We start from the raw sequence: 49,663 nt of genomic DNA, 5'->3' as shown, positions 1-49,663 counted from the left end.
GCGGCGCGGAGAAGGGATGATCGTCTCCTCCGGGTCCCCCGCCGCTCCCCCACCGGCCCGGTTACGGTGGCCTCATGGCCAACCCGACCCGCTGGGCGACCGACACCGGTCCCGAGCACTCGCAGTGGTATATCGACCGGTTCCGCAAGCTCGCGGCCGAGGGCGCGGACCTGGCCGGAGAGGCCCGCCTGGTGGACACTCTGGTCGCGCCCGGCTCACGGATCCTCGACGCCGGCAGCGGCACCGGCCGGGTCGGTGCCGCGCTGGCCGAGCGTGGGCACACAGTGGTGGGGGTGGACGCCGACCCCGCGCTGGTGGCGGCGGCCCGCGCCGACTATCCCGGCCCGACGTGGCTGGTCGCCGACCTGGCCGAGCTGGACCTACCGGCGCTGGGTGAGGCGGAGCCGTTCGACGCGGCGGTGCTGGCCGGCAACGTCCTCGCCTTCGTCGCCGTCGGCACCGAACCGGAGGTGCTGCGCCGGATCGCCGCGCACCTGCGCCCCGACGGTGTGCTGACAGTGGGCTTCGGCACCGAGCGCGGTTACCCCCTGACCGCGTTCGACGCCGACGCCGTGGCCGCCGGCCTGCGCGTGGAGCACCGCTTCGCCACCTGGGACCTGCGCCCGTGGCGCGACGACGCGCCGTTCGCGGTCAGCGTCCTGCGCCGTCCGGCCGACTGACACCGCCTGCCGCGCGTCGCTCTCCGGTGATCAAGAGGTTTGCGTCAGGCTCGCGCCGTTTTTTGACGCAAACCTCTTGATCACCGCCGCCCTGGCGGCCCGGCGGCCCGGGGGCGGGGTTTGGGGGATCAGTCGGGGGCGGCGACGGCCCGGGCGGCGGCCGGGTCCAGGGTCGCGCCGGCAGGCACCAGGCTGACCAGGCCGGCCGGCAACCGCAACGGTCGGACACTGCGGTAGCCGAGCATCGCGAGCACCTCCCGGTCGGCCAACACGTACCGTCGGCCCAGGTCGGTGACCACGGAAACCGCACCGCCGGTCGCACCGGGCGCCGCGGCGGCCTCGACCACCGCGCCACGACCCGGCTCCACCAGCACATGGTCGGCCAGCACCGCGCCGCCGGTCGGCGCGGTGCGGGGAGCGGCCGTCAGGTCCCGCAGCGGTACGCCCCACCGCACCTCACCAACCCCACCGTCGTCGGCGACGCGGGTGCAGAGGGCCCCGTCGCCGCCCGCGGCGAGCCGGGGCGGGCTCGGTGGTGGGGCGTTCGGGCCGGTCGGGGCGAGGTCGGGCACCGTGGGCAGCGCGGCGAACTGACCCAGGGTCATCGGCACCGGCTCGCCCTGCCCGGTGCGGGCCAGCAACAACCCCGCCTGCAACTCGGTGATGCCGGCCAAGCCGGCGTCGAGCGCCACCGCGTACTGCCGGCCGCCGCCGGAGTTGCTCACCAGGTAGACCGTGCCGACGGTGGTGCCCGGAACGCCGCTGGCGGGACGGCCCAGCCCGGGTAGGTCGAGCGGGGCGAGGTCGGTGCCGGCCGGCAGCGAGTTGAGCAGGGCGGGCGCCACCGGCACCGCCTGCGCCCGGGTGGTGGCGAGCGCGGCCAGCACCCGGCTCGGATCACGCACGAGATATCGCCGTTGGTGCCAGACGAGGTGCAACCCGCCGTCGGGGTGGCGCAGCAGCAGCGCCTCGTCGCCCAGCGGCCGACCGCCGTCGGGCTCGGTGCCGATCAGCAGGGCCGAGCGGGGCGCCTCGTTGCCCGCGCCGGCCGGGACGGTCGAGCAGACCGTCCACCCCCCGTTGGCCAGCCGGCCGGGGGCGGGCAGCGAATCAGGCGCGTCCGCGATGCCCAGCGGCAGCCCGCGCGGCACACCGTCGATCGTGCGGCGGGAGACCAGCACGGTCTTCGACCGGTCCGCACCGACGATGAGCAGCGCGGAGGCGTAGTTGAGCACCGGGTGCAGCTTCTGCTCGCGATAGACGAACCGGGCGCCGGACTCCTTCTCCACGATCACCGCGCCCGGGTCGCGCCAGCCCTTGCCGCCACCGGCGAACAGCCCGTAGAGCGCCGAGCCACCGAGCCCGATCGCCGCGACCAGGACGCTGGCCAGACCCGCGCCGGCCAGCCGCCGAAACGGCGACTGCGCGGGGTCGGTCTCCCGCATGACCAGGGCGGCGACCGCCCGTTGGACGCTGAACTGGTAGGAGTGCAGCTGGTCCTGCCGCGACGGCATCAGGTCCCTTCCGACGGATCGGCCGGGCACAGGATATGCGTTCCGTCGATGTCCCGTGTTCCCTGCGTGGCCGGCACGGGGCAACCGGTACCATCCGGGGACGAAAACGACGGCGAGAGGGCCACCCGTGGGCGCGCGTTTCGAGGAACTGGCCTGGCGGGAGACGCCGATCGGCGCGATCAGCCTGCGTCGACGCCGGGACCCGGCACTTCAGGTCGAGGTGTACGAGGTCAAGCTCGACGACGAGTACCTGATGTCCAGCCTCTTCCCCGTCGCGGAGATCGAGCTGGCCCGGCTCGGTCTCGCCGAGGTGTCCGGGGACTCGATCGACGTGGTGGTCGGCGGTCTCGGGCTGGGATACACCGCCTGCACGGCACTGGGCGACCCCCGGGTGCGTTCGCTGTTCGTGGTGGAGGCGATCGAGGACGTGATCGACTGGCACCGGCAGGGGCTGCTGCCGTTCGCGGCGGGCCTCGCCGAGGATCCGCGGACCCGGTTCGTGCAGGCCGACTTCTTCGCGGCGGTGGCCGGTGACGTCGGCTTCGACGCCGAGGTGCCCGGGCGGCGGTTCGACGCGGTGCTGCTCGACGTCGACCATTCCCCGCGCAACGTCCTGCACCCCAGCCATGCCGCGTTCTACCCGCCGGCCGGTCTGCGCCGGCTGGCCGCGCTGCTGCGCCCGGAGGGGGTCTTCGCGCTCTGGTCGGACGACCCGCCGGACGCCGAGTTCACCGCGGCGCTCACCGAGGTGTTCGTGGACGTGCGGGCGCACGTCGTGCCGTTCGCCAACCCGTTGACCGGTGGTCAGTCGGCCAACACCGTCTACGTGGCGCGCGCCGGCGGCTGAGCTCGTCCTTGATCGACTCTGATTTTCGAGAGTCGGGGTGTCTCCGCGCCCCGGACACCCTGGCCTGAAAGAACCCGAGTCGATCAATCGGCATGGTGTCGGCCGGACGGGGAACCTGAACCCGGGCCCGCCGCACCAGGCGCGGCCGGTTACGGGAGGTTCGAGATGCGCGCACTGCTCTGGGTCGTCGGCGTGGTCGCCGGCGTGCTCATCCTGCTCGGGTTGCTCCTCGAGGCGGTCCGCTGGCTGGCCATCATCGGTGTCATCGCACTGGTGATCGTGATCGTCTGGGGCGTCGTCAAGGGGCGGCAGGCGATGCAGCACCAGAGCCGACGACGCTGACCGGTCAGAACCAGTCCGGCCGCATGTCGAGCGTGGTCCGGTCCCGGCTCTCCAGCAGGTCGAACTGCGGACCGGTACGAGGCAGCTCGACCGCGAAAAAGTAGCGGGCGGCCTGGCGCTTGCCGGCGTGGAACGCGTCGCCGGTCCCCTCCGGCGGCAGCGCCAGCACCTGCTCCAGCCACATCCACGCGATCACCACGTGCCCGACGGCCTCCAGGTACGCGCTGGCGTTGGCCAGCGCGAGCACCGGGTCACCGTCGGCCCACAGCCGACGGGTCACCGCCGTCACCCGGGCCGCCGCGTCGGCCAGCCGGTCCGCCAGACCGGCCGCCTCGCCACCGGTCTGCCGGGCCCGCTCGACGGTGTCCCCGATCGTCGCGGTCAGCAGGGTAAGGCCGGCGCCGCCCTGCATGGTCATCTTGCGGCCCAGCAGGTCCAGAGCCTGGATGCCGTGGGTGCCCTCGTGGATCGGGTTGAGCCGGTTGTCCCGGTAGTGCTGTTCCACGTCGTGATCGCGGGTGTAGCCGGCACCCCCGAGCACCTGGATCGCCAGGTCGTTCGCGGCGAGGCACCACTGCGACGGCCAGCTCTTGGTGATCGGGGTGAGCACGTCCAGCAGCAGGTGCGCGCGCTCGCGGTCCGCCTCGACCGGCGCGGTCCCCTGCTCGTCGAGCAGCCGTGCGCAGTAGAGCACCAGCGCCAGCGCCCCCTCCACGTAGCTCTTCTGCGCGAGCAGCATCCGTCGTACGTCGGGGTGGTCGATGATCGGCACCTGCGCCGCCGCCGGGTCCTTCGCGCCGACCGGCCGGCCCTGCGGCCGTTCCCTGGCGTACGCCAGGCTCTTGAGATAGCCGGTGTAACCGAGCGCGGTGGCACCCGCCCCGACCCCGATCCGGGCCTCGTTCATCATGTGGAACATGTGCGCCAGCCCGTGGTGTGGCTCGCCGACGAGGTGACCGACGGCACCGGGGCGGCCGCCCGGGGTGTGCCCGCCGTCGCCGAAGTTGAGCAGGGTGTTGGTGGTGCCCCGGAACCCCATCTTGTGGTTGAGCCCGGCCAGAACCACGTCGTTGCGGTCGCCGAGCGACCCGTCCGCGCCGACCAGCACCTTCGGTACGACGAACAGCGAGATGCCCTTCACCCCGGGCGGGCCGCCGGGAATCCGCGCCAGGACCAGGTGCACGATGTTCTCGGACAGTTCGTGATCGCCACCGGAGATCCACATCTTGGTGCCGAAGAGCCGGTAGGAGCCGTCCTCCTGGGGCTCGGCACGGGTGGTGATGTCAGCCAGTGAGCTGCCGGCGTGCGGCTCGGACAGGCACATGGTGCCGAAGAAGCGACCGTCCAGCATGGGCCGGACATAGGTGTCCACCTGCTCGGCACTGCCGTGCGCCAGCAGCAGGTTGGCGTTGCCCAGGGTGAGCATCGGGTACGCCGAGGTGGCCACGTTGGCCGCCTGGAACCAGGTGAAGCAGGCCGCCGCGACGGCGTGCGGCAGTTGCAGGCCGCCGACCGAGGCGTCCAGGCCGGCGGTGAGCAGGCCCGTCTCGGCGAAGCTGTCCAGCGCGGCGCGGACCTGCGGGATGAGCCGCACCCGCTGCCCGTCGAAGGTGGGCTCGGCGAGGTCGGCGGCGCGGTTGTGCGGGGCGAACTGCTCGGTGGCGACCCGCTCGGCGAGGTCCAGGGCGTCGTCGAAGGTCTCCCGGGAGTGCTCGGCGTAGCGGGGACGCTCGACGAGTTCAGACACCCGCAGCCAGTCGTGCAGCAGGAAGTCGAGGTCGCGGCGGGAGAGCAGGGTGGACGGCACGGCACTCCTCAGCGGGCACGGGGGTGGGACGGGCCGGGACGACTGCCCACGATCGCCCCGGCCCCATCCTGGCGGATCCACAGGGCCCGCACCACCGGCGCGGGCGGTGCGGGGCGAGCGGAAATTGTCACACCGGGCGGCTAGCGTCGCTGCCCGTGACCGAACCCGGAGACGTCCCGCCCGAGGTTCTCGACCGGCTGCGGCCGATCTGCCTCGGGCTGCCGGAGACCTACGAGGAGCCCGCCTGGGTGGGCACCCGCTGGCGGATCCGCAAGCGGACCTTCGCCCACGTCCTCACCGTCGACCCCGACCGCCAGGTGGCCCACGCCCGGGCCGCCGAGCTCGACGAGCCGGCCTGTCTGCTGACCTTCCGGTCGCCACTTGACGAGATCGCCGGGCTCCTCGGTGGCGGGTACCCCTTCTACAAGCCGGAGTGGGGGCCGACAGTGATGGGCATGGTCCTGGACGGGGACACCGACTGGGACGAGGTGGCCGAGTTGCTCACCGAGAGCTACTGCATGCTGGCCCCGAAGCGGCTCGCCGCCCTGGTCGGCCCGCCGGCCCTGCCGACCGACTGAGCGCGGCCGGCGGCCGGACCGTCCCCATTGGACCATTCGTGAGTGGACGGGCGTCGATATGCTGCCACGCATGCATCGAAGCCGTGTCTACGCCCTGCTGATCGACGCCCCCGCGGCGGAGGCCACCCGGGCGGCGGAGTTCTGGTCGGCCGCGCTCGGCGTCAGCACCCGGTCCCATCCGGAGGAGCCGCAGTTCGTCGGTCTGCACGAGGCGCTGCCGGGGATGGTCGCCGCAGTCCAGGCGGTCGACGACGAGCCGCGTTTCCACCTCGACATCGAGACCGACGACGTGCCGGCCGAGACCGCGCGGTTGATCGGTCTGGGCGCCACCGAGGTGTCGCAGTGGCTTGAGTGTCGGGTCCTGCGGGCACCCGGCGGTCACCTGCTCTGCGTGTTGCCGGTGGAAAGCCCGCCGGAGCTCTTCGCCGCCGAGGCCCGCACCTGGTCCTGACGCGTCGGGGCTGTCGGAGGGTGCCGCTAGGGTCCCGCCCATGGCTGAATTCGTACTGGTGGCGGGGGCGTGGCTGGGATCGTCGGCATGGGACGAGGTGGTGGCGCCCCTTCGGGCGGCCGGCCACGGCGCCCACGCGGTGACCCTCTCCGGTCTCGCCGACAAGCGGGGCGTGCCCGCTGGACAGCAGACCCACGTGCAGGACATCGTCGACGAGATCGAGCGCCGCGACCTGCGCGACGTGGTGCTGGTCGGGCACAGCTATTCCGGCATTCCGGTGGGCCAGGCCGCCGAGCGCATCGGCGGTCGGTTGGCCAGGGTGGTCTTCGTCGACGCGGAGGTGCCGGTCGACGGCGGGTCGTTCGCGTCCGGTTGGTGGCAGGGCCAGGCGGTTTTCGAGGCGCTGATCGCCGACAACGGCGGCTACTGGCCGCCGCTGGGTGCGGCCGACTTCGACGGTCAGGGGCTCACCGACGAGCAGGTCGCCCGGCTGATCGAGGGCTCCACGCCGCACCCGGGGGCCACGCTGACCGAGCCGGCCGTGCTGACCCGGCCGTTGGGTGAGCTTCCGGCGACGTACGTCAAGTGTCTGCTCGACGGGCCTGAGCCCAACGACACAGTGGCCAAGCTGCTGACCAGCGACCACTGGCGACTGGTCACCATGGACACCGGCCACTGGCCGATGTTCTCCCAGCCCGCCGAGCTGGCCCGGATCCTGGTGGCGGAGGCCAGCTGAGCTGAGTCGGGCGGTGGCGGCGAGGGCGCGCGGTCGGCCCGATGGGCGTGATGCCTCAGGTGCATAGATGACTCTGCGGTATCACGCTCATCAGGGTGAGCGCGCGCCACGGCGACCCGCTCCAGCGTCAGGCCGTCTGGTCGTCCAGGGTTCTGATGTGGCGCACCGGCGACGCGACCAGCCAGAGCACGGCGAGCACGCCGCCCAAGCCGGCGATGGCCAGGGTGGGTCGCAGCCCGATGGTGGTGCCCAGCACGCCACCGACCAGTGCGCCGACCGGCCGGATGCCGTAGTTGACGGCGCTGTAGGCCCCGGCCCGGCGTGCCAGAGCGTCGTCGGGTGTCACGGCGATGAGCAGGGCGTTCAGGTTGACGTCCATCAGCATCACCCCGACGCTGGAGACCAGCTCGATGGCCGCCAGCATGGCCACCTTCGTCCAGGTGGGGCCGGTCACCAGCGCGGTCAGCGCCAGCGGTGCGGGAAAGAGCACCGCGCCGATCATGGCGGTACGCCCCAACCCGATGGCGCGGGAGATCCGTGGGCCGAGCGCCGCGCCCGCGAGCCCGCCGAGTGCCCCGAAACCGAGGGCGACACCGATCGCGCCGGCCGACAGGCCGAGGTCCCGGCTGGCGTAGAGCACCAGCAGCGCGCCGGCGATGAAGGTGAAGAAGTTGACAGTGCTGGTGCAGCCGAGGGCGGCCCGCAGCACCGGGTGCCGTAGCACCAGCACGAGCCCTTCGCGGACCAGGCCGAGAGTGGACGTCTGACGTGGCGGCGGAGGTGTCTCGGTGACCGGAATGCGGCGCAGCAGCAGCGCGGAGCCGAGGAACGACACCGCGTCGACGAGGATCGCGCCCGGCGCGCTGAGCGCCTGGACCAGCCCACCGCCGACGGCGGGGCCGGCGATGGAGGACAGCGACCGGCTCATGCTCAGCTTGCTGTTCGCGTCCACGTACGCCGATCGTGGCACCAGGGCGACGAAGAAGGCCTGCCGCGCCATGGCGAACAGCACCGCTCCGAGGCCGGTGAGCAGTGCCACCAGGTAGAGCTGGGTGAGGGTGATCGCGTCGAACAGGTAGGCCACCGGCAGGCTGAGCAGCACCGCGGCGCGGACCAGGTCGGCGATGATCAGGAGCCGCCGCTTGTGGGTGCGCTGGTCCACCCACGCACCGAGGAACAGGCCCAGCAGGTTGGGCAGCCAGATCAGCGCGGTGAGGACACTGACCTGCACGGGCGTCGCGGTGAGCAGGGAGACGGCGATCAGCGGGAGGGCCAGTTCGCTGACCCGGTCGCCGAACGAGGAGATCGTCTCGCCGGCCCAGAAGGTGCGGAACCGTCGGTCGCGGTGCAGGGCCGGCGGGGGCACGGCGCCGGTGGCGCTCACGGTGCCGGCGGCGGTCACGACGTGGCCGGTTCGTCGTCGCCGGGCTCGCCCGGTTCGTCGTCGCCGGGCTCGGGCAGGAGGTAGCGCAGCATCCGGACGATCCGCGCGCCGTCCGGGGCCGACGTCTCCTTGCGCCGCACGTACGGAGCGATCAGCTCTTCGATCGACTCCTCCAGCTGCCGCAGCTCGTCGGCGGTGGCCACGAACCGGGTGTCGGCGATGCCGGCCAGCGCGCGCCACTCGGGGTCCAGTCGGGGCTCCTCGCTCAGCAGCCACTGCTGCGGCGCGTCGGCGTTACGGGCGAACATCTCGCCGCGCAGCTGCTGGCTGGCGGACTGCCCCTCGACGCTGTCGGTCGCGGTGAAACGGAAGCCCCGGGCTGCGGCCTGCCACCAGCGTTCCCGCTTGCTGCTGGCACCGTCCCAGTCGGTGACCAGACCGAACGTCGCGAGGTGCCGCAGGTGCCAGCTGACCACCGATGGGGTGGCCCCGACGTGCGGCGAGAGCCCGGTCGCCGTGGCCGGGCCGTGCCGCTGAAGGTGTTCGAGGATCGCCAGCCGCACCGGGTGGGCCAGCGCCCGCAGCGCCTGCGGCTCGGTGATCTCGAAATCCCCGTACGGGTTCTTGAGAGACATGTTTCGAAAGTAGTCTCTCAGATTCGTCGAGGCAACCCCTGCCGTCCGAAGGGGGCCGGGACGATCAGGCGATGCCCAACCGGGCCAACGGCTCGACCAGCTCCCGCTCCTCGTAGCTGAGGTGCGACAGCAGGGCGTCGGTCAGCAGGTCCACCGCCGCCCGCAGCTCGGTCAGACCGTCCGGAGACCCGACGTACGCGACCAGCGCCCGGTCGACGCCCTCCAACACGTCGTGGATGACGTGGTGCTCCTGCTCCAGCCGGTCGACGACCGGGCCGAGCCGCGGGTCACGCGCCCGCAGCCGGGGAAAGAGCGACTGGTCCTCGATCGTGTGGTGGGTGGTGACGATGCGGCAGTACGACTCGCAGTAGACGCCGAGCGTCCACCGGTTCTGCCGCATGGTCATGGTGTTGATGTGCGACCGGGCCGTGCCCGCGTCGATCTCGCCGGCCGCCACCTGTTCGATCAGGTCGTGGATCTGGGCCAGCTCGGCGCGCAGGCCGTCGTGGATCTGCACCAGGTGCGCACCGGTGGCCTGCTCATGCGGGGTGTAGGTACGGTCCGGGTCGGGCGTCGGCCCGGTCGGCCGGACCGACTCGTCCCAGACCTGCTGGTCGCTGCGCCGCACGCCGTCGTCGGGGGTCGGCACCACGGCGAACGCGCCGCCGGTCACGCTCGCGCGACTCGCCCGTACCGGCGTGGCGGCGACCGGCGCCGGCTCCGCAGCCAACTCCGGCTCTGCCGCCCGCTCCGGCTCCGCAGCCCGATCCGGAGTCGGCGTACGCTCCGGCGCCGCAGCCCGCTCGCGCTCGGCCGCGACCAACTCACGGACGGCGGGGGCCACCTCGCCGGCGAACCGGCGCAGGTCGTCGGGGTCGTCGCTGGCGAGGATGAAGGTGCTGACGCCCTCCCCCAGCGCCAGCTCGGTCAGCTCCCGTGCCCACTGCTCGGCCGGCCCGTTCAGTTGACCGCGCCCGACGGCCGAGAACTCGCCGGAGATGTTGAGCAGCCGGCGGACGTCCTGCGGTGCCCGGCCCGCCTGCTGTGCGGCGTCGTCGATGATCGCGTTGCCCTTGGACAGGTCACCGGGTTGCAGGTAGCCCAGCGAGGGCAACCAACCGTCGGCCCGGCGACCGGTGAGCTGGAGCATCCGGGGCTTGTACGCGCCCAACCAGATCGGCACCGCGTGCGCCGGGGCCGGCCCGCGCTTGGCGCCCACCACCCGGTGGAACTCGCCGTCGACCCGCACTCCACCGCGCGTCTCGGTGTCCCAGAGCTGACGGATGACCTCGATGGCCTCCTCCAACGCGCGTACGCCCTGGCCGGGGGTCAACCGCCGGCCGCCCATCGCCTCGATGGCATCCCAGAACGCTCCGGCGCCGAGGCCGAGGCCGACCCGGCCGCCGCTGAGCAGGTCCAGGCTGGCCACGCTGCGGGCGAGCACCGCTGGCGGGCGCAGAGGCAGGTTCGTCACGTTCGCCGCCAGGTGCACGCGGTTGGTCCGGGCCGCCACGAAGCTCAGCAACGTCCAGGTGTCAAGGAACGCCGGCTGGTACGGGTGGTCCTGGAAGGTGACCAGGTCCAGCCCGACCTGCTCGGACAGGACGGCGACGCCGACCGTGCGGTCCGGATCGTCATTGCTGGGGGTGACGAAGGATCCGAAGACCAGGTCGTGGCCGTAGTCGCTCATCTGTGAGCCTCCCGATTCGCACGACGCCTCAGGCGATGCGTCATGACCTCAACCTTATGCCACTCAGAACATCTTCTGCCAACAAGGTCTGCGTCACTGCGCTACTGTCGGGGGATGACGGGTGCCACTCACCGGCCGGACCGGCCCGATCCGCTCGACGACGACCTGGGCTGGATGCTCGGGATCGTCTTCCGTGGCTACGTCCGGGCGGCCGAGCACACACTCACCGACTTCCCCGGCGGTCCACGCGGCTACCAGTTGCTCACGGCGGCGATCAACGGGCCGTCCCGCAACCAGGGGGCGATCGCCGAGGAGCTCGGCCTCGACCGCACCGTCCTCACGTACCTGATCGACGACCTGGAACGACCCGGCTTCGTCGCCCGTCGCGCGGACCCGGCGGACCGGCGCAACCGGCTGATCGACGTCACCGACGCCGGCCGCGCCGCCTGGGAACAGCGGCGCTCGGCGCTGCGGCAGGTGGAGTCGCACCTGCTGGGGTCGCTCGCGCCAGCCGACGCGGCGACGCTACGGACGCTGCTCCAACAGGTCGCCTGCTCGGCCCAGGCGGTGGACCCGCTGCGCGACCTCTGCGAGGTGGTGGCTCAGGTGCAACCCGCCCCGGCACCGACGACGAGCGGCACCGGCGCCGCGCCCGGACGAGGCGGGCGGACCACCGCCCCCCGAGCCCGCCGCCGCGACACCGACTGACGGGCACCGACGGGGGCGGGAACGCGGCGCGGGTCCGGCCCGCACCGCCCGACCGTCGTACGTCGAGGGGTGCGGGACGGACCCGCGGTGTTACTGCCGGGCCGGGTCAGCGCACGTGCACGAACACCGGGTTCGAGTAGAACCACAGGTCGTCCCACGGGCTCTCCAACCCGTCGGCGAGCGGCTCGGCCTCGTCGGTGCTGGTGCCCCGCACCCGCGCGTAGGTGTCGGCCTCGACGTTGCGCAGTGTGTGCCGGATGACATAGCTGTCACCCTTGCGGCGCCAGTCCCGCGGGCCGAACCGGGCAGCCACAGTGGTGGTGGGGTTGGTGTCGGCGTCCAGGCTGGCGCTCGGTCCGGTGATCTGGCCGACGATCAGGTCGACCCGGCGGACCTCGGGGCGGTCACCGTTCGCGTTCGGGCCGCCCAGTGGACGGAACGTGATCTCGATCTCGACGTCGGTACGGCTACGACGGCTGACCGTGATGGTCTCGCCCACGTCGGCGGTCCGGCCCTGGGACGTGGCGGTGACGTCGAGGCTGCGGATCAGGTCGCCGGTGGTGACCCAGATCCGGCCGTTGCGCAGACCGTCCATGATGTCGCCGTAGTCCTGGCGCGCGTGCACGTACGTCTTGCTGTACTCGCCCGGCCAGAAGTCGGAGCCGCCGCGGGTCCAGTGCACGTGCGAGTCCGAGGTCGCGGTGATCCACCAGCGCCGGCCCTCGCCGAGCAGCGAGTCCCACAGGCCGCCGACCCGGGCGGTCATCTGGTCGAAGCCGCCGTAGGTGGGGTGGTTGCCGTAACCGCCTCGCTTGCCACCGTTGAGGGGGCCGGCCTGGTGCCCGGGTGCGCCCTCGAAACCGATGTAGACGTCCGGCGCGGCGTTGTTGCCGTTGCGGAACTCGCGCGGGGTGTCCTGGCCGTAGACGCCGAGGCCGGGCGCCGAACGGGACGCGTGGTGGGCGATCACCAGCGGCTTGTGCGGCATGCCCCGGGCAACCTTGAGGAACTCCACCATCTTCGCCTCGGTGTCCCGGGCCGGGTCGGTGGGGAACGCGTCGTACTTCGCGAACCGGCTCTCCAGCTCGAAGAGCTGCTTCGCCTCGTCGTCGTGGCGCGGGATCATCAGCGTGTGGTGGTCCAGCGAGGGCGCGTCGAACTCCATGCCCCAGAACTGGAGCACCTCGGGGACCAGCTTGCGCGAACGCAGCAGGTCCGGGTACGCCTGCTCGATGTTCACCTTCGAGTGCGTCGGTCCACCGTGGTCGGTACACATGGCCCAGGTCAGACCGAAGTTCTTCGCCATGATGGCGTTGGTGACGATCGGGTAGACCGCGTCCGCGCCCTTGTGGAAGACGATCGGGGACTTCGTGGTGTCGAACTCGCCGCTGTACTCGGAGTGGATGTGGTGGTCGCCCGCACGCCACACCCGGTTCTTGGAGCCGCCCCGGTCGCTCTTGTCGTCGTCACCGGGCCGGCGCTCCTCGTCGGCCCAGGCCGCGCCCGCGCCGACCAGTGGGCTGGCCGCGGCCAGCGTCGCCCCGACGCCCGCGTACTTGACCAGCTTGCGCCGTGACAGCTGCGCGTGCTCGGTCTCTTCGGGTTGTCTGTCTCTCACGTGAGAGCCTCTCCTCGATCAAGCGAATGCTCTTTCGATCAAGGAGCTTCGGAGAGCGCGGTGAACACCCGTCGTACGAGACGCGTGCCCACGATGAACACCCTGCCCCGGCCTGTTTGTGGCCGGGGCAGGGCAGCAGGGGGTGACGCCGCGACCGCGCGTGGTGCCCGATCGAGGCCCCGTCGGGTCAGGGCACCTGCCGTGTGTCACCAGCCGTCCGGGCGGCCGACGGGTCGGCGGGCGCGGTGACCACCGGCGGCGCGACGTCCACGGCGGGCAACCCGGCACGGCCGGCGACCGGAAGGATCAGCTCACTGCGGCCGAGGTCGACCCGTACGGTGGCGTCCTGGTCGTCGGTCTCGGTGAAATCCGGGTCGCTCTGGCCGAGGACCAGGCCGAGCACGTGGCCAGCGGGCAGCACCGTGTCGTACGCATTCAGCGGCACGGTCACCGTGTACCAGCGGTCCGGCCGCAGGGGTGTGCTGAACCGCAGCGAGCGGTGGTGCGCGGCGTCGAGCCATCCCCGGGTCAGCACCGCGTGGTCGGAGACCGCGGTGATCTCCTCGGTGTCCCGGTAGCAGGCGTCATCGACGTCGGTGGAGGCTCCCCAGCAGGACTCGGTTGCCAATGTCCGCACACCTTCCGAGCTGTCATAACGGATCCGCTCGGCGGTGCCGTAGTCGACCAGTCGGGCGGTCAGCTCGGTGGTGGGCCGGTCCACCCGCACCCGCAGCCGCACGGAAGGGCTGCCGGAGATCCGCAGCGGCGTGGTCAGGGCACCGGAGAGGAAGACCAGTCGCCCGGCGGTCGCGGTGTTCGGCTGGGCGACCAGCTCGGCCTCGGGCAGTGACGCGTCGACGTACGCCTGCTCCCGGCCCGGTCGCGCGCCGCGCCCGCCGAGGGTCCCGGTCACGCCGTCGCCGGCGCCGAGGGCGACCCGGACGTCGCGGGTGCCGGGGGCGGGCCAGTCCCGCTGCCTCGTCCAGGCGCCCGGAGCCGTCTCCAGGTCGACGCGTGGCTCGTTCATCACCCCGTTGCGCAGCCCCTGCAACCAGAAGTCGAACCAGCGGTGCAGGGCTGTCACCCACTCGGCGCGTCGAACGTCGAACGGGTCCTCGTGGCCGGCCTGGTAGAGCCAGAGCTTGCGGGGCACGCCCTGGTCGGCCAGCTCCTGCCACCAGCGGGCGAACTGGTTGGTCGTGACGTTCAGGTCGTTGACGCCGTGCGCCACGAAGACACTGGCCCGGACCCGGCCGGCCGAGGGCCGGTAGTCGCGCTGCGCCCAGAACGCGTTGTAGTCACCGGTCTCCTCGGCGCTGTCCGCGCGCAGCCGGGCCAGAGCGTCCGCGCAGGCTTCGTCGGTGCGGCCACTGACGTACGAGTGCAGATAGCCGGGGTAGTCGGTGGTCCGCAGGTTTCCCTGGTAGCGCATGTAGTCGTACCAGCTGGAGATGGCCGAGATCGGGACGATCGTGGCCAGCCCCTGCACGCCCGTGGCGGCGACCCCGTTGGCGACCGAACCGTCCCACGACTTGCCGATCATGCCCACCTGGCCGGTGCTCCAGGTGGCACTCACCGGCCGCCCGTCAGCGGTGTACGCGCGGGCCCGCCCGTTGAGCCAGTCCACCACCGCCTTGGCGCTGCCCACCTCGGCCGGGCCGCCGACGTCCTCGCAGCCGGTGGAGCGGGCGGTGCCCGCCAGGTCCACGGCGGCGAAGGCGTACCCGCGTGGGACGAAGTAGTTGTCGTAGAACAGCGGCGCCTTGGCAATCACACCGGCCGCGTCGTACGTCTTCAGTTCGCTCTCGTTGCCCCGGCCACAGCAGAGGTAGTAGGGCGAGGCGTCCATGATGACCGGTACGCGGACCCCTGCGGCCGCGGCCTCTCTGGGCCGGACGAGGTCCACGGCCACCCGGTCCCGCACACCGTCACCATCGCTGTCGGCGGAGGTCTGGACCCACACGCTCTCCCGGATCGCGTCGGCGTAGGAGTAGGCGGGGACCGTCTGGTTGCCCCGGACGTGTGCGGGCACCGGGCGGTGCCGCGCCGCCGGCTCGGCCGCGATCGGGGAAGCGGTCCCCGGAGAGGCGGTCACCGGGGCCGCCGGTAGTGCCGCGACCAGCAGGCCGACCAGGACGACGGCGGCGCGGGCGCGGATGCTGGTGGGCGACGGAGCAGGCGTCATCGGTGTCCTCCCGGGGCGCGATGCGTGGATCACATTTCATCGCATCGATGTCCCCGCTGACTAGTGCCCACGCCGGTTCGGGTGCCGTCGGGAGGTCTCCGACGACCGGCGGCCGGGGCGTCCTGGTCAGATCCGGGCGCGGGGCAGCCAGCCCAGGAATCGGAGCCGGACCCGGGGCAGCGGCACCGTGGGCAGGTCCTGGGCGGCGGCGACGAGACAGGAGCCGAGATAGACCGCGAGGGCGGCGCGTGCGCCACCGAACTCGGCGAGCAGTTGGCTCTGCTTCGTGGCGCAGGGCCATTCACGACCACACCCGGTGCAGGTCCAGCTCGGTGGGCTGGGAAGGTGCTCCGGCAGCTTCGTGCGACGGTACCGGCCGACGACGCTGTTGTCCGCGCGCACGTCGCGTCGCCGTGGCGCGGGGCCGCCGTTGCGCTGCCCGACCGGGCGGGCACCGGGCAGGTACCGCCCGACGGTGCCGAAGAGCACCCCGACGCGAATCAGGGCGTCCGGCCCGACGTGGTGGGCCAACAATGCCGTCATCAGGTAATGCCCCAGCAGGTCGAAGGCGTCCCGGTTCAGACCCAGGTCACGGCAGAGGTCGACGAAGTCCGGCGTGGTGAGGGGCACCCGGTCGTCGAGTGCGCGGCGCAGCACCTCGCGCAGAGCGCGGCCGAGCCGCTCGACCGCGTCACCCTCGCCCAGCCCCAGGCTGTCCTCGTCCGCCACCCGGGCCAGCGCCTCGGCCACGGCCAGCCGAACGACGCGGTCAGGATCGATACGGTCCAACGCTCCTCCTTCCGTGGGCCGGTCACCCGGCGGTGGCCCGGTCGTCCTCCGACTCCCAGGGGAATCATGAACAAGATTTCGCTGTCGGCGACGAGGGTGGCTAGATCAGCAGGCGTAAAAACAGTTGGCGCGCTAGCCGGAAAGCGAAGTCGACCTACCGACACATCGCAGCGATTCGCGGGACGACGCGACGTGATTGTCGTAAGGTGACATTCCCATCGACAGATATTGCGTCCTCACGACACCCAACGGTCACACCAGATCCGACGCCCTCGACCGGTCGCTGCCGTCCCGCTCGCGACCCCCACCTCACCCCACCGCACCGCACCGCCGGCCAACGACGTGCCGGGTCACCGCCGAGCATTCCGGCACGTCCCGATCTCGCCGCCGACACCGTTTCACCAACCGGCGGCACCCGCACCGGACGGAGACAGCGGATGTCGTCAACACCACTGCAGACCGACCAGTTCGAGAGCCGTGACCCCGTCACCATTCAGCAGTTTCTGTCCACCGTGTACGACACGAAACTGCGCATCCACAGCAGGAACGGATACCGGCTCAGCCATCACCGTGTCGATGCCGGCCCCTTCGCCGTTTCGACCACCCGCCAGACCGGGCATCTCGAGATCGATGCCACCACCCTCGGCGGGTTGGTCGTCGGCAGCGCCCGGACCGCCCGTGGCGAGCGCTCCTGCGACGGGTCGACCGACCGGTTCGCGCCCGGCGACGTCCTCCTCGTCACCAGACCCGAGGAGCCGTGCCGCGTACGGTGGCATCCCGGCGAGGTGGAACTCTGTGTGCTGGACCTGTCGGTGCTGACGCAGGTGGCCACCACGGCGCCGACGCGGCGGCCCGGTCGGATCCGGTTCACCGATCTGGGTCCCGTCAGTGGGGCACTCGCCCGGCAGTGGCGCAACACCACCAGCTTCGTCAGCGACGTCCTGCGGAACAGCCTGACCAACGGGGTGCAGCCGCTGGTGATCGGCAATGCCGCGCGGATGCTAGCCGCGGCGGCGCTCACTGTGTTTCCCAACACCGCGTTCACCGAACCGACCACCGCGGATCGGAACGACGCCAGCACCGCCACGTTGCGACGGGCGATCGCGTTCGTCGAGGAGCACGCCGACCGGGACATCAGCGCGGCCGACATCGCCGGTGCGGCCGGCGTCTCCCTGCGGGCGGTGCAGCTCGCCTTCCGCCGTCATCTCGGCACCACCCCGACGGCGTACCTGCGTAGGATCCGGCTCGACCGCGCCCATCACGACCTGGTGCGCGCCGACCCCCGCCGGGAGACCGTGTCGGCGATCGCCAGTCGGTGGGGGTTCGCCAGCCACAGCAGGTTCACGGCCCGCTACCACGCCAGCTATGGCGTACCGCCGCGCGAGACGCTGCACGCCTGAGCCACGGCCCCGTTCGCCCGAGGCGTGGGCCCGTCTAGCCCCGGTCGCGCTCGTGGGTGTCGCGGGCCGTCTGCAACTCGGGCACCGACGCCTCCAGCAGATCAGCGAGGCCACGCAGTTGCTCGGCGACGCGGGCGCCGAGCGGCGTCAGCGAGTATTCGACGCGGGGTGGGATCGCGGTGAGCACCTCGCGTGTGAGCATTCCGTCCCGTTCGAGGGTCTGCAGGGTCTGGGAGAGCATCCGCTCGCTGACCCCGTCGATGCGGCGACGCAGGGCGTTGAACCGGTAGCGCCCCTCGCCGAGCGCCAGCAGAGCCAGCGAGGCCCACTTCGAGGTGACGTCCTCGAAGGCCGCACGGGAGGTGCACCCCCGGGCGAAGACATCGCTGACGAATTCCTGGGTAGGCCCCGCCGGGTCCTGGGCGGGCATGTCGCTCACCTCACCAGCCTACCTGACGGTTACGCTTCGACTAGTGCTGTAGATTAGTAAGTGCTTACAGATCTGCCGCTATCCACCGGAGGTTCCCATGCCCACCTACGCCGTCACCGGTGCCACCGGCCGACTGGGTCGCCTGGTGATCGGGCAGTTGCTCGACACCGGCGTTCCCGCCGCCGACATCGCCGCCGTCGTCCGCAGCCCGGAGAAGGCCGCCGACCTGGCCGCGCGCGGGGTCGAGATCCGCAAGGCCACCTACGACGACCCGTCGACGCTGCCCGGCGCCGTGGCCGGCGTACGCCGTCTGCTGCTCATCTCCGGCGACACTCCCGGTCAGCGCGTCGCCCAGCACACCGCGGTCATCGAGGCCGCCACGCTCGCCGGGGTCGAGCGGCTGGTCTACACCAGCATCCTGAAGGCCGACACCACCACGAACCCGCTCGCCCCGGAGCACAAGGCCACCGAGGAGGTCCTCGCCGCCTCCGGTCTCGCCTACACCGTGCTGCGCAACGGTTGGTACACGGAGAACTACACCGACCAGCTGCCGCAGTACCTGGGGTCCGGCACGATCCTCGGCGCCACCGGTGGCAGCAAGGTCTCCGCCGCGACCCGGGCCGACTACGCGGCAGCCGCCGTGGCGGCGCTGACCCGCGAGGAGGACGGCAACGCCGTCTACGAACTGGGCGGCACCGCGTTCACCTTCGACGAGTTGGCCGAAACCGTCACGGAGGTTACCGGCACCACCGTCGTCCACCGGGATCTGTCCGCCGCCGAGCTGGCCTCGGCCCTTGAGAACGTCGGCCTCGACGCGGGCACGGCCAGGTTCGTCGCCGCACTGGACCACTCGATCGCCATCGGCGAGCTGGCGACCGACAGCGACGACCTCAGCCGGTTGATCGGGCGGCCGAGCACCCCGCTGCGCGACGCCGTCCGGGCCGCGCGGGCCTGACCCGGCACCCGCCAGGCCGGTGCCGGCCGGGCGGGCGACGGACCACAGGTCAGGCTGCCTGCCCGGTCCACGGCTGCGCGACGTCAAGGGATCGCGTCGACTACTCGTTCTCGTCCTGCTCCTCGGTCTGCTCCTCGGTGAGTTCGGCCAACGCGTCGGCCGCGTCCCGGTTGCCCCCATCGGCGAGCCGTCGCAGCTCGCCGACATCCGCCCGCTCCGCAGCCACCTCGACGAGCTGGTCGGCCGCGTCCCGGTCACCCCGGTCGGCGAGACGCCGCAGCTCGTTCATGTCGCCGAGTTCGGTGGCGAGTTCGACCAGTTGGGCCGCCGCGTCGGCGTTGCCGTTCTCGGCGAGCTGACGCAGCTCCGCGAGGTCACCCCGCTCGCCGGCGAGTTCGACGAGCTGATCGACCGCGTCACGGTCACCGTTCGCGGCCCGTTCCCGCAGCCCGCCAAGATCAGAATCCGACATCGCGTACCCCTCCGCAGCTGACGTGCGACCACGCCGCTCGCCGGCCGGCCCTGCTCACCACCGAAAACTAGACCAGCTGGCACCGGCCGGGCGACGGATCGGCCGACACCACCTGCCGATCCGCTCAGCCCGCCTCGCCGAGCAGCAGACCGGTCAACAGGCTGCGCAGGGTCCGCTCGACGAGGTCCGCCCGGGGCGCCGGCGCCGGGGGCTGACCGAAGGCCGCGACCAGGTGCGGGTACGCCGCGAGGTCGACACCGGCGAAGCTGAGGGCCCCGGCCTCGCGGCGGGCGAAGAGGCTCACGACGCCGGTCATCATCGCGATGGCCTCGAACTTGGCGGTGACCGCGCAGGGCAGGGGTTCCAGGACCCGGATGCAGTTGTCGAACCAGGCCAGACTCTCGGGGCCGACGGCGGAGGCCCGGTGGAACACGTCGAGCAGCCAGGGGTGGGCGCCGAACAGCGCCAACTGCCGGCGGCCCAACAGCACCATGGCGTCCAACCAGTCGCCCTCCGCCTGCGGGTACGGCCGCAGCTCCCCGATGACCCGGTCGGTCATCAGGTCCAGCAGGTCGTCACGCGACGACAGGTACCGGTAGAGGGAGCCCGCGCCGGTGCCGAGGGCGCTGGCGACGGCACGCATCGACACGGCGGCGAGCCCTTCGGCGTCCGCCAGGGCGACGGCGGCAACCACTATGGCGTCCCGGCTGTGGGCGGGTGCGGGGCCACGGCTGCCGCGTTCGGGCCTGCTCCAGATGGGCGGGCGGTCGGGGCCACCGTCACCGGCGCTCACGGGGGGTGCGTCACTCACCGGCCCACTCTAGATAGCGGGCGCGGTTCGCAGTCTTCGTCGTGTGCGGCGGCCACGACGGTCGTACCCCCGATCATTGATCTTGGATAGGCTGACGGGCATGCCCGCACGCCACCCGCACCGCCACCACGACGGCCGGAGGTGGGCCCGCACAGCGGCCCCGGCACACGTGTTCGAGCCGGCCGACTGGTGAGTGGCGCACCCGCGCCCGCCCAGCGAGGTGAGCCGACCCCGTCGCCGCAGCACCGATCCGGTTGGGCGGCCCGGTGCGCGCGGCTCGCCCGGTCGCGCCCGTTCGAGATCGCCATCGTCGTGGTCATCCTCGCCAACGGGATCGTCCTCGGCCTGGAGACCTACGACGACCCGAACCGGGCCAACACGGCACTGCACTGGCTGGAGTTGCTCTTCCGCGCCGTCTTCGTCGTCGAGATCGGTGTGCGGCTGGCGGCCTACGGCAAGCGTCCGCAGGACTTCTTCCGGCACGGCTGGAACGTCTTCGACTTCGTGGTGATCGCGGCCATCTTCATACCGGGCCTGCACGGCGACCCGGCGCTGCTGCGCGTCGTGCGGGTCGCCCGCATGGTCCGGTTGGTGCGGTTCTCGCCGGGTCTGCGGACCATCGTCTCCGCGCTGTGGCGCAGCCTGCCGGGCGTCACCGGGTTCCTCGCCCTGGCCGTGGTGACCCTCTACGTGTACGGCATGGCCGGCTGGCTGATCTTCGGTAGCAGATACCCGGAGCAGTACGGCGACATCGGCAAGTCGCTGCTGACGCTGTTCGTGCTGCTGTCGCTGGAGACCCTGCCGGACCTCATCGAGCAGGGCATGGCCATCTCGCCGTGGACACTGCTCTACTACGTCAGCTACGTGGTCATCACCGTCAATCTGCTGCTCAACATCCTCATCGCCGTCATCGTCAACTCGATGGAGGAGGCACGCCGGCTGGAGATGACCGAGCGACTGGCCCCCGACTACGACGAGGACGGCGACGGCGTCCCGGACGAGGTGGACCGCATCGCGCTAACCCAACGGCTGGACGACCTGCGGGCGGTGATCGCCGAGCTGGAGCGGGAGTTGCGGATCGACCGGGAGGACGGGCACGGCCGGCCGCACCGGGACGGCACGCGTACCAGAGGGTGATCCGGTGCTCGCGCTGTGTCCTCCAGTTCGGATAGTGTCGACGGCGGCCTGACCGCTTCGGTCGAAGGGGCACCAGCATGACGACCACTGTCGACAATGCCCATCCCACCACCGATGTCGCGAGCACCCTCGGCACCGTCATCGACGACGTGATCCGCCCGCAGGCGACGACTGTCGACCGGGACGGTGTCTTCCCCCGCCAAGGTGTCGACGCCCTCGCCGCGGCCGGCCTGCTCGGCCTGGCCTCCTCGAGCGAGGTCGGTGGCAGCGGCCACGGCATGCGGGTGGTCGCCGAGGTCGTCGAGCGGCTGGCCGCCGAGTGCGGCTCCACGGCGATGGTGGTCCTCATGCACTACGCGGCGACCGCCGTCATCGAGGCACAGGGCCCGCGCGAGGTCCGCGCCGACATCGCGGCCGGCGGGCACCTCACCACGTTGGCGTTCTCCGAGTACGGCTCCCGCAGCCACTTCTGGTCGCCCACCGGCACCGCGACAGCCACCGACGACGGCAGTGTCCGCCTCGACGCCCGCAAGAGCTGGGTCACCTCCGCCGGCGAGGTGGACAGCTACGTCTGGTCGAGCCTCCCGGTGACTCCCGATGCCGGTCCGATGACGCTGTGGCTCGTGCCGGCCGGCAGTGCCGGTCTGAGCGTGACGGGCGACTTCGACGGGCTCGGCCTGCGCGGCAACGGCTCCCGGCCGATGACCGCCGACGGGCTCCGGGTTCCCTCGACGGCGATGATGGCGGCCGACGGCGCCGGGCTCGACACCGCGCTCGGTGCGGTCCTCCCCTGGTTCCTGGTGCTCAACGCCGCGTTCTGTCTCGGTCTCGCCCAGAGCGCGGTCACCGAGGCGAGCCGCCATGTCACCAGGGCCACGCTCGCGCACACCGGTGCCGCCCTGCGCGACGCGCCCGTCACCCGCCGCGACCTCGCCCGACTGATGATCCGCACCGACGCGCTACGCGCCTTCCTGGGCGACACCCTCACCGCTCTGGAGACCGGCCGCGACGACGCGATGCTGCGGGTCCTCCAGGTCAAGGCGCTCGCCGGCGAGACCGTCGCCGACGTGACCGACGGCGCGATGCAGCTCTGCGGTGGCAGCGCGTTCCGCAAGGAGCTGGGCCTTGAGCGCCGTTTCCGGGACTCGCGGGCGGCCCGGGTGATGGCACCGACCACCGACGCTCTGCACGACTTCGTCGGCCGGGTCGCCACCGGCCTGCCACTGCTCGACGAGGCCAACCGCTGATACCGGCGCCGTCGGTCCTGATGGGCGCCGTCGCGTACGACCCCAAGGTGGTGACCATCTGGGAGGGCTTCCGCGCGTGGCTACGTGGGCGTAGTCTGGACTTCGACTTCGTCCTCTACTCGCACTACGAGCGACAGGTCGAGGATCTCGTCGCCGGACGGATCGACGCGGCATGGAACTCACCCCTGGCCTGGCTGCGCGCCGAGCGACTGGCGGTCGCCAACGGCACGACCGTCCGCGCGCTCACCATGCGCGACACCGACCAGGACCTCACCTCGGTCGTGGTGGTTCGGGCCGACTCGCCGGCGCGGCAGGTCACGGACCTGGCCGGGAAGGTGGTCGCGGTCGGGGCGGTGGACAGCCCCCAGGCGACGCTCATTCCGCTGGGTCACCTCGCGGCCGCCGGGGTCGAGGTCGACGTGCGCCGCTTCGATGTCGGCGTCGGCCTGCACGGCGACCACATCGGCGGTGAACGCGACGCGGCCCGCGCCCTGCTGGCCGGGGAGGTCGACGCCGCCTGCATGATCGACGCCAACCACCTGGCGTTCGTCCAGGAGGGCACACTGCCGCCCGACGGCACCCGGATCGTCGCGCAGACCGCACCGTACGACCACTGCAACATGACTGTCCGCGAGCCGGAGTCCGCCGGGGTCCAGCTCTTTGGCACGCTGCTGCTCGGCATGTCGTACGCCGACGCACAGGTGCGTCCGCTGCTCGACCTGGAAGGGCTGACGGCCTGGAAGGACGGCCGCACCACCGGGTACGACGCCCTGGCCGCGGCGGTCGACGCCACCGGCTTCTACTCCCCTGACGGGCGGGTGACGGCCACGGACTACCGGCCGTGAGCGCGGCGCCGGCCGCCGACGCCGAGGTCCACCTCGGTGACCTGAGCTTCGGCCGGGGCGCACACCTGCTGGTGCAGCGTGCCCTGGCCGGGCTACCGCCCGGAGGCCGACTGGCGGTCTCCGGCCGCGACCCGGCGCTGCCGGTGCACCTGCCCGCCTGGTGCCGTGGCCGGGGTCATCGGGTCGAAGCGCCGGAGCCGGGCGACCGGACCGACGTGGTGGCGGTGGTGGTCCGGGGCACGGCGGACGACGACCGCTGGTTCGGCGCGGAGCGCGCCGGGCCCGCCCTCCCGACGGCACTTCGCAGCCGGCCGCCGGCGCGGTGGGGGCTCGGCGCCCGGGGTGCGCTGCTCGAAGCCGGCGGCCCCGAGGCCCGGTTCGACCTGGACGACCGCGACCTGGTGTGGGCCGATGTCGCTCCTCACCTCTACGCGCAGGCGGCGGCGCGGCAGTGGGACCCGCAGACCGCGGTGCCGTGGGACGACCCGTTCGCGCTGCCAGCCGACGTCGAGGCCGCGGTGGTGCAGGTGATGACGTACCTGGTCGAGAACGAGCAGGCCGCCCTCGTCGTGCCGGCCCGGTTCGTCGGGCGGATCCATCCGCACTTCCGTGAGGTGGTGCAGCTCCTCGCCGTGCAGATGGCCGACGAGGCCCGGCACATGGAGGTGTTCAGCCGACGGGCACTGCTGCGGGGCGCTGAGATGGGCACGTCATCGGCCGGCGGTCGACAGTCGCTCTTCACGCTCGTCGCGGAGTCCGACTTCGCGCTGGCCTCGTTCCTGCTGTCCGTGCTCGGCGAGGGCAGCTTCGTCGATCTGCTCTCGTTCCTGCACCAGTTCGCCCCCGACCCGGTGACGCGGCGGATCTGCTGGCTCGCCATGCAGGACGAGCGCCGGCACGTGGTGTTCGGCATGGCGCACCTGGAGCATCAGGCGCGGCTCGACCCGCTGCTGCGGGACCGGCTGCGGGCGGCCATCCACCGCCGCCACGACGCGCTCGTCGACACCGCCGGCCTCAACGCGGACGTCTTCGACGCGCTGGTGGTGCTCGCGGCGGGCGGCTGGCATCCCGACGATGTGTCCGCCGGCTTCGACCGGGTGCAGGCCCTGCAACACGCGATGGATCAGGGCCGCCAGCGCCGACTGGTACGGCTGGGTTTCCGGCCCGACGAGGCGGCCGCGCTGTCCGCCCTGCACACCCGCAACTTCATGTGAGCGACCACGCTCACTGCGGGGGTACGGTGGAGTGGCCATGGACAGGAACTCCAGCGCGGTCCGCGAGGAACTACTGCGGCTGCGTGAGCAGACCGAAGCGCAGGCCGCAGCCCTGGACGGTGACCTTCGGAGCCTCTTCGAGGCCTCCCGGTCGTCCAACGCCGACGACGAGCACGACCCCGAGGGCAGCACCATCGCCTTCGAGCGCGCGCAACTCACCGCCGTCCTGGACGCGGCCCGCCGACGCCTGGCCGAGCTGGACAACGCGCTGCGGCGGGTCGACGACGGCAGCTACGGCGTGTGCGAACGGTGCTCCCGTCCCATTCCCGCCGAGCGGCTGGTCGCCCGACCGTCGGCGCGTACGTGTGTGGCCTGCGCCAGCCGGCGGTGACGGTGCCCGTCGGCCGCGAGGGCTACGGGCACCGTCGTCGAACCCGGTGATCAGGTGGTGCAGCAGGCGCCCGCGGGCGCGGCGTCGAGGGCAACGAGGCTGAGCGGCGCGGACAGCAACCCGCCGGAGATGCCGGTGCTCAGTCCACGCCCCGTCGGCTCCGGCCCGCAGCAGTTGTCGCCGCTCGCCGATTCGGCGGGGTTGCTGTTGCAGACGCCGGTCTCGGGCAGGTCGAGCTGGACCTCGCGGGCGGCGGTCCAGTCCCCGGCGAGGGCGGCCACGACCGAGCGGACCTGCTCGTAGCCGGTGGCCATGAGGAACGTCGGCGCCCGGCCGTAGGACTTCATGCCGACGGCGTAGTAGCCGCTCTCCGGGTGGGCGAGTTCGTCCACGCCATGCGGGGGAACGGTGCCGCAGGAGTGCTCGTTGGGGTCGATCAGTGGGGCGATCGCACGGGTCGCGCCCAGGACCGGATCCAGGTCCAACCGCAGCTCGGCGGCGATGGAGTGGTCGGGTCGGAAGCCCGTGGCGGCCACGATGCGGTCGACGGTGATCGACTCGTCGGTGCCGTCGGCGTGCCGCACGACCACGCTCACCCGCCCGTCGGTCGGGGCGAGCGCGTGCACGGAGAACCCGGTGAGCAGCCGGATGCGCCCGGCGTCGACGTGCGCCCGCAGGCGCGAGCCGAGCGCGCCTCGCGCCGGGAGGGCGTCGGCCGCCCCGCCACCGTAGGTACGCGTCGGCGAGGCGGTCCGGATCGCCCAGGTCACCTCGGTGCCGGGTTCGGCGGCGGACAGCTCGGCCAGGGACAGCAGGGTGTTCGCGGCCGAGTGGCCGGCCCCGACCACGAGGGTGTGCCGGCCGACGAACCGGCCCCGGTCGGCACCGAGCACGTCCGGCAACGCGTGCTCCAGATGGGCGACCGAGTCGGCCTCTCCCCTGGCGGGCAGGCCGGACGCGCCGAGGACGTTCGGCGTACCCCAGGTGCCGGAGGCGTCGATGACGGCGCGGGCGAACAGCTCGTCGCCGTCGGCGAGGCGGAGCAGGAAGGGCGCGGTGTCGCGTCCGGCGGTGCGCAGCCGGTCGAGGCCGAGGCGGCTGATCGCCTCCACGCGTGCCCCGTACCGCACGTGCGGCTTGAGCTGCGGCAACTCCGCGAGAGGCTGGAGGTAGTCGCCGACGAGTTCCGCGCCGGTGGGCAGGGCCTCCGGGTCGGGGGCGACCCAGCCGGCCTCGTCGAGGAGCCGACGGGCGGCCGGATCGACGTTGTACCGCCACGGTGAGAAGACGCGCACGTGCCCCCACTGCCGTACGGCCGCACCGGGGGTGTCGCCGGCTTCGAGGATGGTGAAGGGCAGGCCGCGCTCGTGCAGGTGCGCGGCGGCGGCGAGACCGGTCGGGCCGGCGCCGATGACGACGACGGGAAGGCCGTCCAGAGCGTTCATCCGTTGACTCCTCGATGTGGTGGCCCGCCTGAGGGGCGCGGGCTCGTCAGGTGATGGTGGGGCTGCGACGTTCGAGCAGGACGACGTCGCGCCAGCGGTCGTGGTGGCGCCCGACCCGCTCGCGTACGCCGATCACGCGGAACCCGGCCCGCTGGTGCAGCGCCATGCTGGCGGCGTTCTCCGGGAAGACTCCGGACTGGATCGTCCAGATGCCGGCGGCCTCGGTGGAGGTGATCAGCGCGTCCAGCAGCAGTCGGGCGACGCCACGGCCCTGAGCGGCCGGGTCGACGTAGACGGAGTGTTCGACCACTCCGGCGTAGACCGCGCGGGTCGAGGTCGGCGAGACCGCGATCCAGCCCAGGACGGTGCCGTCGCGGTCGACGGCCACGAAGCGGTGCCCGGTCAACCGGGCGGCGTCGAAGGCCGCCCAGGTCGGGGCGGTGATCTCGAAGCTGGCGTTGCCGGCGTCGAGGCCAGCCTGGTAGATCGCCAGGACCCGCTCGGAGTCGGCCTCGGTCATGGGCCGCACGGTGAGGTCAGCCATCCAGGTGTTCCTTCCCGGTGGGTTCGGTTGCTCGACGACGCTTGTCTCGACGCCTGTCGAATCAGACAGTTGCACACTGATTAGATCAGTGTCAACCTAGAGAAATGTCTAATCAAGCGGTATCGGCGGCCTGCTGCCCCTCGCTGACCGAGCGACGCGTGCCAGCAGAGGCCGCCGCGGTGCTCGCGCCCGCGTTCAAGGCGCTCGGCGACCCGGTGCGGCTGCAACTGCTGTCGATGATCGCCTCCGCCGAGAGTGGGGAGATCTGCGTCTGCGATCTGACCCCCGCGTTCGACCTGACCGGCCCCACCATCTCGCACCACCTCAGGACGCTGCGGGAGGCCGGGCTCGTCGACGCCGAACGCCGGGGCACCTGGGTCTACTACCGCGCCCGGCCGGCCATGCTGCGCCAGCTCTCCGCACTGCTCACCGTCACACCCGCAGCGGCGCCCACCGACCGACCGGACTGCTCGTGACCAGCACCGTCCAGAGCGACCCGACCGAGAGCGCCGTGGTCGGTCGCCTCTCCCGACTCGACCAGTTCCTGCCGGCCTGGATCGGGCTGGCCATGGTCGCCGGCCTGCTGCTCGGTCGCCTGATCCCCGGCCTGGACAGCGCGCTGGAAGCGGTGACGATCGGCGGGATCTCGCTGCCGATCGCGATCGGCTTGCTGATCATGATGTACCCGGTGCTCGCGAAGGTCCGCTACGACCGGCTCGACACCGTCACCGGCGACCGCCGCCTGCTGATCTCCTCGCTGGTGCTCAACTGGCTCGTCGGCCCCGCCGTGATGTTCGCCCTGGCCTGGATCTTCCTGGCCGACCAGCCCGCGTACCGCACCGGCCTGATCATCGTCGGTCTGGCCCGCTGCATCGCCATGGTCATCATCTGGAACGACCTCGCCTGCGGTGACCGGGAGGCCGCCGCCGTCCTGGTCGCGCTCAACTCCGTCTTCCAGGTCGTCGCCTTCGGTCTGCTCGGCTGGTTCTACCTCTCGGTGCTGCCCCGGTGGCTGGGGTTGTCCGGTGCCGAGTTGACGATCTCGGCCTGGGACATCGCCCGCAACGTGCTCATCTTCCTCGGCATCCCGCTGATCGCCGGCTACCTCACCCGCCGTCTCGGCGAGCGCGCCAAGGGCCGAACCTGGTACGAGGCACGCTTCCTGCCCAGGATCGGCCCGGCCGCCCTCTACGGGTTGCTGTTCACGATCGTGATCCTGTTCGCGCTACAGGGCGACGCGATCACCAGCCGCCCCCTGGACGTCGTCCGCATCGCGCTGCCCCTGCTGGTGTACTTCGCCCTCATGTGGGCCGGCTCCTACGCTCTCGGCCGGGCCATCGGTCTCGGCTACGAGCGCACCACAACCCTGGCCTTCACCGCGGCCGGCAACAACTTCGAGCTCGCCATCGCGGTCGCGATCGGCACCTTCGGCGTCGCCTCCGGTCAGGCCCTCGCCGGGGTCGTCGGCCCGCTGATCGAGGTGCCCGTCCTGGTCGGGCTGGTCTACGTGTCCCTGTGGGCGCGCCGCCGCTTCTTCACTCCCGCACCCTCGGCAACCGCGTAACCCGGAAGGCAACCCCTCATGAGCACCAGGCCCAGCGTCCTGTTCGTCTGCGTCCACAACGCCGGCCGGTCCCAGATGGCCGCCGGCTGGCTGCGCCACCTCGCCGGCGACACCGTCGAGGTCCGCTCGGCCGGCTCCGCGCCGGCCGACACGGTCAACCCCGCCGCCGTGCAGGCCATGCGCGAGGTCGGCATCGACATCACCGACCAGACCCCCAGACGTCTGGAGTACGCGACAGCGGAGTCCTCCGACGTCATCGTGACGATGGGCTGCGGCGACACCTGCCCGGTCTTCCCCGGCAAACGCTACGAGGACTGGCAGCTGGAGGACCCCGCCGGCAAGGGAGTTGACGCCGTCCGCCCGATCCGCGACGAGATCCGCGCCCGGGTGGAGAAGCTCCTCGCCGAGCTGAGCCAGACGACCTGACCAGCGGGCGGCACGGCACCGGCACGGCAGCCGGCGCGGTCCCGTGCCTCAGCGGCTGCCGGCGTAGACAGCGCGGTCGCCGAGCTCCTCCTCGATGCGGATGAGCTGGTTGTACTTCGCCGTGCGGTCCGAGCGCGACAGCGAGCCGGTCTTGATCTGGCCGCAGCCGACGCCCACGGCCAGGTCGGCGATGGTGGTGTCCTCGGTCTCCCCGGAGCGGTGTGACATCACCACCCGGTACCCCGCCTTGTGGGCGGCGTCCACCGTCGCCAGGGTCTCGGTGAGCGTGCCGATCTGGTTGACCTTGACCAGGATCGCGTTGGCGTAACCGCCCTCGATCCCGTCGCGCAGCCGGTCGACGTCGGTGCAGAAGACGTCGTCGCCGACCAACTGCACCCGCTCCCCCGCCAGCGCCGTCAGCCGCTTCCAACCGGCGATGTCGTCCTCCGCCATCGGGTCCTCGACGGAGCTGACCGGGTAGCGGGAGACCAGGTCGAGCAGGTGGTCGACGTGCTCCTCGACGGTGCGCTCGCGCCCCTCGCCGACGTAGTCGTAGACGCCGTCGCGGAAGAACTCCGAGCTGGCCGGATCGAGACACATCGTGATGTCGGTGCCGGGCTCGTAGCCGGTGTCCTCGATGGCGCGCAGCACGAAACGCAGCGCCTCGTCGGCATCCGTGAAGTTCGGCGCGAAGCCGCCCTCGTCCCCGACGTTGGTGCTGTGCCCGGCCGCCGCCAGGGACGCCCGGAGGGTGCGGAAGACCTCCGAGCCCATCCGGACCGCCTCGGCGAACGTCCGCGCTCCGACCGGAGCGATCATGAACTCCTGGAAGTCGAGCGGGTTGTCGGCGTGTGCGCCGCCGTTGATGATGTTCATCATCGGCACCGGCAGCAGGCGAGCCCCGACGCCACCGACGTAGCGGTAGAGCGGCTGCCGGTGCGCCAGCGCCGCCGCCTTCGCCGCCGCCAGGGACACGGCGAGGATCGCGTTGGCACCCAGTCGACCCTTGTCCTTCGACCCGTCGAGCGCGATCATCGTCTCGTCGATCAGGGCCTGGTCCTCCGCGTCGAGCCCGGTCACCGCGTCGGCGATCTCACCGTTCACCGCGCCGACCGCCGTCGTGACGCCCTTGCCGTGGAAGCGCGTGCGATCCCCGTCGCGCAACTCGACCGCCTCGTTCGTCCCCGTCGACGCCCCGGAGGGCACGGCCGCCCGCCCGGTCGATCCGTCCGTGAGGACCACGTCGGCCTCCACGGTCGGGTTGCCCCTGCTGTCGAGAATCTGCCGACCACGTACCCGACTGATTGCCGTCATCACACACTCCCTGTTCACGATGCCTTTTCTCCGCCAGACTGGCAGGAAACGGCGGTCCTGGCACCGCGACGATGGACACGTTGACCCGTACCCCAGGGTGCGGGTTTAGGGTCGCGGGATGCGGGTGGGTGAGCTGGCGCGACGGACCGGGACGACGGTCCGGGCCTTGCGGTACTACGAGTCGGCCGGGCTGGTCGTGCCCCGGAGGTTGGGCAACGGCTACCGGGAGTACGACGCGATCGCGGTGCGGCTGGTGGCACAGATCCGCGAGTTGATGGCGCTCGGCCTCACCGTCGAGGAGACCCGCCCGTTCGTCGAGTCGATCGCCGGTGGCGCCGACGACGCCGACGTGTGCGCGGCTGCGGTGGCCACGTACCGCAGCACCATCACCGGCCTGCAGGAGCGGATCGGCAAGCTGACCGCCCAGCGGGATGCGCTGGACGCCCGCCTCGACGCGGCCGCGACCCAGGTCGTGCCCGGCAGCGCGGCGGTCGGCACAGACCCCACCGCGCTGGTCGGCACCCGCCTGCCACCCCTGTCCTTCTACGGCACCGACGGCCGCCCGGTCGATCTCGGTGCGCTCGGCGACGGACGCACCGTCATCTTCGTGTACCCACTGACCGGACGGCCGGGCGTCGACCTGCCCAACGGGCTGCTGGAGGTCCATGGCGCCCGGGGCAGCACCGAGCAGGCCGCCTGGTTCCGCGACCACCACGCGGAACTCCGCGCGGCCGGCGCCGCCCGGGTGTACGGCCTGTCCGCGCAGTCGACCGGATACCAGCGGGAACTCGCGCACCGGCTGCGGTTGCCCTACCCGCTGATCCCCGACCCGAGGCTGACGCTGGCCGACGCGCTGCGTCTGCCGACCCGCACCGCCGGTGACATGACGCTCTACGAGCGGTTGACGCTGATCATCGCCGACGGCGCTGTCGAACAGGTCTTCCACCCGATTCCGGACCCGGCGTCGCACCCCCTGCACGTGATGCGGTGGCTCACCAAGCGACGCCAGGCCCCGGGATCGGTCGTCTAGAAGTCGTCGTCGAAGGCGACGGTGCCGCTCACCCCGACCTGGTACGCCGAGACGCGCCGCTCGAAGAAGTTGGACAGCTCCTGCACGTCCTGCAACTCCATGAAGGCGAACGGGTTGGTCGACCCGTAGTGCGGGGCGATGCCGAGCTGGGCGAGGCGACGGTCGGCGACGTGCTGGAGATACTCCCGCATGTCGGTCAGCGTCAGACCGGGCACACCGTGGCCCAACAGGTCCTCGGCGAACTGCACCTCGCACTCGACGGCCTCGGTGAGCATCCGCCGAACCTGGTCGGCGAGGTCGTCGTCGAACAGGTCCGGTTCCTCGGCGCGGACGGTGTCGACAACGTCGAACGCGAACGCCATGTGCATCGACTCGTCCCGGAACACCCAGTTGGTGCCGGAGGCCAGGCCGTGCAGCAGGCCACGGGAGCGCAGGAAATAGACATACGCGAAGGCGCCGTAGAAGAACAGCCCCTCGATGCAGGCGGCGAAGCAGATCAGGTTGAGCAGGAACGTCCGTCGGTCCTCCCGGGACCGCAGCTCCCGCAGGTCGTTGAGCGAGTCGATCCAGCGGAAGCAGAACTCGGCCTTGCGACGGATCGAGGGAATGTTCTCGATGGCGGCGAAGGCGGCGAACCGCTCGGTCTCGTCGGGCACGTACGTGTCGAGCAGGTTGAGGTAGAACTGGACGTGCACGGCCTCCTCGAACAGTTGCCGGGACAGGTAGAGGCGGCCCTCGGGGCTGTTGACGTGCTGGTACAGGTTGAGCACCAGGTTGTTCGCGACGATCGTGTCGCCGGTGGCGAAGAACGCCACGAGGCGGCTGACCAGGTGCCGCTCGGCCGGCGACAGCTTGTCCAGGTCGGTGAGGTCGGCGTGCAGGTCGACCTCCTCGACGGTCCAGGTGTTGCGGATGGCGTCGCGGAACCGGTCGAAGAAGTGCGGGTAGCGCATCGGGCGGAGGGTGAGGTCCATCCCGGGGTCGAGCAGCATGTGCGTGGTCCTCGTGTCGGTGGTGCGGTGTCGGCGGCGGTGGTGTCGGCGGCGGTCACTGGCAGGCCTCGCACGACTCGGGGTTCTCCAGCGAGCAGGCCAGCGCCTCCGCGTCGACGGAGACGGGTGCGACGGGTGCGACAGCGCTGACGGTCGCCTGCTGGATCCGCGTGGCGGGGCGGGAGCGCAGGTAGTAGGTGGTCTTCAGCCCGGCCTTCCAGGCGTACAGGTACATCGAGGACAGCTTGCCGATGGTCGGTGCGGCCAGGAACAGGTTCAGCGACTGGGACTGGTCGATGAACGGGGCACGGGCCGCGGCCAGGTCGATCAAAGCGCGCTGCGGCAGCTCCCACGCGGTGCGGAACAACTCCCGTACGCCGGCCGGCAGCTCGGCGATGTCCTGCACCGACCCCTCGGCCCGCTTGATCGCCGACCGGATCCGCTCGGTCCACAGACCGCGGGCCTTCAGCTCGCGTACCAGAGCGGTGTTGACCTGCAGGAACTCCCCCGACAGGGTCTCGCGCTTGAACAGGTTCGACACCTGCGGCTCGATGCACTCGTAGCACCCGGCGATCGAGGCGATGGTCGCGGTCGGGGCGACCGCCACCAACAGTGAGTTGCGCAGCCCGTACGCCTCGACCCGCTCGCGCAGCGCGTCCCAGCGCGCGGTCTGGGTGCCCTCGACGCCCCACAGGTCGGGCTGCAACTGACCCCGCGCGGCCCGGGTCTGCGCGAAGGTCGGATGCGCGCCGAAGCGACGCGCCAGGTCGGCCGAGGTCTCCAGCGCGGTCAGGTACAGCTCCTCGCTGATCCGGGTGGACAGCTCCCGCGCGGCCGGCGAGTCGAACGGCAGCCGCAGCGCGAAGAACACGTCCTGAAGGCCCATCAGCCCGAGCCCGACCGGCCGCCAGCGGGGGTTGCTCGCCGCCGCCTGCGAGGTCGGGTAGTAGTTGATGTCGATGACCCGGTCCAGGAACGTCACAGCGGTACGGACCGTGGCGCGCAGCCGCTCCCAGTCGATGCCACCGTCGGTGAGGTGGGCGGCGAGGTTCACCGAACCGAGGTTGCACACGGCGGTCTCGGCGTCGCTGGACACCTCGACGATCTCGGTGCAGAGGTTGGACAGGTGCACCACGTTGCCCGGCTCGGCGGTCTGGTTGCACAAGCGGTTGGCGGCGTCCTTGAAGGTCATCCACCCGTTGCCGGTCTGGGCCAGGGTCCGCATCATCTTCCCGTACAGCTCCCTGGCCGGGACCTGCCGCACGTAGCGGCCCTGCGCCTCGGCCTCGCGGTATGCGGCGTCGAACCGCTCACCCCACAGGTCGGGCAGCTCGGGCACCTCGTGCGGGTCGAACAGCGACCACATCTCGTCGGCCTCGACCCGGCGCATGAACTCGTCGGGGACCCAGTTGGCGAGGTTCAGGTTGTGGGTGCGTCGGGCGTCCTCGCCGGTGTTGTCGCGCAGTTGCAGGAACTCCTCGATGTCCGGGTGCCACGGCTCCAGGTAGACGCAGGCCGCGCCCTTGCGCCGGCCACCCTGGTTGACCGCGGCGACGCTCGCGTCCAGCGTGCGCAGCCACGGCACGATCCCGTTGGACTGCCCGTTGGTGCCGCGGATCAGCGCGCCCCGGGACCGGACCCGGGAGTACGCGATGCCGATGCCGCCGGCGAACTTGGACAGGTTGGCGACCTGGGCGTACCGCTGGTAGATCGAGTCCAATTCGTCGAGCGGGGAGTCGACCAGATAGCAGGAGGACATCTGGGTGTGCCGGGTGCCGGAGTTGAACAGGGTCGGCGAGCTGGGCAGGTAGGCCAGGCTGGACATCAGCCGGTAGAAGCCGGTCGCCTCGTCGGGCGTGGTGGACAGACCACAGGCCACCCGCAGCAGCCAGTACTGCGGGGTCTCCAGCACCAGCCTGCTGGTGGGGTGGCGCAGCAGGTACCGGTCGGCCACCGTACGCAGGCCGAAGTACTCGAATCGCCGGTCGCCGTCCGGATCGACGGCGGCGTCGAGCATCGTGGCGTGTGCGGCGACGAACGCGGCGGTGTCGTCTCCGATCAGGCCCTCGGCGTGGCCGACCCGGATCGCCGCGCTGAACGAGGTGATGCCCTGCCGACGCACCTCCTTGTCGACGTAACCGGCCAGCAGCCGGGCGGCGAGGCGCGAGTATTGCGGCTCCTCGCCGATCATCTCGGCCGCGGTCTGGATGGACAGCCGGTCCAGCTCTGCCGTCGTCGCGCCGTCGTACAGGCCGCTGATGGTGCGGGTGGCGACGCGCATCGGATCGACATCGGTCAGGTCGTCGGCCCACCGCTCGACCGCCCGGACGATCTTGTTCACGTCCACGGGTTCGGTGGCGCCGTTGCGCTTGCGGACCTGCATCGGCGTCCGCCGCACTGTCGCGTCGCCGCTGACGGGGACTACCTCGGTGACTGTCACCACTCGCTCCTCGGAGTTCGAGACCTGGTGGTCCGGACGCGAGGAGACAGACACCGACGGACGCCACGCCGGCACGGCGTGGGTCAGGTGGCGTCAGCCGTCCCACGCGGCCTCGGACCGCCGCCCACCCGGGTGCGGGTACGCGGCGCGCTGGCAGGTCTTCGGACTCGTGGGCACAACCGGGCTGGCCGGTCTCCTACTGGCCGTCGCTTCCCAGGCCGCTTGGTGGCCCAGTGCTGATGACGGCGGTCGTTCCCACTCACCGCTGCGGGACAGTCCCGGATTTCCACCGGGTTCCCTCTTGCCTCGACCGCACCGGATGAGCGGTCGAACCAGCTGCGCTCGACACCATATATAGGGATGCAGGCGTTGTCACACCCCACATGTCGGTCCCGGCGTGTCGCGGCCGGGCCGGTGACGGTGATCACCAGCCACACCGGGGCGGGTTCGTCCCGGCCGGCGAGGCGCGTCGATGGCAGCAGCAGCCGCAGGCGGTGCGACTGACGGCACGACGCGACCCACGGGCCGCCGACACCGGCAAAGATTTGATGTATCGCGCCAATGGGCACAGTGGATCAGGTTCGGACATTGACCAGGCTCGACGGCCCCGAGACGATGGATGTCCGTCCTTCAGGGTGGATCAAGGTCGTTGACGCGTCAGAACCGCCCTCCGTATACTCCGGGTGATCATCCGATCTTTTGCCTAGCCGGGCGAGGAGCGCATGCCGCAGATCACCGCCGTCACCGTCGAGGACGTCCGTTTTCCCACCTCACTGACCGCCGACGGGTCCGACGCCATGAACAAGGACGGCGACTACTCGGCGGCGTACGTCATCCTGCACACCGACGGTGTCGACAGCGTGGGCGTGCCGCTCGCGGGTCACGGGCTGACTTTCACCATCGGTCGAGGCAACGACATCGTCGCCGCCGCCGCGGTGCACCAGGCGCAGCTTCTGGTCGGCCTGGACGTGGCGACGATGGCCACGGACATGGGCGCGGTCTACCGACTCCTCACCTCCGACAGCCAACTGCGGTGGCTCGGGCCGGAGAAGGGCGTCGTCCACCTCTCCCTCGCCGCCGTGTTGAACGCCTCATGGGACCTGGTCGCCCGGCTCGCCGGGAAGCCGCTGTGGCGACTGCTCGTCGACATGTCCCCCGAGCAACTCGTCGACATCGCGGACCTGCGCTACCTGTCCGACGCGCTGACCCGGGACGAGGCACTGGCCATCCTGCGGGCCAAGGAGAGCACCAGGGCCGACCGCCTCGCCGAGCTCGACCGCACCGGCTACCCCGCCTACACCACCTCGGCCGGCTGGCTCGGCTACGGCGACGACAAGCTGCGCCGGCTCTGCCAGGAGGCGGTGGACGCCGGCTACGGGTACGTCAAGCTCAAGGTGGGCGCCAACCTCGACGACGACATCCGCCGCTGCGGCATCGCCCGGGAGATCCTCGGCCCGCACCGCAACCTGATGATCGACGCCAACCAGGTCTGGGACGTCGGTCAGGCCATCGAGTGGGTCAACGCCCTCGCCCAGTTCACACCCCTGTGGATCGAGGAGCCGACCAGTCCCGACGACATCCTGGGCCACGCGGCCATCCGCCGCGCTGTCGCTCCCATCGGCGTGGCCACCGGCGAGCACTGTCACAACCGGGTGATGTTCAAGCAGCTGTTCCAGGCCGGGGCCATCGACTTCTGCCAGCTGGACACCGGTCGGCTGGCCAGCATCAACGAGATCGTCGCCGTGCTGCTCCTCGCCGCGAAGTTCGACGTGCCGGTGTGCCCCCACGCCGGCGGAGTCGGGCTCTGCGAGATGGTCCAACACGTGTCGGTGCTCGACTACGTCGCGATCTCCGGGGATCTCACCGACCGGGTCACCGAGTTCGTCGACCACCTGCACGAGCACTTCACCGACCCGTGCGTCGTCCGGGACACCGGCTCGGGCAGCGGCTACGTCCTGCCCAGCCAGCCCGGCTACTCCACCCGGATGCGTCAGGAGTCGGTCGCGCTCTACCGGTTTCCCGACGGCCACTACTGGGCGGCGTCGGACCCGACTACCGTGTCATCCTCGGAGCCGTACGTGATCGCGGGTGGGACGGCCACCCCCGCCGGCCGCTAGGGGGTGTCATGTCGCGCACCGACGAAGTGGTGAACGGCATCAAGCGGATGATCCTCGAAGGGCAGTTCAAGCCCGGGGACCGACTGCCCATCGAGAAGGACCTCGCCGAGTCGCTCGGCGTTTCGCGCGGCTCGCTGCGCGAGGGCATGTCGGCTCTGTCGATCCTCGGCATCGTCAACATCCGTCAGGGTGACGGCACCTACGTCACCAACCTCGACGCGCCGCAACTGCTGGCCCCGATGGGTTTCGTGGTGGACTTCCAGGGCCAGGGCGACCCCCGGCACATCCACACCGTCCGGCGACTGCTGGAGTGCGAGGCCGCCCAACTGGCGGCGACCAGGATGACCGACGAGGCCCTCGCCCAGGCCGGTGACCTGCTCGCCGAGGCGGCCCGGATGGTCGGCCAGTCACCGCAGGACCACGAGCGCATCCTCGAGATCGACATCGCCTTCCACCGGATCATCGCGGTGCACGCCGAGAATCCGGTGCTCATCGGGTTGATCGAGGCGTTCGCCGGGCGCACCGTGCGGGGCCGGCTGTGGCGGAGCCTGCACGAGGAAGGCGCGGACCGGCGCACCCACGACGAACACGTGGCGATCCTCAAGGCCCTTGCGGCACGTGACCCGGAGCGGGCCCGTATCCGGATGGCCAACCACCTGATCGGGGTGGAGGAGTCGTTGTACGGGTTGCCCGACGACGCCGAGGCCGGCTCCGACACCGCGCGGTCGTGACCGCCCACGCGGTCGACGGCCACGGTCACCGCTCGTCGCGTTCCACACTGGTGCTCCCGGTCATGGCCGCCACCAGGTCGTCGGTGGTGACCTCGTCGGCGCGCAGTCGGGCCGCCCGCCGACCGAGGCGCAGCACCTCGACCCGGTCGGCGATCTCGAGCACCTGCGGCATGTTGTGGCTCACCAGCACCACCGACATGCCGGCGTCGCGGGCGCGCCGGACCACGTCGAGCACCCGCCCGGTCTGGACGACACCGAGTGCGGCGGTGGGCTCGTCGAGGATGACCACGTTGGTCGCCCAGATGATGGCGCGGGCCACCGCGACGCACTGCCGTTGCCCACCGGACAACATCGCGATCGGGGTGGTGACCCGCGGGATCCGTACGCCCAGTTCGTCAAGGGCGGCGGCGGCGCCCAGCCGCATCGCGCGCTTGTCGAGCAGCCCGAGCCGACCCAGCGGCCCGGAGCGCAGGATCTCCCGCCCGAGGTACAGGTTGGCGGCCACGCTGAGGTCGTCGGCGACGGCGAGGTCCTGGTAGACGGTCTCCACCCCGGCGCGCCGGGCGTCGACCGGGGTGGAGAACCGGACGGGACGACCACCGACCCGGATCTCGCCCTCGTCGGGCGGGTGCACACCGGACAGCGTCTTGATGAGGGTGCTCTTCCCGGCGCCGTTGTCGCCGATCAGCGCGACGACCTCACCCCGGTGGACAGTGAAGTCGGCGCCGCGCAACGCCTCGACGTGCCCGAACCGCTTGACGATGCCACGGGCTTCGAGGACCGGCGGCTCGTCGGGGGTGGGCTGCCGGTCGCTGTCGGCGGTGGCCGTCGGGGTCGTACCCATCACTGCACCGGGGGGTTGGCGCAGCTGGGCTCGAGCACCGCCTTGATCTCCGCGGAGTCGATGTTCTCCTTGGTGACGAACGTGACGCCGGTGTCGGCCGACGCCAGCGGCGCCTTGTCCCGCAGGTGCTTGACCATCTTGTCGACGCCGAAGTAGCCCATCTTGAACGGGTTCTGCACGACCAGCGCGGAGATCTGGCCGCTGCGTACCCCGGCGATCTCGTCCGGGGCGGCGTCCCACCCGATGATGACCACCTTGCCGGACTTGCCGGCCGCCTGGATGGCCTGCGCGGCGCCGAGCACACTCGGCTCGTTGGCAGCGAAGACGCCCGCGAGGTTGGGGTTGGCGGTGAGGATGTTCTCGGTGACGCGTCGTGCCTCGTTGACGTCACTGCGGCTGGGCTGCTGGCCGACCAGCTTCAGGTTCGGATACTGGGCGAGACCGGCCTTGAAGCCGTCGACCCGCTCGGTGTTGGTCTGCGAACCGGGCTGGAACTCGACCAGCGCCACCTCGTGGTTGCCGGGGCCGAGTTCGGTGGCGAGCAGCTTCGCCGCCTCGGTGGCCGACGCGCGGTTGTCGGTGGCGAACAGCGGCACGTTCGACGGCTGCGGGCTGGTGCCGGAGTCGATCATCGCGACCGGGATGTTCGCGGCGAGCGCCTTGTCGGTGGCGGGCGCCAGCGCACTGGAGTCGGTGGCCGCGTAGACGATGCCGTCGACCTTCTTGGTGACGTAGTTCTGGATCAGGTTGACCTGACCCTCGACATCGGTCTCGGTGGTGACCCCGTCCCACTGGACGGTGACGTCACCCGCGCGCTGCGCGGCGCACTCGGCACCCGCCTTCACCGTGTTCCAGTAGTCGGCCCCGACCGCCTTCGGGACGACGGCGAGCTTCAACGGCCCGCTCGCGTCCTTGGTCGCGCCGTCGCCTCCGTCCCGGACCTCGACCCCGCCGCAGGCGCTGAGCAGAGCGGTCGCCGCGGCCACGGCCAGAATCGCCTGCGCGCGCAGGAGTGGCCCTCGTGCCCGCCGGCTGGTGGTGGTGTGTGCCATGGTGTGTGTCCTTCCTCGTTCGGACTCTCGAAATGGCATGTCAACCCTGTGATTCCAGCCGCCGGCGGCGGTACTGGTCGAAGTAGACGGCGGCCCAGATGATCAGGCCGACGATCACCTGCTGGTAGTGGATGCTGATGTCGAGCAGGACGGCGCCGTTGCGGACCAGGGCGATGAGGAACGCGCCGATGATGGTCCCGACGATCCGACCCTGGCCTCCGAAGAGGCTGGCCCCGCCGATGACCGCGGCGGCGATGACGTCGAGCTCCAGCGAGATCCCGTAGTTCGGCTGACCGGAGTTGACCCGGGAGGCCGCGATCATGCCGCCCAGACCGACCAGCACACCCGCCAGCACGTACACGCCGGTCAGGTGCCGACCGACCCGGATGCCCGACCGGCGTGCGGCCTCCAGATTGGAGCCCATCGCGTACGTGTACTGGCCGAAGCGGGTCTGGGAGAGCAGGAAGGCGACACCGACGGCGACCAGAACGGTGATCACCACGGCGAACGGAATGCCGACGATCTCCCCGTTGCCGAGCAGTTGGAAGGATCGGGGCAGGCCGTAGACGCCGACTGCCCCGGTGATGATGAAGACGAGCCCTCGTCCGACGGACATCGTTCCCAGCGTCGCGATGAACGGTGGGATCCGGGCCACGGTCACCAGCAGCCCGTTGAGCAGCCCGGCCAGTGCGCCGACGCCGATCGCGACCGCCGTCGCCGCCCAGAGTGGAAAGCCGAGGTCGCGTACGACCATCGCCCCCGCCACGCCGGCGAGCGCGGCGACCGATCCCACGGAGAGGTCGATGCCCTTCGTGATGATGACCATCGTCTGCGCCGTGGCGATGATGGCGATCACCGCGGTCTGCGCACCGATGTTGAAGAGGTTGTCCGCGGTCAGGAAGTAGGGACTGGCGAAACTCAACACGATGAACAGCACGACGAGCGCGGTGGCGGCGGTCAGCTCGGAGACGGCGTGGGAGATCCGTTCCCGGAACCAGTCGCTGGGCGTGCCGTGCTGCGTGCCGGTGGTTGCCTCGACGGTGCTCATCGTCGGCCCTGACCTCCCCAAGCGTGGCGCCGCACGCGACGGGAGAGCCGTCGGCGAGCGGAGCACCGGTGACCGGCCGAGCCTCCTCGGCAGGGAGAGACGGACTCGGGGCCCGCACCACCCATCGAGATAGGTCGGATGTTTCCCTTGATCAGGCGTTACCATGCCATGCACGTACGTGTGTTGCCAAGGTCTTGCGACCATGTTTTGCCGTCGGTACGCGAGCCTTCGGAGCCCGACGTCCGACCAGAGCGGCATGATCTGTTGTCGATGGCCGCCCCGCGAGCCAACGAACCACAATCCGATTGTTATCGATAACATGCTATGCCTTCGCCGCCCGCCGCGCTCGCCTCGTTCCGACTCAGCCGGTGCATGAGGCGGCGAGCAGACACACCGGCCGGTCCGAGCCGAAAATCAGCCGGCCCGGGCCGATCGCTGTCGAGCGCGTGCTCGACAGCGGGCCGCGGTTCCACAGTCGTCCAGACCGCGCCGTCCACCCGGCCACCGGCTCGGAGAGCTTCGCCGTGACGTCGGGTTCGGTGGCGGCGGACGATGCCCGCCGCCACCGATCTGGTTTTGATCTGACGAATCGGGCGGCGCTGAGTCCTCGGGCGCAGGTGCCTCACCCACTGCGGGGCCGGGTTGACCGCCTGCGGCGGCACCGATACCGTCGACCCACTATCTGCGGCGACGCGAGGGAAGCCGGTGTGATTCCGGCGCGGTCGCGCCACTGTGAGCGGTTTCCCCCACCTCAAAATGGGGCCCGCGAGCCAGGACGCTCGGTCGTCCGCAGCCTTGCAATGGGGACGCGTCATCCCCGGGGAGGTTCGTGATCATATGTCCAGCTCCACGTCCAGCCAGCCGTTGGTGAATCCCGCTGGCACCACGCGTCTTCTGTGGACGGTCCTGGCGACCGTCGTCGCGCTCACCCTGCTGGCCTACCTCGTCGCGTTCGACCAGGGTGCGGTGTCGCGCAGCGGGACGTACCTGCACGAGCTCATGCACGACGGCCGGCACCTGCTCGGTGTTCCGTGCCACTGAACGCCACCACCGCTCCCCCGTTCCTCGCCGTCCTCGTCCGCGGCCTGCTCGCCGGCCTGATCGCTGGCCTGCTCGCCGGGACGTTCGCCTACGTCGCCGGCGAACCGCACGTCGAGGCCGCCATCGCTATCGAGGAGGCGGCCTCGCACGCCGGACCCGCCACTGGCGGGCACCAGCACGACGAGGCAGTGGTCACCCGGAGCGGCCAGCGCGGCGGGCTCTTCCTGGCCACCGCACTGTTCGGCGCCGCGATGGGCGGTCTGCTGGCCACGGCGTACGTCCTGCTGGCCCGTCGACGACGGACCGACGACGACGGGCGCTCCGGCCTGCTGCTGGCCGGTGCGGCGCTGCTCGGCGCGGTGATCGTGCCGTTCCTCAAGTACCCGGCGAACCCGCCGGCGGTCGGCGACCCGGCCACCATCAACCAACGCACCGCCACCTACCTGCTGATGGTGGTGCTCGGTCTGGTGGCCGTGTGGGCGGGCTCGCTGGGCTACCGGTCAGTCGGCGCGCAGGCGCCACTGTGGCAACGCGTCGCCGCGGCCGTCGGCGGTTTCCTGCTGGTCACCGTCGCGTCCTACGTGGTGCTTCCGTCGTTCCAGGAGGTCCCCACCGACTTCCCCGCGACGCTGCTGTGGAACTTTCGACTGGCCTCCCTCGGCACCCAGGTGGTGCTCTGGACCGGGATCGGCCTGCTGTTCGCGGCCCTGATGCACCACGATAGACACCGGCGGGCCGCCGCCGCGCTGCCCAGCACGTGACCGCCACCAGCCTCCGGCTGGTCGCCCACGGTCACACCGCCGCCCTGCGCCGGGCCCGCTTCGGCGGACCCGACGACGGCCTGGACGAGGGCGGTCTGCGCGCCACCCTCGCCCAGGCCCACGCGGATCCGGACCGGCGTGGGCACCTCGGCATGCACGACACCTGCCTGTGCAGCCCAGCGGTGGCGGCCCGGCAGACCGCCGCCGCCTTCGGTCTGCTGCCGACGATCGAGACGGCGTTGGCCGACTGCGACTACGGCGACTGGTCCGGACGGTCGCTTGAGGAGATCGCCGGCACGCATCCGCAGGCGCTACACGACTGGTTGTCCGCACCGAAGTCGGCACCGCACCGCGGTGAGTCCGTCGCGGCCGTGCGGGATCGGGTCGGCAGTTGGCTGGACGAGCAGCACCGAGCAGGCCGGCGCGTCATCGCGGTCACCCACCCGCTGGTGATCCGGGTCGCGGTCGTGCACGCCCTCGGGCTGCCGATGGCGACGTACCGACAGCTGGACGTGGAGCCGTTGGCGATCGTCCGGCTCACCAGCCAGGGCACGCGCTGGCAACTCCGACTGGGCGCGGAGCCGAGGTGGGTCGACTCCGCGATGGTGTGGTCATGAATCCAGGGCCCGCAGTGAGCTGAGCGCGGGTGGACGGTCTGCTTCAACCCTCCCGAGTTTGGACCAGTGCGGCGGCACGGCCCAGGGCGGACTTCTCGACGGCGGTCAGCGCCGGATCGACCCGGCGCTGACCCACCGCACGCCGTAGTTGGCTGGCCCGGGGCGGCTGCGCGCGTCGCTGAAAGGCGTCGAGGCCGTCCCGGGCAAGATCGGCGACCTGCGGGTCCTGACTGACCGCCACCTCGGCGAGGATGAGAGCGGTCATGGCCACGTCCAGGTCGGCCGGCCCCTCGGCCGCATTGCGCCAATCGATGACCACTGGCCCGCGCGAGGTCACCATGACGTTCTGTGGGTGCAGGTCGAGGTGCAGGACGCGGTCCGCCGGGTCGACGCTGAAGCGGGCCGGCAGGGTGTGGAGGCGGTCGTGCAGGCCCACGAGCAGGTCGGCGGCGGCGCCGATGCCGGTGCGCCCGGTGAGCATCGACACCAGGAGAGTCTCGCCGTCGAGTCGTTCGAGCACCAGGTCGGGCCCTCGGGCCTCGTACACCACGGGCACCGGGTAGCCGGCGGCCGCGACGTACGCCATCAACGCCGCCTCGGGCGCGCTGTCCCCGCCCTGCCGGTAGCGGCGCAGCACCCGCGACTCGTCGAGCACGTAGACGTCGGCGTCGCGCCCCGAGGCGAGCAGCGCGTGATCGGCCATGGCAGACGACGCTAACAGTGGTTGCGCGACAAGCGCGTGGGGCGGGCCGTGATCACGGCCCGCCCCACCCTGCTGCGCTGTCCCCGGCTCAGTGCTAGCCGGTGACGGTGAACGGCCGGGACACCTTCGTCGCCGACTTCTCACCGCTCAGCGTGACGCTGGTCGCGCCCGCCTTCGCCGCACCCGGAACGCTGACCGTCGCTCCGGAGATGACACCGTCACCGTTCGCGCGAACCGTGCTGACCGCCAGGCCGTTCCCGACGGTGATCGTGACCGCCTCGTTCGGAACGAACCCGGAACCGTCGATGGTGATCGACGTGCCACGCGGACCCGAGGTGGTCAGCAGTGCCACCCGCGGCTGGTAGGTCGGCGCCTGGGCCTGCCCGGTCACCTGGACGGTGGCTGTGGCCGGCGTACGCGTCGACGCGCCCGTCGCGGTGACCGCGTACCGGCCGGGTTGTGCGTCGCCGGAGGTCGGGACCGAGACGCGGACCGTGCCCGTCGCGGAGGCCGCGACCTTCGTGGCCCGGGCCGGGTCGGTGCCGACGCTGACGGTCACCTGTTCACCGGCGGCGAACCCGCTGCCGTCGACGGTGACAGTGCCGCCGGTGGTGACTGCGCCGGCAGCGGACAGCGCGATCGTCGGCTGGGAGCCGCCCCGCGCGACGGTCACGGTGAAGGCCTCGGTGCTGCTCGACAGCGTGTCCCACGCGGTGACGTGCACCGTGTAGGTGCCCTCCCGCGTGTAGGTGTGCTGCCCGCTCATCGCACCGGACGCACCAATGGTTACGTCGTCCGGAGCCGTGCCGTCACCCCACTGGACGCGGGCACGGTAGCCGGTCGTGCCGGGAACGCCGCCGGTCACCGAACCGAGGTTCGCCGCGAGGGCCTGCCCGGCGTTCGCCGTCTGGTCCTTCGGGGCGACAGTGGCCAGCGCGGGGGCCGGCGTGCCGTCGTTGGCGACGGCGAACACGTGGATCCGGCCCGCTGTGCGGGGGTCACCGGTCTGCGTCGGCAGGGTCACCGACACCAGCGTCTTGCCCGCCGGGATCTGGTACGGCGCGGTCGCGAACAGGAACGGCTGGGCGCCGTCCCGGCTCGTGCCGTTCAATCGGTACGCCGTCCGGGCAACGACGATGTTGCCGTAGGACGGGGTGCCGTTGGCGTTACCGCCCAGCGTCCAGTCGCTCATCTGGATCGGGATGCTGGCCGTGCTGCCGTCACTGAAGTTCGCCGTGCCGGTGGTGCTCTGGTTGCCCTGCGTTCCGGCGCCGATGAAGGAGATGCTCTTCGCGTCCTCCGGCAGGTCGAGCAGGACCGTGGCACCGCTGCCGGTGGCGTTGTCCGGCTGCCCGGCCGGGATCACCGGCAGCGTGAACTGCAACGCGGTCCCCGGGACCTGCTGCCGCTGGCCCTGCGTCGCACCGCCCGCCGCCAGGGCGGCCCGCGAGTACGCCCACGACTTGGCGTCGCAGTCCGCCGCGAGGACGCCCTCGTCACCGACGCAGACGGTGTCGAACGCGGCGGTGAGGCCGGAGGTCGGGGCGTACGCCACCTCGACGCCGACCGTCGCGGAGCTCTGGCTCTCGCCGTCGGTCACCGTGACGTTCGCCTGGTGGTAGCCCGGCGTGGCGTAGGTGTGCGACCCACCGATGTTGTAGACGGCCCGCGAGCTCAGCGTCACGGTGCCCTCGGTGACCGGTGTGCCGTCACCCCAGTCGATCGTGGCCCGGTAACCGGTCGCGGTGCCACCGGTGACGGACGCCAGCGGCACCGAGACCGGTACGCCGGACGTCGCGTGCACGCCGGACGCGGCGGTCACCGCGATGTCGCCGCCTCCGATGGCCACGTCGCCACCGGCGAGCAACTCGATCTCTGCGAGACTGGTCTGCGCGGCGCCGACGGTCTTCGTGACCGCGAGACGGAACTGCGCGAACCGACCCGGCTTGTCGATCGTGTACGGGCGGGTCTGACTGCGCCACCGGAACACCTGGTCCCTGCGCGAGTCCACTGTGGTCCAGGTGATGCCGTCGTTGGAGCCCTGCAGTCGCCAGTCCGCCGGATCGCCAGCACTCGCACCGGACGTGACGGTGTAGTACGTCGGCTTCTGCTTTCCACCACGGAACGCCCAGGAGATCTGCGGGGTCGCCGAGGTGAAGGTCAGCTGCGTGGTGGACGAGTCGTCGAACAGCTTCGACGCGTCCTGACCGCCGGTTGCGGTCGCGGTGCCGAGGCCGGGGCCGGTGGTGTCCTGCAACGGCTTCGGCGCCTGGTCACCCTTGGTCAGCGACGGCGGCGCGTCGTTCCTGCCGCTGCCCCAGGAGGACGGGTTGGGGCCCATCTGGAAGTCGATGGTGCCGCCCTTGGCGAGTGCGGCCACGTCCAGGGACAGACCGCGCTGCTTCTTGCCGTTGACCTTGACATCCTGCACGTAGACGTTGCGGGTGCTGTTGCTCGGCGCGTTGACGACGATGTCGCCAGTGGTCCGACGCACTGTCATCTTCGTGAACTGCGGCGAACCGATGGTCCACTCGGACGACCCGGCCTGCAGCGGGTAGATGCCCAGCGAGCTGAGGATGTACCACGACGACATCTCGCCGTTGTCCTCGTCGCCCAGGTAGCCCTGGCCGATCTCGCTGCCGACGTAGAGGCGCCGCAGGATCTCCCGGACCGTCGCCTGGGTCTTCGCCGGTGCGCCGGCGAAGTTGTACATGTACGGGATGTGGTGCGACGGCTGGTTGCTCATGCCGAGCTGACCCATCCGCACCGCGCGCGCCTCGATCATCTCGTGGATGACGCCGCCGTACCCGCCGGGGCGGTCGGCGTTCTCCGGGGTGGAGAAGAACGTGTCGAGCTTGTCCCGCAGCGCCTTCTGCCCACCGAGCAGGTTGGCCAGACCCTGACCGTCCTGCTGGGCGGTGAAGGCGAAGTTCCATCCGTTGGTCTCGGTGTAGACGCCACCCCAGTCCAGCGGGTCGCCGGCGAGGAAGTTACCGGCGGCGTCGCGACCCTGGAAGAGCTTCGACTTCGGGTCGAAGAGGTGGACGTAGTTGCGGGCGCGCTCCAGGAAGTAGCGCGACTCCTCCTTGAGCCGGGCGCGCTCCGACTTCGGCGTGGCCGGGTCCTTGGCGAGGGCCGCACCCATGTTGCCGATGCCGTAGTCGTTGATGAAGCCCTCCAGCGCCCACGACACCGACTCCCCGGTGGAGGTCGGCGTGTAGCCGAGGAACAGCGACGTCTCGATGCCCTTGCGTCCGACCGCGCTGCGCCCGGACGCGACGGTCGCGTCCTTGACGGCCGCGTCGTACGCCGCGAGCGGGTCGGGCAGCTTGACCCCGGTGAGGTACGCCTGGGCCAGAGCCACGTTGGCGCTGGTGCCGGTCATCAGGTCGGCGTAGCCGGGAGACGACCAGCGGGCGATCCAACCGCCGTCGCGGTAGTGCTGGACGAACCCGTCGGAGATCCGGGCGGCGACGTCCGGGTACAGCAGCGCGTAGGCGGGCCACACGGTGCGGTACGTGTCCCAGAAGCCGTTGTTGACGTAGATCTGCCCGTCGACGATCTTCGCACCGGTCTGGGTGGGGGTCGACGCGCCGGTCGGCGCCGAGACCGGGCTCGCGTACTGCCAGCGCGGCGCGGCGGCGGTGCCGGTGTTCTCCGACTGCGAGTTCGGGTAGAGGTTCAGCCGGTACAGGTTCGAGTACATCGAGACCAGCTGCGGTTCGGTGGCGCCACGCACCTCGACCCGGCCGAGCCGGTCCTTCCACATCGCCGTCGCGGCGGCGTGGACCTGCTCGAAGCTCTTGCCGGTGACCTCCAGATCGAGGTTGCGGCGCGCCTGGTCGACGGAGAGGAACGACGTCGCGAGGCGCATCGTCACCTCCCGGGTGGTGGAGACGTCGAAGGTGGCCGAGGTCGCGGCGGTCGCCGTCGGCGCCCGGTCGAAGGCACCGGACACGAACATGCGACTACGACCGGCCGACAGGCCACTTCCATTGTCGACCCAGCCGGTGAGGGTGCCGTCCGTGCCGATGGTGAAGGTGCCGTTGTGGAAGACGAGACTTCCGGTCGCCTGCCCGGTGGGGAAGGTGAACCGCATGATCCCGGCGTGGTCGGTGGGCGACATCTCCGCGACCAGGCCGTTCTGGAGCGTGACCCGGTAGAGGTCAGGCTGCGCGGTCTCGTCGTCATGGCTGAAGGCGAGCGCGCGGCTGGCGGGCTGGCCGGTGAGGGAACCGCCACCGACGACCGGCATGACCGACATCTGGTTGCGGTCACCCATCCACGGGCTGGGCTCGTGGGAGATCGCGAGCCCCTGCAACATCGGCAGGTTGGCGGCGTTGTTGATCCGGTGGTACTCGTACTCCCAGGAGTTGGAGGTCGCGTCGGTCACCGGGGTGAAGAAGTTGAAGCCGTTCGGCACCGCGGTGATCGGCAGGTTGTTGCCGCGCGAGAAACCGCCAGTCGAGTTGGTGCCCCGGCGGGTGTCCACGTAGTTGGTCAGCTTCGTGCCGTCGATCGACGTCGGCGCGGCCGTCAGCTCGATGTCGTCGAGCCACCCCTGGAACTGGGTGTCCCCGGTGGCCTGCGGGTTGTCGTACGCCAGCAGGATGCGGTCGATCGTCTTGCCTCGGGCGATGGCGCCGAGGTCGGCCTGCACCAGGTTCCACTGGTCGGCGAAGAGCACCTTCGACGCGCCCTGGCCGGCACCGGTGAGGAGGTAGCCGTGCTGGTCGACCGGTGAGCGCCCACTCAGGTAGCTGCCGTCGGTGAAGTGCAGGTCGACGGCGGCGTAGGTGGACGGATACCGGGCGTTGCCCTTGGTGAACTCCGGGAAGATCTTGTACGACAGACGGGTCTTCGGCCCGACCGGCACGTTGACGTCGAACAGCTTGTTGGTTGCGTACGACCGGCCGTCACCCTCGGCGCCACCGGAGTAGCGCAGCGCGGCCAGCCCGGTGAACCCGGCGTCCGGCTTGGTGGTGTAGCCGCCGTTCGGACCGGCGGTGGCTTCGCTGACCATCGGCGTGGACGGCGGACGGACGTCCGAGCCGTCGCTGATGTTCCAGTCGGCGAGCTGCACGAGCGAGTCACCGGAGTTCGCGGTGACGTTCAGCCGGTAGAAGGCGTAGGCGCTCGTGTTGGTGAAGCTGTACCTGTTGGTGGCGTACCGGCCGCTGAACGTCTGGCCGACGCGCTTGTCCAGGTCGGTCCAGGTGCTGCCGTCGTTGGAGCCCTGGACGACGAAGTCCCTGGGGTCGCGCGACGGTGCGTCGTTGGCCGAGGTCAGCGAGTAGCGCAGCACCGTGGCCGGCTTGGCGAGCTGGTAGGTCACCCAGCCGCTCGACTGGAAGATCAGCCACTTGGTCGACGAGTCGTCGTCCTTGAGGTTCGCGGCGATCTCGCGGGGCTGGTTCTCGTCGCTCGCGGTCACGGCGCTGACCTGGCCGAGCAGGCTGCCGGGCAGGGTGGTGACCTTGCCACTCAGGTTGCCCTGGACCGGTTTTCCGTTCGCGCCGACCTCCACGGTGCTGGTGGCGGGTTGCGGGTCGGCGGTCTCAAACGAGGAGCTGAAGTTGCCGGGCGTCGCCGAGGTGGGGGCGGCGTTGGCCAGGGGCGCGGCGACGAGCAGGCCCAGCGGTAGCAGGACGGCTGTCGTCGCGGCGATCAGGCGGGGAGACAGGGAACGCGCAAGGGGGGTATGCGACATGAGGGACGGGGCCTTTCGACTCGAACGGGTCGAGTACGTCGAAGGTCTGGACTGAGTGGAGCGTGGTGGGTGGTGCCCTGACATCGTTGTCATTGGAGTTGGCGAACAACGAGAGTCGGGGCGGGTGGACTGTCGCTGATAGTTCCGGGCGCAGCACGGCCGTGTCAACGGGTTGATGGCGATGAAACCGGCCGGGCTACCCACGACCGCTTGCCGGGCCCCGACTCCGTACGGCGACGTGCGCCGAGGCCCGGCCGCGGATCAGCAGTAGAGGTTGGCTCCGGCGGACACACCGAGGATGCCGACGAACTGCTGGTACTTCGTGACGCGGCTCTGCACCTGGGCGGGGTTTCCGCCGTTGCACTCGATCGAGCCGTTGATGCTGCGGATCGTCTCACCGAACCCGGCACCGCCGACC

At 71.2% G+C, this 49,663-nt stretch carries 45 protein-coding genes and 2 riboswitches; of the genes, 23 read left to right on the top strand and 22 right to left on the bottom strand.

Translation table 11 applies throughout. The features are described 5' to 3' along the window. The first annotated feature begins 74 nt into the window (after positions 1-74). Positions 75-680: a bifunctional 2-polyprenyl-6-hydroxyphenol methylase/3-demethylubiquinol 3-O-methyltransferase UbiG gene (locus tag KBX34_RS25370; protein WP_210927318.1), complete on the top strand. Its 606-nt coding sequence runs from the start codon at positions 75-77 to the stop codon at positions 678-680. Positions 681-808: 128 nt separating this feature from the next. Here KBX34_RS25370 and eccB read toward each other — a convergent pair whose 3' ends face one another. Next, positions 809-2,194 carry a type VII secretion protein EccB gene (gene eccB / locus KBX34_RS25365; RefSeq protein WP_210927316.1) on the bottom strand — a complete coding sequence of 462 codons (1,386 nt, stop codon included), beginning with the start codon at positions 2,192-2,194 and terminating at the stop codon, positions 809-811. Positions 2,195-2,321: 127 nt separating this feature from the next. Here eccB and KBX34_RS25360 point away from each other — a divergent pair, with 127 nt between their 5' ends. Both KBX34_RS25360 and KBX34_RS25355 read left to right on the top strand, forming a co-directional pair. After that, complete coding sequence (locus KBX34_RS25360; RefSeq protein ID WP_210927315.1) at positions 2,322-3,041, top strand: spermidine synthase; 720 nt, start codon at positions 2,322-2,324, stop codon at positions 3,039-3,041. A 165-nt stretch (positions 3,042-3,206) separates the two neighbouring features. Continuing rightward, complete coding sequence (locus tag KBX34_RS25355; protein WP_172862018.1) at positions 3,207-3,383, top strand: hypothetical protein; 177 nt, start codon at positions 3,207-3,209, stop codon at positions 3,381-3,383. A 4-nt stretch (positions 3,384-3,387) separates the two neighbouring features. On the opposite strand, the gene KBX34_RS25350 is transcribed toward KBX34_RS25355, so the two are convergent. Next, entirely contained in the window at positions 3,388-5,190 is a 1,803-nt protein-coding gene (locus tag KBX34_RS25350) for an acyl-CoA dehydrogenase (RefSeq protein ID WP_210927313.1), read from the bottom strand. Positions 5,191-5,345: 155 nt separating this feature from the next. Here KBX34_RS25350 and KBX34_RS25345 point away from each other — a divergent pair, with 155 nt between their 5' ends. From KBX34_RS25345 to KBX34_RS25335, 3 genes are all read left to right on the top strand, one after another. Then, on the top strand, positions 5,346-5,768 hold the full coding sequence (locus KBX34_RS25345; RefSeq protein WP_210927311.1) for an MmcQ/YjbR family DNA-binding protein: 423 nt from the start codon (positions 5,346-5,348) through the stop codon (positions 5,766-5,768). Between the two features lie 70 nt (positions 5,769-5,838). Beyond that, positions 5,839-6,219, top strand: a complete 381-nt coding sequence (locus tag KBX34_RS25340; protein WP_210792864.1) for a VOC family protein — start codon at positions 5,839-5,841, stop codon at positions 6,217-6,219. A 40-nt stretch (positions 6,220-6,259) separates the two neighbouring features. Further along, positions 6,260-6,955: an alpha/beta fold hydrolase gene (locus tag KBX34_RS25335; RefSeq protein ID WP_210927309.1), complete on the top strand. Its 696-nt coding sequence runs from the start codon at positions 6,260-6,262 to the stop codon at positions 6,953-6,955. A 127-nt stretch (positions 6,956-7,082) separates the two neighbouring features. Here KBX34_RS25335 and KBX34_RS25330 read toward each other — a convergent pair whose 3' ends face one another. The 3 genes from KBX34_RS25330 to KBX34_RS34105 form a co-directional block, all read right to left on the bottom strand. Next, positions 7,083-8,357, bottom strand: coding sequence for an MFS transporter (locus tag KBX34_RS25330; RefSeq protein WP_307871490.1), 1,275 nt, complete (start codon positions 8,355-8,357; stop codon positions 7,083-7,085). Continuing rightward, entirely contained in the window at positions 8,354-8,974 is a 621-nt protein-coding gene (locus KBX34_RS25325) for a helix-turn-helix transcriptional regulator (protein WP_210927307.1), read from the bottom strand. Before KBX34_RS25325 ends, KBX34_RS25330 begins: the two co-directional genes overlap by 4 nt. A gap of 64 nt (positions 8,975-9,038) precedes the next feature. Continuing rightward, the gene (locus KBX34_RS34105; protein ID WP_210927305.1) at positions 9,039-10,664 is read right to left on the bottom strand and encodes an LLM class flavin-dependent oxidoreductase; all 1,626 of its coding nucleotides are present in this window, start codon (positions 10,662-10,664) and stop codon (positions 9,039-9,041) included. A gap of 114 nt (positions 10,665-10,778) precedes the next feature. Between KBX34_RS34105 and KBX34_RS25315 the strand changes: the two genes are divergently transcribed. Continuing rightward, entirely contained in the window at positions 10,779-11,372 is a 594-nt protein-coding gene (locus tag KBX34_RS25315; protein WP_210792859.1) for a MarR family winged helix-turn-helix transcriptional regulator, read from the top strand. Between the two features lie 106 nt (positions 11,373-11,478). On the opposite strand, the gene KBX34_RS25310 is transcribed toward KBX34_RS25315, so the two are convergent. The 3 genes from KBX34_RS25310 to KBX34_RS33790 all read right to left on the bottom strand — a co-directional run bounded on the left by KBX34_RS25310 (position 11,479) and on the right by KBX34_RS33790 (position 15,964). Then, positions 11,479-12,990 (bottom strand): phosphoesterase, encoded by a 1,512-nt coding sequence (locus tag KBX34_RS25310; RefSeq protein WP_088947833.1) that lies wholly within the window; start codon positions 12,988-12,990, stop codon positions 11,479-11,481. Positions 12,991-13,177: 187 nt separating this feature from the next. After that, a complete protein-coding gene (locus KBX34_RS25305; protein ID WP_210927303.1) occupies positions 13,178-15,175 on the bottom strand; it encodes a Xaa-Pro dipeptidyl-peptidase in 1,998 nt (665 codons plus the stop codon). A gap of 126 nt (positions 15,176-15,301) precedes the next feature. Beyond that, on the bottom strand, positions 15,302-15,964 hold the full coding sequence (locus tag KBX34_RS33790) for a hypothetical protein (RefSeq protein ID WP_231927362.1): 663 nt from the start codon (positions 15,962-15,964) through the stop codon (positions 15,302-15,304). A gap of 437 nt (positions 15,965-16,401) precedes the next feature. Here KBX34_RS33790 and KBX34_RS25295 point away from each other — a divergent pair, with 437 nt between their 5' ends. Next, on the top strand, positions 16,402-17,364 hold the full coding sequence (locus KBX34_RS25295; protein ID WP_210927301.1) for a helix-turn-helix transcriptional regulator: 963 nt from the start codon (positions 16,402-16,404) through the stop codon (positions 17,362-17,364). A gap of 34 nt (positions 17,365-17,398) precedes the next feature. Here KBX34_RS25295 and KBX34_RS25290 read toward each other — a convergent pair whose 3' ends face one another. Continuing rightward, the gene (locus KBX34_RS25290; RefSeq protein WP_088951681.1) at positions 17,399-17,794 is read right to left on the bottom strand and encodes a helix-turn-helix domain-containing protein; all 396 of its coding nucleotides are present in this window, start codon (positions 17,792-17,794) and stop codon (positions 17,399-17,401) included. A gap of 97 nt (positions 17,795-17,891) precedes the next feature. Between KBX34_RS25290 and KBX34_RS25285 the strand changes: the two genes are divergently transcribed. Further along, on the top strand, positions 17,892-18,749 hold the full coding sequence (locus KBX34_RS25285; RefSeq protein ID WP_088947830.1) for an NAD(P)H-binding protein: 858 nt from the start codon (positions 17,892-17,894) through the stop codon (positions 18,747-18,749). Between the two features lie 100 nt (positions 18,750-18,849). On the opposite strand, the gene KBX34_RS25280 is transcribed toward KBX34_RS25285, so the two are convergent. Continuing rightward, on the bottom strand, positions 18,850-19,221 hold the full coding sequence (locus tag KBX34_RS25280) for a hypothetical protein (RefSeq protein WP_247672208.1): 372 nt from the start codon (positions 19,219-19,221) through the stop codon (positions 18,850-18,852). Positions 19,222-19,345: 124 nt separating this feature from the next. Beyond that, a complete protein-coding gene (locus KBX34_RS34305; protein ID WP_307871489.1) occupies positions 19,346-20,032 on the bottom strand; it encodes a helix-turn-helix domain-containing protein in 687 nt (228 codons plus the stop codon). A gap of 189 nt (positions 20,033-20,221) precedes the next feature. On the opposite strand from KBX34_RS34305, the gene KBX34_RS25270 reads away from it, so the two are divergent. The 5 genes from KBX34_RS25270 (at position 20,222) to KBX34_RS25250 (ending at position 24,866) form a co-directional block, all read left to right on the top strand. Next, entirely contained in the window at positions 20,222-21,169 is a 948-nt protein-coding gene (locus KBX34_RS25270; RefSeq protein ID WP_210792855.1) for an ion transporter, read from the top strand. Positions 21,170-21,246: 77 nt separating this feature from the next. Beyond that, entirely contained in the window at positions 21,247-22,416 is a 1,170-nt protein-coding gene (locus tag KBX34_RS25265) for an acyl-CoA dehydrogenase family protein (RefSeq protein WP_210927299.1), read from the top strand. Between the two features lie 20 nt (positions 22,417-22,436). Continuing rightward, positions 22,437-23,261 (top strand): phosphate/phosphite/phosphonate ABC transporter substrate-binding protein, encoded by an 825-nt coding sequence (locus KBX34_RS25260; RefSeq protein WP_247672207.1) that lies wholly within the window; start codon positions 22,437-22,439, stop codon positions 23,259-23,261. Next, positions 23,258-24,475, top strand: a complete 1,218-nt coding sequence (locus KBX34_RS25255) for a ferritin-like domain-containing protein (protein ID WP_210927297.1) — start codon at positions 23,258-23,260, stop codon at positions 24,473-24,475. The genes KBX34_RS25260 and KBX34_RS25255 overlap by 4 nt, the downstream gene beginning before the upstream one ends. 37 nt (positions 24,476-24,512) lie before the next feature. Further along, complete coding sequence (locus KBX34_RS25250; RefSeq protein ID WP_088947824.1) at positions 24,513-24,866, top strand: TraR/DksA C4-type zinc finger protein; 354 nt, start codon at positions 24,513-24,515, stop codon at positions 24,864-24,866. Between the two features lie 50 nt (positions 24,867-24,916). On the opposite strand, the gene KBX34_RS25245 is transcribed toward KBX34_RS25250, so the two are convergent. Next, positions 24,917-26,311: an FAD-dependent oxidoreductase gene (locus KBX34_RS25245; RefSeq protein WP_210927295.1), complete on the bottom strand. Its 1,395-nt coding sequence runs from the start codon at positions 26,309-26,311 to the stop codon at positions 24,917-24,919. A 46-nt stretch (positions 26,312-26,357) separates the two neighbouring features. After that, positions 26,358-26,855, bottom strand: a complete 498-nt coding sequence (locus tag KBX34_RS25240; RefSeq protein WP_210927293.1) for a GNAT family N-acetyltransferase — start codon at positions 26,853-26,855, stop codon at positions 26,358-26,360. 104 nt (positions 26,856-26,959) lie between these two features. On the opposite strand from KBX34_RS25240, the gene KBX34_RS25235 reads away from it, so the two are divergent. From KBX34_RS25235 to KBX34_RS25225, 3 genes are read left to right on the top strand one after another with little or no spacing between them, the layout of a single operon-like run. Beyond that, positions 26,960-27,331 (top strand): metalloregulator ArsR/SmtB family transcription factor, encoded by a 372-nt coding sequence (locus KBX34_RS25235; protein ID WP_210927291.1) that lies wholly within the window; start codon positions 26,960-26,962, stop codon positions 27,329-27,331. Next, the gene (gene arsB / locus KBX34_RS25230; RefSeq protein ID WP_210927289.1) at positions 27,328-28,419 is read left to right on the top strand and encodes an ACR3 family arsenite efflux transporter; all 1,092 of its coding nucleotides are present in this window, start codon (positions 27,328-27,330) and stop codon (positions 28,417-28,419) included. Before KBX34_RS25235 ends, arsB begins: the two co-directional genes overlap by 4 nt. An 18-nt stretch (positions 28,420-28,437) precedes the next feature. Next, positions 28,438-28,845 carry an arsenate reductase ArsC gene (locus KBX34_RS25225; RefSeq protein ID WP_210792847.1) on the top strand — a complete coding sequence of 136 codons (408 nt, stop codon included), beginning with the start codon at positions 28,438-28,440 and terminating at the stop codon, positions 28,843-28,845. A gap of 48 nt (positions 28,846-28,893) precedes the next feature. Here the strand turns inward: KBX34_RS25225 and eno are convergent, their stop codons facing one another. Beyond that, positions 28,894-30,159 carry a phosphopyruvate hydratase gene (gene eno, locus KBX34_RS25220; RefSeq protein WP_210927287.1) on the bottom strand — a complete coding sequence of 422 codons (1,266 nt, stop codon included), beginning with the start codon at positions 30,157-30,159 and terminating at the stop codon, positions 28,894-28,896. 118 nt (positions 30,160-30,277) lie between these two features. On the opposite strand from eno, the gene KBX34_RS25215 reads away from it, so the two are divergent. Then, positions 30,278-31,189: a MerR family transcriptional regulator gene (locus KBX34_RS25215; RefSeq protein ID WP_210792845.1), complete on the top strand. Its 912-nt coding sequence runs from the start codon at positions 30,278-30,280 to the stop codon at positions 31,187-31,189. On the opposite strand, the gene KBX34_RS25210 is transcribed toward KBX34_RS25215, so the two are convergent. Both KBX34_RS25210 and KBX34_RS25205 read right to left on the bottom strand, forming a co-directional pair. Then, positions 31,186-32,181 (bottom strand): ribonucleotide-diphosphate reductase subunit beta, encoded by a 996-nt coding sequence (locus tag KBX34_RS25210; RefSeq protein ID WP_210927285.1) that lies wholly within the window; start codon positions 32,179-32,181, stop codon positions 31,186-31,188. The genes KBX34_RS25215 and KBX34_RS25210 overlap by 4 nt on opposite strands. A gap of 55 nt (positions 32,182-32,236) precedes the next feature. Then, the gene (locus tag KBX34_RS25205) at positions 32,237-34,564 is read right to left on the bottom strand and encodes a ribonucleoside-diphosphate reductase subunit alpha (RefSeq protein ID WP_247672211.1); all 2,328 of its coding nucleotides are present in this window, start codon (positions 34,562-34,564) and stop codon (positions 32,237-32,239) included. A gap of 191 nt (positions 34,565-34,755) precedes the next feature. Then, positions 34,756-34,973, bottom strand: a riboswitch (cobalamin riboswitch). Between the two features lie 370 nt (positions 34,974-35,343). On the opposite strand from KBX34_RS25205, the gene KBX34_RS25200 reads away from it, so the two are divergent. Together KBX34_RS25200 and KBX34_RS25195 are read left to right on the top strand one after the other, a co-directional pair. Continuing rightward, positions 35,344-36,738, top strand: coding sequence for an enolase C-terminal domain-like protein (locus KBX34_RS25200; protein WP_210927283.1), 1,395 nt, complete (start codon positions 35,344-35,346; stop codon positions 36,736-36,738). 8 nt (positions 36,739-36,746) lie between these two features. Then, positions 36,747-37,469: a FadR/GntR family transcriptional regulator gene (locus KBX34_RS25195; protein WP_210792843.1), complete on the top strand. Its 723-nt coding sequence runs from the start codon at positions 36,747-36,749 to the stop codon at positions 37,467-37,469. A 25-nt stretch (positions 37,470-37,494) separates the two neighbouring features. Here KBX34_RS25195 and KBX34_RS25190 read toward each other — a convergent pair whose 3' ends face one another. Genes KBX34_RS25190 through KBX34_RS25180 form a run of 3 tightly spaced genes read right to left on the bottom strand, consistent with a single transcriptional unit; the run spans position 37,495 to position 40,413 of the window. Beyond that, positions 37,495-38,313: an ATP-binding cassette domain-containing protein gene (locus KBX34_RS25190; protein WP_247672206.1), complete on the bottom strand. Its 819-nt coding sequence runs from the start codon at positions 38,311-38,313 to the stop codon at positions 37,495-37,497. Continuing rightward, positions 38,313-39,365, bottom strand: a complete 1,053-nt coding sequence (locus KBX34_RS25185; protein WP_088947811.1) for an ABC transporter substrate-binding protein — start codon at positions 39,363-39,365, stop codon at positions 38,313-38,315. The genes KBX34_RS25190 and KBX34_RS25185 overlap by 1 nt, the downstream gene beginning before the upstream one ends. Before the next feature lie 40 nt (positions 39,366-39,405). Further along, a complete protein-coding gene (locus KBX34_RS25180) occupies positions 39,406-40,413 on the bottom strand; it encodes an ABC transporter permease (RefSeq protein WP_210927281.1) in 1,008 nt (335 codons plus the stop codon). A gap of 645 nt (positions 40,414-41,058) precedes the next feature. Next, positions 41,059-41,216: riboswitch (cobalamin riboswitch) on the top strand. Positions 41,217-41,250: 34 nt separating this feature from the next. Between KBX34_RS25180 and KBX34_RS25175 the strand changes: the two genes are divergently transcribed. Genes KBX34_RS25175 through KBX34_RS25165 form a run of 3 tightly spaced genes read left to right on the top strand, consistent with a single transcriptional unit; the run spans position 41,251 to position 42,832 of the window. Then, entirely contained in the window at positions 41,251-41,454 is a 204-nt protein-coding gene (locus tag KBX34_RS25175; protein WP_088947809.1) for a CbtB domain-containing protein, read from the top strand. Then, the gene (locus KBX34_RS25170; RefSeq protein WP_210927279.1) at positions 41,445-42,215 is read left to right on the top strand and encodes a CbtA family protein; all 771 of its coding nucleotides are present in this window, start codon (positions 41,445-41,447) and stop codon (positions 42,213-42,215) included. The genes KBX34_RS25175 and KBX34_RS25170 overlap by 10 nt, the downstream gene beginning before the upstream one ends. Next, positions 42,212-42,832 (top strand): histidine phosphatase family protein, encoded by a 621-nt coding sequence (locus KBX34_RS25165; RefSeq protein WP_210927277.1) that lies wholly within the window; start codon positions 42,212-42,214, stop codon positions 42,830-42,832. The genes KBX34_RS25170 and KBX34_RS25165 overlap by 4 nt, the downstream gene beginning before the upstream one ends. 43 nt (positions 42,833-42,875) lie before the next feature. Here the strand turns inward: KBX34_RS25165 and KBX34_RS25160 are convergent, their stop codons facing one another. The 3 genes from KBX34_RS25160 to KBX34_RS25150 all read right to left on the bottom strand — a co-directional run. After that, complete coding sequence (locus KBX34_RS25160) at positions 42,876-43,535, bottom strand: phosphotransferase (RefSeq protein WP_210927275.1); 660 nt, start codon at positions 43,533-43,535, stop codon at positions 42,876-42,878. A 94-nt stretch (positions 43,536-43,629) separates the two neighbouring features. Beyond that, complete coding sequence (locus tag KBX34_RS25155) at positions 43,630-49,245, bottom strand: GH92 family glycosyl hydrolase (protein ID WP_210927272.1); 5,616 nt, start codon at positions 49,243-49,245, stop codon at positions 43,630-43,632. Positions 49,246-49,506: 261 nt separating this feature from the next. Further along, a partial coding sequence (locus KBX34_RS25150; protein WP_282102673.1) for a glycoside hydrolase family 19 protein occupies positions 49,507-49,663 on the bottom strand: 157 nt, incomplete at its 5' end.

Origin of the sequence: Micromonospora sp. M61, from assembly GCF_018070245.1 — a bacterium.
Lineage (GTDB): Bacteria > Actinomycetota > Actinomycetes > Mycobacteriales > Micromonosporaceae > Micromonospora > Micromonospora zamorensis.
Note: the sequence above shows the minus strand (reverse complement) of the source record. Positions and strands in the feature narration are given on the sequence as shown.

Excerpts from the sequence above, each read along its gene's own strand:
- KBX34_RS25260 (WP_247672207.1), top strand. The coding sequence starts at position 22,437 with ATGGGCGCCGTCGCGTACGACCCCAAGGTGGTGACCATCTGGGAGGGC.
- KBX34_RS25185 (WP_088947811.1), bottom strand. The coding sequence starts at position 39,365 with ATGGCACACACCACCACCAGCCGGCGGGCACGAGGGCCACTCCTGCGC.
- KBX34_RS25305 (WP_210927303.1), bottom strand. The coding sequence starts at position 15,175 with ATGACGCCTGCTCCGTCGCCCACCAGCATCCGCGCCCGCGCCGCCGTC.
- KBX34_RS25155 (WP_210927272.1), bottom strand. The coding sequence starts at position 49,245 with ATGTCGCATACCCCCCTTGCGCGTTCCCTGTCTCCCCGCCTGATCGCC.
- KBX34_RS25240 (WP_210927293.1), bottom strand. The coding sequence starts at position 26,855 with ATGGCTGACCTCACCGTGCGGCCCATGACCGAGGCCGACTCCGAGCGG.
- KBX34_RS25190 (WP_247672206.1), bottom strand. The coding sequence starts at position 38,313 with ATGGGTACGACCCCGACGGCCACCGCCGACAGCGACCGGCAGCCCACC.
- KBX34_RS25280 (WP_247672208.1), bottom strand. The coding sequence starts at position 19,221 with ATGTCGGATTCTGATCTTGGCGGGCTGCGGGAACGGGCCGCGAACGGT.
- KBX34_RS25250 (WP_088947824.1), top strand. The coding sequence starts at position 24,513 with ATGGACAGGAACTCCAGCGCGGTCCGCGAGGAACTACTGCGGCTGCGT.
- KBX34_RS25195 (WP_210792843.1), top strand. The coding sequence starts at position 36,747 with ATGTCGCGCACCGACGAAGTGGTGAACGGCATCAAGCGGATGATCCTC.
- KBX34_RS25235 (WP_210927291.1), top strand. The coding sequence starts at position 26,960 with ATGTCTAATCAAGCGGTATCGGCGGCCTGCTGCCCCTCGCTGACCGAG.
- KBX34_RS25160 (WP_210927275.1), bottom strand. The coding sequence starts at position 43,535 with ATGGCCGATCACGCGCTGCTCGCCTCGGGGCGCGACGCCGACGTCTAC.
- KBX34_RS25285 (WP_088947830.1), top strand. The coding sequence starts at position 17,892 with ATGCCCACCTACGCCGTCACCGGTGCCACCGGCCGACTGGGTCGCCTG.
- KBX34_RS25315 (WP_210792859.1), top strand. The coding sequence starts at position 10,779 with ATGACGGGTGCCACTCACCGGCCGGACCGGCCCGATCCGCTCGACGAC.
- eno (WP_210927287.1), bottom strand. The coding sequence starts at position 30,159 with ATGACGGCAATCAGTCGGGTACGTGGTCGGCAGATTCTCGACAGCAGG.
- KBX34_RS25325 (WP_210927307.1), bottom strand. The coding sequence starts at position 8,974 with ATGTCTCTCAAGAACCCGTACGGGGATTTCGAGATCACCGAGCCGCAG.
- KBX34_RS25340 (WP_210792864.1), top strand. The coding sequence starts at position 5,839 with ATGCATCGAAGCCGTGTCTACGCCCTGCTGATCGACGCCCCCGCGGCG.
- KBX34_RS25265 (WP_210927299.1), top strand. The coding sequence starts at position 21,247 with ATGACGACCACTGTCGACAATGCCCATCCCACCACCGATGTCGCGAGC.
- KBX34_RS25370 (WP_210927318.1), top strand. The coding sequence starts at position 75 with ATGGCCAACCCGACCCGCTGGGCGACCGACACCGGTCCCGAGCACTCG.
- KBX34_RS25175 (WP_088947809.1), top strand. The coding sequence starts at position 41,251 with ATGTCCAGCTCCACGTCCAGCCAGCCGTTGGTGAATCCCGCTGGCACC.
- KBX34_RS25200 (WP_210927283.1), top strand. The coding sequence starts at position 35,344 with ATGCCGCAGATCACCGCCGTCACCGTCGAGGACGTCCGTTTTCCCACC.
- KBX34_RS25290 (WP_088951681.1), bottom strand. The coding sequence starts at position 17,794 with ATGCCCGCCCAGGACCCGGCGGGGCCTACCCAGGAATTCGTCAGCGAT.
- KBX34_RS25335 (WP_210927309.1), top strand. The coding sequence starts at position 6,260 with ATGGCTGAATTCGTACTGGTGGCGGGGGCGTGGCTGGGATCGTCGGCA.
- eccB (WP_210927316.1), bottom strand. The coding sequence starts at position 2,194 with ATGCCGTCGCGGCAGGACCAGCTGCACTCCTACCAGTTCAGCGTCCAA.
- KBX34_RS25215 (WP_210792845.1), top strand. The coding sequence starts at position 30,278 with ATGCGGGTGGGTGAGCTGGCGCGACGGACCGGGACGACGGTCCGGGCC.
- KBX34_RS25205 (WP_247672211.1), bottom strand. The coding sequence starts at position 34,564 with ATGCAGGTCCGCAAGCGCAACGGCGCCACCGAACCCGTGGACGTGAAC.
- KBX34_RS25245 (WP_210927295.1), bottom strand. The coding sequence starts at position 26,311 with ATGAACGCTCTGGACGGCCTTCCCGTCGTCGTCATCGGCGCCGGCCCG.
- KBX34_RS25210 (WP_210927285.1), bottom strand. The coding sequence starts at position 32,181 with ATGCTGCTCGACCCCGGGATGGACCTCACCCTCCGCCCGATGCGCTAC.
- KBX34_RS25225 (WP_210792847.1), top strand. The coding sequence starts at position 28,438 with ATGAGCACCAGGCCCAGCGTCCTGTTCGTCTGCGTCCACAACGCCGGC.
- KBX34_RS34105 (WP_210927305.1), bottom strand. The coding sequence starts at position 10,664 with ATGAGCGACTACGGCCACGACCTGGTCTTCGGATCCTTCGTCACCCCC.
- KBX34_RS25355 (WP_172862018.1), top strand. The coding sequence starts at position 3,207 with ATGCGCGCACTGCTCTGGGTCGTCGGCGTGGTCGCCGGCGTGCTCATC.
- KBX34_RS25295 (WP_210927301.1), top strand. The coding sequence starts at position 16,402 with ATGTCGTCAACACCACTGCAGACCGACCAGTTCGAGAGCCGTGACCCC.
- KBX34_RS25180 (WP_210927281.1), bottom strand. The coding sequence starts at position 40,413 with ATGAGCACCGTCGAGGCAACCACCGGCACGCAGCACGGCACGCCCAGC.